We start from the raw sequence: 57,671 nt of genomic DNA, 5'->3' as shown, positions 1-57,671 counted from the left end.
GTCGGAGGCGGGGATGCGGTGTTCGGCCTCGGTGAGCAGATCGAGTAGCGCGCGGACCGGCATGACCGTCGTATCGACTCGGATCTGCAGCGAACGGATACCCGGCGTCAGCTCCGTCACGCCGCGCACACCGACCTCGAGCAGGTGCTGGTGCAAGGCGTGCACGCGGGCGCGTAGCCCGAGATCCAGTGTCATGGCGCCGTATTCGACGAGTACGCCGTCATCTCCCTGACGGCGGTAGGTCACCCCGGTCTCGTTGTCGACATCGGTGCGGCGCAGTACACCGTCATCGCCGTCGCCGCCGGGGGAGAGCACCGTCGGCCATGCGGCGCGCCGGGCCGGACCGAGTTCGCGAACCGAGGCGGCGCGATCGCTGCGGATCGGGACGAAGCGCACGGCATCGCCGGGGGCGAGCTGACCCAGTTTCCATCGGTCGGCGGCGACCACCGTCACCGGGCAGACGAAGCCGCCGAGGCTGGGTCCGTCGGGGCCGAGCAGGATCGGCGTATCGCCGGTGAAGTCCAGCGCCCCAACCGAATACGGAGTGTCGTGGATATTGGACGGGTGCAGTCCTGCTTCGCCGCCATCGGTCCTGGCCCATTCGGGTTTCGGGCCGATCAATCGCACTCCGGTGCGATCGGAATTGAAATGCACCTCGTAGTCGGTGCCGACAATCGTGTCGAAGTCATTGCGGGTGAAGAACTCCGGTGCGCCGTGCGGACCTTCGGTGACGGCCAATTCCCACCGCCGAGTGAGGACGGGCTGCTCCTCCATCGGCACCGCCGCCGCCACCCGGCCCTGATGCGTGCCCAGCGGCAGCATTTCACCGGCACACAGCGCACTGCCCGCGCTGCCACCGAATTTGCCGAGCGTGAATGTGGCTGTGCTGCCGAGATATTCGGGCAGTTGAATACCGCCTGCGATCAGCACATAACAGCGCATGCCCGGCCCGCGTACCGGACCGATATCGAGCGTTCCGTCCGCCGGAACCAACACCGTTCGCCACTGCTGTACCCGGATACCGTTCACGGTGACATCGGTCGGCGCACCGGTGACGCACACCCACGTCGGCGCGGAAAACTTCAGCGCGGGACCGCCGAGTGTGCACTCGAGGCCCGCCGCGGCCTCCGGATTGCCGAGTACGCGGTTGCCGAGCCGGAACGACAGATCATCCATCGGTCCCGATGGCGGAACGCCGACGTGCCAATATCCGATCCGGCCCGGCCAATCCTGCACGGTCGTCAGCATTCCCGGCCGCAGCACTTCGATCCGCGACTCGGTGTCGCCGATAACTTCGAGGTCGTTCCCGCCGACCGAATCGGCCGATTCCAGCCTGCCGTTCGTGTTGTGCTCGGCGGATCCCATAGCGGCGGAAGTGACTTCAGTCGCTTCCGCCGTGTCGACGCTGATGTTCGCCCGGAACTGTCCAGGGGTGCCATCCGCGACGATCGAATGCTCGTCGATCGGCAGGGTCGACGACCCGGCCGGCTTCGCAGCACTGGTCGCGGACAAGCCGGTCGCGATCATCGGGTCACCACCATGCGCACGGGAGTGGGATCGAAGCCGTTGCAGGGGTTATTGATCTGCGGGCAATTCGACACCAGCACCAACGTGTCGATCTCGGCGCGCAGCGTGACCTTCTTTCCCGGAGCCGACAATCCGTCGACAATGCCGAGGGTGCCGTCGGCCTCGACCGGGACATTCATGAACCAGTTGATATTCGACACCAGATCACGTTTGCCCAGGCCCCATTTCAGCGCCTCGGTGAGGAAGTTCTCCACACAGGCGTGCTGGTGGCGGGTGTGATGGCCGTAGCGCAGCGTATTCGACTCCTGGGAGCAGGCGCCCGCGATGGTGTCGTGGTTGCCGACCTCGTCGGCGAGCACGGTCATGAGCGCGGTGCCCGCATCGGTGCGCAGCACACTTCCCGTGCCGAGGAAGATATTGCGCTGTGCGGTAATGGTGGCTTGCGCGCTGTAGCGGTCGGTGTGGTCGGCGGCCGAGTACAACAGGCAGTCCACCGCCTGATTGCCGTGCAGGTCGATGATTTCGAGCTGGTCGCCCGCGCGGACCACGGTCGACCATGGCGCGCACGCCGGCACGGTTTCGTCGAGCACAATGATGCGGGTCGGTGCCGAGATCATGCCCCTACCTCCAGAGTCGCGGCCGTCCAGGCCTGTTCGGTGTTTTCCACGGCCCGCAGATACTCCGGATCGGAATTATGCTGCACGGCAAGCTCTTCCGGCGCCGACCAGGCAACGATGTCGAGATCCGTCGCGGGCCGGTCATCGAGCGGGTGTGCGGTGTCGGTTACGAGCAGCACCACCGGCAGATGGATGAGCAGGTCGACCGAGGAACCCGCGCCCGCGCTGCCGGTGCCGGTCAGCGCACCATCGGATTCGACGCGGACGCCGCGGAAGAACGACACGGTCGGCCCGATATCCCGTGGTTGCAGCCCCTGCTTTGCGCCCGCGAGCCGCAGCAGCGCACGGCCTTCGGGCGTCGGGCCGCACAGGGTGTCGTGCCGACCGGAGGTGTCGGCGACAACGGTGGCCAGCACCCGCCCCTGATCCGAGAGCAGAGGATGTCCGGTACCTAGATACGCCTGCCACGGCACCTTCACGGTATCGGCGACATTGAGCCGCTCCCACAGTGCGTCGGCCCGCAGCAACAACACGTGCGCGCATGCGGCACCGGCGAGGTCCCGCAAGCGCAGCCTGGTTCCGCGACCGAGTACGACACTCGCATATCCACCGGCCGGAATACGTTGGGCGTAAGTGATTTTCGATGCAGCGACATCGTCCGGTAATTGCGGCCCCGAGATGGTTGCTGCGGCCGCTTGCGACCTCGCATGCGCGCGCGCTCCGGTAGTGGAGGCTGTGCTGGTCATCATTGTCCTTTCGATGCGGGTGCGTTCGTGCAACTCTTGTGCCGCGAAAAGTGCTCCGCGAGTGCTCGACACGTTTCGGGGACCGGTTCGGCGCGATCAGCTGCTGTTCGGGCGAGTCCGTATGTGCCACTCGGTCGGATGCCGCGCGGTGGCGGTCGTCGAGGCCGCCACCGCGCACCCGGTCAGGCCGGCTGGGCAGCGGGTTCGAGACTTTCGGTACTCGGACCGGCATTGACGATGCGATGCACGACAACTCCGACAGCGACCACGATCACCACGAAAAGCGGTGCGGCCCAGAGCATCCACCAGCCACCGCCATTCGGCGTGTAGACCTCGGCACGCGGCCAGGCCAGATTCACCGCCATCGCGACGCCCCAGACGACGGCGAGTGCGTTGATCGGAATGCCGAAGCGCCCCAGGCTGAACAGCCCGACAGCGCCACTGTCCCAACCCCTGATCCGCCGTATCAGCAGCGGCACTGTGACCAGCAGATACGCCAGATAGAGCGTCACGATGCAGACACTGGCCAGGGTGGCGAAGATCGCCGCATTGCCGAGATTGAGCACCAGCAGACCGATACCGAGCACACCGATGATCACCGCGGGCAGCACCGGTGTGCCGAAGCGTGGATGCACCACGGCCAGGCGACGGGCGAAGGGCAACTTGCCGTCTCGCGCCATCGAGAACATCAGCCGTGACCCCGCGGTCTGAATTGCCAAGGTGCACACCGTAATCGCCACCGCGACGCATCCGAGTAGTACCTTGCCGGCCGGGCTGTCCAGCTTCGAGGTGAGCACATAGGCGAGGCCCTCGGTGCCCAACGAACCATCATCCAGACTCGGCGCCGCCATCAACGCACCGAGCAGCAGCAGTCCACCGCCGAGCGCGGAGACCGACAGCGCGGTCAGAATCGTGCGTGGCGCGACCCGGCGCGGATTCTTGGTTTCCTCGGAAAGCTCTCCGGCGGAGTCGAATCCGACCATCACATACGCGGCCATCAGACCGGAGACGAGGAATGCCGCCCAATACGGCCCGGGTGCGGCCTGATCGGTTTGCAGCACCACGCCCGGACCACGCTCGGTGTGGGTGAAGAACAGCGCGATGATCGCCAGCACGCCGATGATCTCCACGGTGACACCGATTGAATTGATCCGCGCCATCAGATCAATGCCGATCACATTGATCACCGTGGTGAACACCAGCAGGATGCTGCCGAGCAGCACCGCATTTGTGGCGCCGGAGGTCGAGGTGAGCGCGGTGTCGTCGCCGACGATCTGGAATCCGCCCCAGATCGATGGCAGCACCACCTGTAGCGCGATTGCCGCAGCGGCGGCCGTGACGATCTGTGCAATGACCATCATCCATCCGGCGAACCAGCCGACGACCTCGCCGCCGAGCCGTCGCGACCACTGGTAGATACAGCCCGAAATCGGGTAGCGCGCGGCCAGTTCGGCGAAGTTCAGCGCGACCAGGAACTGTCCGACGAACACGATCGGCCAGGTCCAGAAGAATGCGGCCCCGCCGAACGAATAGCCGAAGCCGAAGAACTGGAAGATCGTGGTGAGGATCGAGACGAAGGAGAATCCGGCCGCGAATGAGGCATAGCGGCCGAGTTTCCGGTGTAGCACCGGCTGATAGCCGAAGCCGGCCAGGTCGGCATTGTCCTGGTTGGCGGGCGGTGGGAGGACGGGGGCGGGGGAATCGACTCTGGTGGCCATGGGGTTTCCTTCGCGAGCGGCCAATACCTATCGCATGACAGTTTTGCGTTCGTGATCGCGCTTTCGGTGTCCCTCGTGTATCGCTTCCGGGAACGCCGGTAACTTCTGCGTTGCCTGGATTTCTATCGAGTGACAGAAACCTCACACCTGGGCAATCGAGCTGGAAACATCAGACCGGTCTGATCGCTATGGCGGCGGTCGGCCGTATCGGACGCGGTGTCAGAATGACGGCGTGGCAAATCTCGGTCCCGGCCGTCCCCGTCTCGACCAGCGCCCCCGGCGTGGTCGGACGCCACGCGCCGAGATCCTCGACGCCGCCGGAGAACTGTTCACCACCAATGGCTATGCCAATACCTCGACGCGTGCGGTCGCGGATGCGGTCGGTATCCGGCAGGCCTCGCTCTACCACCACTTCGCGTCCAAGGACGACATCCTCGACGCACTGCTCGCCGAAACCATCGCCGGCCCCTTGGATCTCGCCGAACGCCTACACGAGGTGCCGGAGCCTGTGCACACCCGGTTGTACGCGCTGGCCTGGTTCGACGTGCGCCAGCTGTGCGCGTCGCATTGGAATCTCGGTGCGCTCTACCTACTTCCGGAATTGCGCACCGAACGCTTCGCCGCCTTTCGATTACGCCGCGACGAATTGCGCAGGCACTACGAAACTTTGGCGGCGGCGGTCGCTGCCGAGGCAGGCGTGCCAGGGGCCGAGGCCCTGCCGTTCCGGCTCGTGGAGACGGTGATCAACATCCGCTCGGACGAGGGCGGCGCACCCGCCCACGCCGAACGCGCCATTCCCGACGCGATCATGCGCATGCTCGGCTGGCGCGGCGATCTGGACGGCCTCCGCGCCGATGCCACCGGACTCCTGCAGCGTTTGGCCTGAACCGCCTGCGCGTCAGGACTTTCCGTCGACGTCAGCTGCCAGATTGGTCAGCATCGCGGTCAGCAGGTTCCTGGCGGCGTTGTGGTCACGATCGTGGACCACCCTGCTGCCGGGACATTCCCAGGTGCGGTCACCGAGGACCAGCCCACGGTGGATCCGTCTGCAAGCCCCGCAGACCGCACCGGCATTAGAGAAACACTGGCGTGCCGCCAACCCGACTACGGCCTGGCACCGACAACATCCGGTGGACCGCATCCCCGCCCACCATCGCCAATGACCACAAAAAGACCGACAAACGCTGATGAACAACACATCAGCTCGAACACCCAAGACGTTGGATGGCGACGCTAACCTTTGCCGCGTGTGGCTTTGAACTCGAAGCCCCAGTTGTACATGCGCGCGATTTCGCGGACTCCGCCACCGGGATGCCCCGAGGGCGGCCGGACGAATGTGCCGTCGCGACGAACGATCAACTCGCCGTTGACATTCTCGATATGCGCGAGGATCACATCGCGCGAATTGTCCTGGCAGCCGCTGATGATCATTTCGATCGGCGGCGAGTTCAGCGGATACAGCGTGGCGGTGGACTGCACGCCCTGGAAGTTGTTCGCACCGTCGTAGATCGAGGCGAAGACCAGAATCCGGCGGAACTGCGCGGTGTAGTCGAGATTGATATCGAGATTCTCACCGGTCGTGCTGCTGCCGGTCCGGTCGTCCTGGTCGAGCCGGATGAACGGCGGGCGATCCAGCGCGCCGAACGCACGGTCCAGGGCACGAACGGATCCGATCCGGCCGTCGGCCAGTTCGAAGAAGCAGCAGAGATCGAGGTCGAGGGCGTTGGCGCGCTTGCGGCCGAACAGACCACCGCCGCCGGTCTGCGCGGTGACCCAATTCAGGTTGACCCGCATGGTGCCCGAGGTCGCACCGTGCTTGGTCAGCGAGACCGTCGGCGCTTCCTTCGTCAGCGAAACCTTGCTGAGGTTGACCGGCGCGCCGGAAGCGGCAGCAGGCGGGGCGAATTGGTTGGCCGCGGTCGGCGGTGCATAAGGCTGCGGCGGTTGATTCGGCGGTGCATAGGGCTGCGGCGATTGGTTCGGTGGATAAGGGTGCTGCGCCGTCGGGCTCGCCGGATACGGCTGCGCCGGATTCGGCGGATACCCGGGCGGTGCTACGGGCGGATACTGCGCAGGTGCCCCGAACTGCTGCGGCGCAATGGGCGGCGTGAACTGCTGCGGCGCGGGCGGTGCCCCGAACTGCTGTGCCGCGGGCGGCGTGTGCTGCTGCGGCGTAGGCGGCTGCGCGGGCGGCGGCGTGTACTGCTGCTGTGGCGTGTACGGCTGCGTCGGAGGCGGCGGATAAGCCGGTTGCGCATGCGGCTGAGCCGCCGGCGTCTGCCCAGCCCCCGGATCATCAACCGAAATCCCGAAATCGGTAGCCAGCCCGGCCAACCCGGTCGCATACCCTTGTCCAACCGCCCGGAACTTCCACGCCCCTTGCCGTCGATACAACTCCCCGAGTACGAACGCCGTCTCGGTACTCGCCCCCGTACTGTCGAACCGCGCGGCCTCCGCCCCGCTCACCGCATCGAGCACCCGCACATAAAGCCCTTGGAACTGCCCGAATGTGCCACCATCCGCGGATGCCGCGATCACAATCGTGTCGATCTGCGATTCGACCTGCGCCAGATTCACCGACAACGTGTCGATGACTGTCGGTCCCGGGCGCTTACCTTCGTGTCGCACCGCGCCGGACGGATGATTCGGCTGGTTGTAGAAGACGAAGTCGTTATCCGACCGCACCTTCCCGGAGACGAGTAACAGTGCGGAGGCATCCGCATCCGGAACCCCTGGACCTGACTGCCACCCCAGCTCGACGCGGACCGAAGATATCGGCACCGCAACGTTGGCGCCCTTCATCATCGACACATCTGCCAAGGTATACGACCTGGGTGCGCCCTGTCTCGATCACTGCGGGCCCCAGCTGTCAGCGGGTGGGCGGCGCGATCTGCCAATGTTGTTGCAGCGCACCGGCGATCTCCGGCAGCACCGTGACCGGTACCCGCTTGCGCCGCAACATGGCCCGAATCTCGTTGACCTGCTCGCGTTTGCGCATGTCGTACGCCCCGGCGACGGGCCGCCGCACCGGCGGGATGGACAGCAGTACGAGTTCACCGTGCCGCTCGTCACCGCCGACCAGATCCAGCGCCAGCGACCAGCGGGCCCGCTCGTCGAGTGCGAACCGTCCGGCCACCACGCGCTCCCAGTCGATACTGGATTCCCGCCACGGCGTGCGCTGGTAGATCGCCCCTTCGGTGAGCACGACGACATCGCGCCCGAACAGTGCGACCAGCAGCGCGATTCCGGCGACCGCACCGGCCAGCAGACCGGTGAAGATCCGGTTGACTCCGAATCCGGTGACGATCGCACCGCAGACCAGCACGGTAACCGCGATCCCGAGCATCCCGTACAGCATTGCCCGCCCGGTCGGAACCACACCCGCGCGCACCATCGTCATCTCGACCTCCTGCATACCGCACCTCAACCTAGTCGGTCGGTTCACTGCTGGCTTCCCGATGCGGGCGGGTCAATGTCAGGATGCCAGCGCGACGGCCGCCTCGCCGGTGTAGACGAGGAATTGCAGACTCTGCTGGAAGTAGAGCTGCACCGATTGCGCGTCATGGGTCTGGTAGCCGATCGACAGGTCCTGGCCGAGCTGCAGATCGAAATCGCCGCCGCGCGTGGTCAGCACGAACGCACCGTCGATGGCCGGGGCCCAGATGATCTCGCCCTCCGGGATGAGGCGTTCGATATGGGTGCGGATCGGGTGGCCGTGATCGGAGGTCTCGCTGACCGCCGTGTACAGGTCAGCGCTCAACAGCACCGAATACGGACCGTCGACGCCCGCCAAACGCAGTGCGCTCAGCGCCTGGGCGACGGCCTCCGGCACCAGTCGCGGATCGCTGGGCAGGGTGATCGGCGAATTGGACGAACTCGCCCGAATACCGGTGATATTCGCGGCCTGATAACCCTCGAAGATCGCCCGGTCCTCGGCGAACGCGATCTTGCGCGCGGCCTCTTTCACCGCATCCAGATCGGTGTCCTGCGCACCGCGCTCGACATCGTCGAGCTCCTCGCGCGACAACGTGAACGGCACCCGCAACTCGACCAGCGGCGCGACCACCCGCTGCCGGGCCTGCACCCCCTCATCCGGTGCGGTGATGACGGTGGTGCGGCCGAGGCCGACCGCGGAGTAGTCGGTGCCGTGCGGCCCGGACAGGTCGACCACCCGACGACCGGCGATATGACGCTTGAAGGTGCGCGTCGCCTCTTGCTCGATGGCTGTCCATGCCTCGGCGGTGATCGGCGCGAGTTCGCGATGGAGGTTGTTCATGATTGCATGCTCCTTTTCAACGTGCCGATACCCAGAGAACCGTTACTGCCAACACGATTCGGCGATAAAGATTCCTCGAGCGCTGTCGCGGCGACCTCGGGTGCGTCGGGGAGGTCGTCGAAGAAGTCGAGGGGCGGTGCGAAGAACAGCGTGCCGGTCACCGCGATGGAGAAGTCCAGGATCCGGTCATAGGCCGCCTCCTCGGTGCCGATGAACATCCGGGTGAGCATGGTTTCGGTGATGCTCGGCGTGGCCGCGTAGGCGACGTAATAGGTACCGAACTCGCCGTCCTTGACGCTGCCGAAGGGCATATTGGCGCGCAGGATCTTTCGCTCGGTGCCGTCGTCGTCGGTGACGGTGTTGACCGCGACATGCGAATTCGCGGGCTTATCCGCATCCGAGAGCTCGAAATCGTCGAGTTTGGTACGCCCGATCACCCGTTCCTGCTCCTCGACCGACAACGCCCGCCACTGCGCCATGGTGTGCAGATACTTCTGCACGATGACATAACTGCCGCCCGCGAAGTCCGGATCCTCGTCGCCGACGAAGGCCGCGCTGAAGGCCGCAGAGCCTTCCGGATTCTCCGTGCCGTCCACGAATCCGAGCAGATCGCGCTGCTCGAAATACCGGAACCCGACGGTCTGATCGACGATGGTGACCGCGCCGTCGAGCCGGTCACCGATCGTCATCGCCAATTCGAAGCAGGCGTCCTGGGATTCGGATTTGATGTGGAAGAGCAGATCGCCCGGCGTGGTCGGGGCACTGTGGTGCTCGCCGACGAATTCGGGCAGCACATGCAGTTCGGCCGGTCGCGCGCCCGCGAAGAGGCGATCCCACGCGTCGGACCCGATCGATGCGACGCAGGTGAGCCCGGCGCCGGGCAGCCGGAAACCGACCGAACGACGCAACCCGGGGAGATCGGCGAGCAGGTCGCGCACCGCCGCTTCGCCGCCCTCGTCGATTGTGGCGACGAGGAAGATGGCGGCCGGTGTGAGCGGTTCGAGGATCGGCTGCGGCTCACCCATGCGCTCCACCCTAGAGGGCGGCACCGACAAACCGGCCACGCGGTGCGGCCCCGCCGGCCCCTACTTGGCGACTGTCAGCAGGAATGCGACATCGTCCACAGCCTTGACGCTGTGCCGTGCCTTGGGGACGACCAGCAGGTCTCCGGCCGACCCCTTCCACTCGTTGGTGCCGCTGATCAAGGTCAGTGTGCCGCTGAGCACCAGCAGTGTGGACTCGCCTGCATTGTCGTGTTCGGCCAGGCTCTGGCCCGCCGACAGACCGACCACAGTCTGCCGCAGCGCATTGGCATGACCGCCGTAGATGGTTTGCGAACTGCGCCCGCTCGTGGCGGTGCTGGCCAACTTGAGCTGTTGGCGCGCGACCGCAGTCAGCGATTTCTTGTCCATGGACCACCTTCCGCAGATGCAATCAGCCGGATCAGGGCTGGTGACACGGGCTGATATCCAGGAGTATGCCCGACCGACGGGTGACGTGTGTCCGGTTTGGACGCCGTGGCGGTGTGCGGCGTGTTCACCGCCAATCGGTGCTCGAACCGTATTGCGCGCTCCCGAATGCGTTATGCGGAAGGTTTGCCGACTGGTCGGCTTACTTGCGGGTGTAGCGACGAATCCGGAAGCGCAGGCCGGTCTTCGACTCGTGCCACGGCTCGGTGTCCCCGGCGTGCCATTCGGGGCCGATGACGGGGGCGTAGGCGTCACCATCGACGGCGGTGTCCACCTCGGTGACGAGCAGGTCGGTCGCGAAATCCATGGCGGCCCGGTAGATTTCGCCGCCGCCCATGATCCAGACGTCCTCCGGTGCGCTCGCGGCGAGTGCATCGGACAGCGACGCGGCGCGTTCGGCACCCGCACTCGACCAGTCGGGCTGCCGGGTCACCACGATATTGCGGCGACCGTCGAGCGGGCGGAATCTGGGCGGCAGGGAATCCCACGTGCGCCGGCCCATGATGACCGGATGCCCCATGGTGACGGCCTTGAAATTCGCCATATCCTCGGGCACACGCCAGGGGATCGTGTTCTCGAAGCCGATCACCCCGTCCGGAGTCTGCGCCCAGATCAGACCTATGGTGCGGTCACGCCCTCCCGTCGCCCGACCACCACCCCGCACCGAATCGCTACGCGATGCTGTATTCATACCGCAACCGGCGCCTTGATCGCCGGATGGTGTTGGTAGCCGACCACTTCCACATCTTCGTAGACGTAATCGAACAGCGTCGGCGCGGGCCGCAGGTTCAATGTCGGGAACGGGTAAGGCTGCCTGGTCAGCTGCTCGGTGACCTGCTCGACATGGTTGTCGTAGATATGGCAATCGCCGCCGGTCCAGATGAAATCACCGGGTTCCAGCTCGGTCTGTTGCGCGACCATGTGCGTGAGCAGGGCATAGCTGGCGATATTGAACGGCACGCCGAGGAACAGGTCCGCGCTGCGCTGGTAGAGCTGGCAGGACAGCTTGCCGTCGGCGACATAGAACTGGAAGAACGCGTGGCACGGCGCCAATGCCATCTTGTCGAGGTCGGCCACATTCCAGGCCGAGACGATGATGCGCCGGGAATCCGGATTGGTGCGCAGGGTGTGGAGTACTTCGGCGATCTGGTCGATATGGGTGCCGTTGGGGGTGGGCCATGATCGCCACTGCACGCCGTAGACCGGGCCGAGTTCGCCGTGGCGATCGGCCCATTCGTCCCAGATGGTGACGCCGTGTTCGTGCAGCCAGGCCACATTCGAATCGCCGCGCAGGAACCACAGCAATTCGTAGATGATCGACTTCAGATGCACCTTTTTGGTGGTGATCAGCGGAAAGCCCGCGGCGAGGTCGTAGCGCAGCTGATGGCCGAAGACGCTGCGGGTGCCGGTGCCGGTGCGATCCGCCTTCGGGGTGCCGGACTCCAGGACCAAGCGCAGCAGGTCCTCGTACTGGGTATCAGCATTGTTGGCCACGCCTGGCGAGCTTACCCATGTCGTGCCTGGCAAGCTCAAGCCATGCGCAAGCTCTACGTGATCGGCATCGGTGCCGGGGATCCGGACCAGGTGACGGTCCAGGCGATCAAGGCAATGCGGCAGGTCGAGGTGTTCTTCGTGATCGGCAAGGGGGCCGAGAAACAGGAACTGGTCGACGTGCGCACGTCGATCCTGACCGAACACCTCGATCACCCGTACCGCATCGTGGAGCTCGCCGATCCGCCGCGCGACCGAGATCCCGCCGATTATCGGGGCGTTGTCGAGGATTGGCACGATCGCCGTTCGGCGCTGCTGGAGAATGAGTTCGCGCAGGTCGACGGTGTTGGCGGCATCCTCGTATGGGGTGACCCGTCGCTCTACGACAGCACGCTGCGCATGATCGAAAGGGTGCTCGATCGCGGTGCCCAGAGCTTCGATTACGAGGTGATTCCTGGCGTCACCAGCGTGCAGGCCTTGGCCGCTCGGCATCGGATGGTGTTGCATCGCATCGGCGAGCCGGTGCACATCACCACCGGGCGTCGGCTGCGCGAGGAAGGACTCAGCGGCTCGACCGTGGTGATGCTGGACGGTGACTGTTCGTTCACAGCGGTGCCCGGCGAGGACGTGCACATCTGGTGGGGCGCGTATCTGGGGATGCCCGACGAGACGTTGATCGAGGGCCGGCTGCGTGCGGTCGAGCAGGAGATCGTCGAGCGGCGCACTCGGTTACGCGCCGAAAAGGGGTGGATCATGGACGTCTACCTCCTGCGTCCGGGCTCCTGATGCGAGACGGCCTTCACGGTCGCGAGGACGGGCGTGGTCTCCAAGGTGTGAATGGCCTCGAATGCGCCGAGGCGCTGGGTGAGGTAGTGGTGTAAAGCCTCGGGGTCCGAGCACATGGCTTGGGCGACAAGGTTTGTCGGGCCGGTCGTGGCGGCGACGAAGGCCAATTCTTCGTGCTCGGCCAGTGCGGTTGCGACGCGATCGAGCTGCGACGGTGCCACCGACATCCACAGCAGCGCTTGGGTTGTGGCGCCGAAGCGGGCATCGTCGAGTTCGACATCGAAGAAGATCGCCTGTGCCGCTTGTAGTTCCGTGAGTCGTCGGGTGACGGTGGCTTGGGACCAGCCGGTCGCCGTGGCGAGTTGGGACAGGGTCGCTCGGCCGTCTTGTTGCAGGGCGTTCAGTAGCGCGGCATCGGTGTCTGCGAGGCCACGCCTGGGTGTTGGCCCGGATCGGTTCGGCTCGAGTTGTTTTCGTTGCTGTTCGGTCAGCGCGGTGATGTGGCCGCGCCATGCGGTCGGTCCGCCGAGGTAGGTGTGCAGAACGTAGTGCGCGGAGACGGCGGTAATGCCCGCGGCTCGGGGGAGGTCCCGCAGTAATATCGAGCGGGATGGGTCACCGCGCGGAATAGTCACTACCAGAAGGATTTCCGTGCCGCCGGAGGTGAGTTTGACCCATGACGTGTCTGGGCGGCGAGCCAGCGAATTCGCGAGGTTCTGGCCGCTGGCCGTCGTGGTGGTGAGGCGCACCAGCCACTGGGTGTTTCCGGTGCGGCTCGGATCGGCGAGGCCGGCCACGCGCAGTCCGGCGGTGGCGCGCAGACGTTGGTAGCGACGGGTGACGGTCTGGGTCGATACGTCCAGGACCGCCGCGATCTTGCTGAACGGTGCGCGGCCGTCGATGTGCAGGGCGTGGATCAAGCGGCGGTCTACGTCGTCGAGCATGGAAATATCTTTCATATTCGCGCTGGATATGGAAAGTATCTGCTGATCTTCGAACGGTTGATGGTGCATTTCGGCACGCCTGCCGAAGGTGGACTTTGTCGCGGGCGCTCGGCCCGGCAGCTCGACGAAGGAGAAGTAGATGATTCTGGTGACCGGAGCGACCGGGACCGTAGGCCGCGAGTTGGTCGGCCAGTTGCTGGCGCAGGATGTTCCGATGCGAGCGCTGACGCGGCGACCCGAACTCGCCGGACTGCCCGACGGCATCGAGGTGGTGCGCGCGGACCTGGGCGATCCGGACAGCCTCATCGATGCGATCCGCGGCGTCGATCGGGTGTTCCTGTTGTCCAGCGGCCCCGAAATCCCCACTCACGACGCAAATCTCGCGCAGGCGGCGGCCCGCGCGCGGGTCGAACACATCGTCAAGCTGTCATCCGGCCGCACCGGCGACGACACCGCGACCGATCCGATCCCGACCTGGCACCGCGCCGGGGAACAGGCGGTCCGCGACAGCGGAGTCCCGTGGACGATGGTGCGCCCCTTGGGATTCATGGCCAATGCGCTGCACTGGGCCGGTTCGATTCGCGATCACGGAGCGGTCTACGCACCATTCGGCCAGGGCCGAATCGCCGTCGTCGACCCGCACGACATCGCCGCGGTCGCCACGACAGCACTCACCACCGACGGCCACGAGGGCGAGATCTACACACTCAGCGGCCCGCAGCCGTTGTCCCCCGGCGAGCAGACCGACATCCTCGCCGACGTACTGGACCGCCCACTGCGCTACGTCGAAGTGGAACCCGCCGCCGCCCGCCAGTCGATCATCGACCACGGCGTCCCCGACGAAATGGCCGACGCGATCATGGCCCTACGCGCCACCGCCCTGGAAGCGTTCACCTCGGTAGTACACCCCACCGTCGAGCGCATCACCGGAACCCCACCCCGCCCTTTCCGCACCTGGGCCGAAAACCACCGCCCCCACTTCGCTCCCCCCGCCGCCGCCTAACGCCGAGCGCCCGGCGATCAAGATCAGGTGGAATCCATGGCGGCATCGCCCGAGAAGCCCCCGCCACCATGTCCACCTGATCTTGATCCGTCCGTGTGTCGGTGGGGCCGGGTAGCGTGAGGGGCGTGCCTGAGCTACCGGAAGTGGAGGCGTTGGCGCAGTTCCTGCGGGAGCACGCGGTCGGCGCTGTGGTGGGGCGTGTCGATGTGGCCGCCTTGAGTGCGGTCAAGACGTTCGATCCGCCGGTTACGGCGTTGTCCGGGCGTGATGTGACCGGGGCGGGCCGGTGGGGCAAATTTCTCGGGATGGAGTGCGACGGGCTCTGGTTGATCACCCACCTGTCGCGCGGCGGATGGTTGCGGTGGATCGATGAGCCGAGCCAGACGCCACCCAAACCAGGCGGCAAGAGCCCGCTCGCACTGCGGGTGCACTTCTTCACCCCCGAGGGCATGACTCCTGCATTCGACCTGACCGAGGCGGGCACCAAGAAACGGCTCGCGGTGTACATCGTCGACGATCCGAAACTCGTGCCCGGCATCTCGCGCCTCGGCCCGGACGCACTCGAGGTGACCGAGGAGCAATTCGGCGAGATCATGCACGGCGCATCACAACGCATCAAGACCGCGATCGTCGACCAGTCCCTGCTCGCCGGAGTCGGCAATGCCTACTCCGACGAAATTCTGCACACCGCCAAGATCTCACCCTTCGCCAACACCAAAACCATGTCGGCGGAGACCATTTCGGTGCTGTACGAGGCAATGCGCTCGGTGCTCACCGACGCCGTACAGCGCTCGGTCGGCCAGGACGCCGCCCGCCTCAAAGGCGAAAAGCGTTCCGGCATGCGAGTACACGCCCGCACCGGCCTGCCCTGCCCGGTCTGCGGCGACACCGTCCGCGAGGTCTCCTACGCCGAGCGCTCGTTCCAGTACTGCCCGACCTGCCAGACCGGCGGTAAGGTACTCGCGGACCGTCGTATGTCGCGCCTACTGAAGTAGGTCAGATCAACGTCGGCACCCGGATGCCTTGCCAGGCAATACGTTTGGCCTCGTCCGGATCGTTTTCCAACCGGGTGATCTCGTCGATGATCAGCGTCGTGCGCCGGTCCTCGGTATAGGCGGGCCACGAGGGGAGTGGTCGTCCGGTCCGCGCGAATGCGAGCCAATTGTCCTGGAACTGCCGGGTGACCGACTGCAGCCCACGCCGCCCGCCCGCCGCCGTGAAGGCCCGGCCGATCGGTGAATTGGCCGCACCGAAAACGGGGATCAGCTCCGTGGCATGAGTCGCGCCGATTCTCGCGAGACGCAGTGCGCGCGGGGCGAAGTCGTAGCGGTAGGCATAGGTCGGTGCGTAGCGACTGTGACCCGCCGCGACGGTGACAGACGGCCGCCAGAACACGTAGTCTCCACCGGCACGAACGGCCGCCTTCGCATCCGGATAGCCGGGATAGGCTGCGATGACCCGGGATTCGAGTTCCGCACCACCGGCACGGGTGAGCAGGGCATGCAGGCGATCCGGGGTGGTCGGCAGTTCATCACCGAACTTCGCGAACAATGTGCCCTCATCGCGATTGGTGCCGATGATGAGTGGAATCTGATGTGCGGCACCGCCGGTGATCGCATCGATCGGGGACTGCGGCAGATATTCGCCGTCCACGACCGGCGCGATCGGGAACAGTCCGGGACGCTCCCGCAACACCTTGTCGCTGGTCTTGTCGACCGCGCGCCGAATGTCGTTGGCACCGGATGTGATCAGCGCTTTGGCTGCGGTATCGGGTGTGGCTCCGAGTGCGTCTATACACCGGCGGGCGAAAGCGCGACCATCCTCGGCGCTCATACCCCAATCGGCGGGCGGACTCTGTGCGATGCCGCGATGGAACAGTCCCTTCGCCGCGGGCGTGGCCAGTAGGGAGAGCACCGCATGGGCACCGGCGGATTCGCCGAAAATCGTGACATTGCCGGGATCTCCGCCGAACGCTGCGATATTGCGCTGCACCCACTCCAGCGCCGCGACCTGATCGCGCAGTCCGAGGTTGCTGTCGAAAGCTCGCTCAGGCGTGCTGAATTCACCGAAATCGACATAGCCGAAGGCGCCGAGCCGGTAGTTCAGCGACACCACGATCACGTCGCCGCCGACCACCAGTCGCGCACCGGAATACAGACCGAGCGCCGAGGTGCCGATCAGATATCCGCCGCCGTGAATGAATACCAGCACCGGCCGTGGTGTCGACGAAGGTTCGATCGGCGCGACGACATTGAGTGTCAGGGCGTCTTCACTGGTCGGCTGATACCGGCGCGGCCCGATCCTGGCACCGGACCGATGCTGCATCGCGGCGAACCCGAATGCGGTGGCCTCGCGGACACCGGTCCACGGCGCCACCGGTTGCGGCGCGCGAAATCGCAGGTCGCCGACCGGTGGGGCGGCATAGGGCAGGGAGCGCCAGCGCAGGACGCGACGGCCGCGGTAACCGCGGACAACTCCGTCGGCGGTCGTGATATCGGACATCCTTCCGATGGTAACTACGAGCGGCGGGCCTCCAACAGACGCAACCAGAGCTCGCTCACCGTCGGATAGGCTGGCACTGCGTGCCACAGCGTCGCCAGCGGCACCTTGCCGACCACGGCAACGGTCGCCGCGTGGATCAACTCACCGACCTCCGGTCCGACAAAAGTGGCCCCGAGCAGCGTGTCGGTCGCGGTATCGATGACGATCTTCGCCCGCCCCGCGTAATCGTCGCGGGCCAGCGCCGATCCGGCGACCGCGATATCGAGCTCCACGGTTTCCACCGCATAGCCCGCTTTACGCGCCGCCGCCTCGGTCTGCCCGACGGACGCGACTTCCGGCGCGGTGAACACCACCTGCGGCACCTGCCCGTGATCGGCCGTCGCCGCGTATCGCGCATCCGCCAGCGCGCGCCCCTCGGCCCGCGCGGCAATGACATCACCGCACACCCGGGCGTGGTACTTGCCCATATGTGTAAGCGCCGCACGGTGATTCACATCGCCGACCGCATACAGCCAGTCGCCGTCGATGCCGCGCACCGTCAACCGGTCGTCCACCTCGACATAGCCATCCGCCAGCCCGATCGAGCCCAGGCCGAGTTCCGCCGTCGCCGGTCCGCGCCCGGCGGCGACCACGATCTCGTCGGCCTCGACTTCGCTGTCGCCGATCTGGACGGTCACCACACCGCCATGAATCCAGCCCTCGCCAGAATCCTTCGCATCGGCGCGCACCACCCGAGTGGGCCGGGTGCCGAATAGAACCCGAACACCGGCGTCGGACAGCGCCGCGGCCACACGTTCCCCCGCGAACGGTTCGGCATTGCCCAACAACGCATTGCCGCGGACCAGCATGGTGATCTCACTCGCGCCGAGCGCGGCGAGCCAGGTAGCCGCCTCACACGCGACAACACCGCCGCCGATGATCACCACCCGGCGCGGAACCTCGTGCAGATTGGTCACATCCCGGGAAATCCACGGCAGCGCATCGCGCAATCCGGGTACATCGGGAACCGCGGCCTTGGTGCCGGTGGCCAGCACCACCGCGTGACGTGCCCGCAGCTGTCGGTCGCCGACCTCGACGAGTCGCTCGCCCGCGAGCCGTCCGGTCCCGCGGACCACCTCGATGCGATTGTCGTTGGCCCAGTCGACCTGCGAGCTGTCGTCGTGCTTATGTGTGAAGGCGTCGCGCCGCTTCAAGACCGCGTCGACATCGAGCCCGCTCGCGGTGATTCCGGCCATCGCCTTCGCGCCGGACAGCACATGGGCCGGTCGCAGCAGCGCCTTACTCGGCATGCATGCCCAATACGAACATTCACCGCCGACCAGTTCCCGTTCCACGATCACGGCGGTTCGCTCGCTGTCCGCGATGGCATAGGCGGCGGCGTTCTCGCCCGCAGGCCCACCACCGATCACGATGACGTCGTATTCGGCGGTGGAATCGGAGGTCACTGTAGATAACCCTCGACCTGACGGGCCGGGTTCTCCTGCGCATCCTCAGGCGTGGCCCCGGCGTCGATGCGCGCCCGGCGTTGCCGAAGCAGATCCCAGGCCTGATCGAGCATTACTTCGAGTGCGGCGAGCTGCTGCCGCTCGGTTACCGGATCGACCGCACCGGCCGTCGCCTTGGATCGCAAATCATGCTCGCGATCGACCAAGTTCTTGATACGCGCCAGTATGTCCTGTTCGGTCATGGGGACCATGCTACGACCGCGTTGGCGCCGTGACGGCCCTTCGGGAATCGGCCCCGGGCCGCCGGGCTCCGGAGCGGCTGGGTCCGCGGGCACGATAAAAGGCCCGATCCGAACGGTGCGGACCGGGCCTGATGCCTTGTTCTCGCGGGATTACGCGCGGTCGAACTCGCCGTCGGAACGCCTCCGGTGCGGGCGTCCATTCGACGGCAGCGTGCTTGCGATCGACGGAGACGGATAGCGCGACGACTACGGGGAAAGTAGCCGCGCGCAGCAGGGACCTCGAGCGCCCAGCCAGTTCCTGCTGGGCGCTGGCTTCCAACCGACGCCCGCGTACCTGGCAGCCCACAGGCATGCCGACATCGTGGCAGAGCTGTCCACCTGGTGCGTTCCTTGCCCGCCGCGCAGTGCACCAGCACGCGCCGGCGCAGGCGGCGATCCTCTCGGCGCCGCGCACCCTTCTGCCGATGCCCTTCCCAAGAGCTGGGTTGCCAGCGGATCCAGTGGCAGATGCGAGCGGGCGCAGTCCGGCGTAGGGCTCGTCGTCGGAGCCGGGGAGGGCCCATGACCGGATGGCCAGGTATGCGACATTGGGGCAAGGCGCTATGGCTGCGTAAGGCATTCTCCGGCAATCGGAATCGCGGTACGCAGCTCGGTCCAGCTCAGTGCGGTGTAGCCGAGGGCGATGCCGAAGGTATGCGGACCAACTGCCGCCGCGAGTGGATGTTGTTGTGCCACAAGGTGATGGCGGGACAGTCCGTCGAGCGCCACGCCACGCGTTCGGCCCACTGCCACGGCACGCTGTTCGGCTTCGGCCGAATCCAGTGGCACCACCACGTGTGAACCGGCATCGTCGCCGAGTACTTCGAGTCCGCGGCGGCGCAGTTCGTCCACGACCAGGCCTCGGCGCGGGGGCACCGCGCGGCGCAGTCGGCGCAGGTGTCTGGCGAGATCGCCGTGGTCGGCGAATGCGGTGAGCACTCCCTGGCCGGCGGGGCTCGGGCCCGTACCGGTTCGTTCGCGGTGCGCGACAACGGCTTCGGTGATATCGGGGGCGGCGACGAGCCAGCCGATACCCAAGGTCGGCGAGAGGATCTTGCTCGTGGTGCCGAGATGGATGACGACGTCCGGAGCCATCGCGGCCAGCAGCGGCAAAGGGGCGGTGTCGTAACGCAATTCGCCGTCGTAATCGTCCTCGATGATGAGTAGGCCGGCACGCCTGGCGAATTCGACGAGTTGTACACGTCGCGCCGCCTGCATGCGAGTGCCCAGTGGAAATTGGTGTGCTGGAGTGCAATACACGGCCTTGATGCCGTTGGGTAGTCGATCGACTCGCAGGCCGTCGGCATCGATCGGCACCGGTAGTACCCGGACTCCGGCCGCGACGAATGCGCCCGCGGCACGCTGATAGCCCGGATCTTCCATGGCAATGGCGTCGCCGGGCCGCAGCAGGGCGGCCGCGAGTTCGCCTACGGCCGAACTGGTTCCGGCCGTCGCGAGCACCACGGACTTGCTGCCCGCACCGAGGCCGCGGTGGCGCAGCAGGTGTTCGGCGACCGCCGCGCGGTATTCCGGTTCGCCGCCGCGATTCTTGCGGATGACGGGGGAGTCGTCGGCGGCCGCGCGCCAGGCACGTCGCCAGGCTGCCTGGTCGAGGGCCTCGATGCAGGGCGCGCCGGGGCCGAGATCGAGCAGGTTCGGCGCGTGCTCGGCGGTGCTGTGTGTGCTCGATCGTGCGGGCGGTTCGGCGGGGGCGGTGGTCAAGTAGGTGCCCGAGCCCCGGCGGCCCGCGATCCAGCCCTCGGCGTGCAGTTGGTCGTAGGCCGCGGCGACCACCGTGCGGCTCACGCCGAGGCGCTGGGCCAGCGCTCGCGACGAGGGGAGTCGATCGTCCGCGCGCAGGAGTCCGTTGCTCGCCGCGGCGCGCAGCCCTTCCGCGACCTGAACCGATAACGGCTGCTCAGCCTCGCGGTCGAGGACGAGCGGAATTTCATCCAGCATCGCGCACCTCCCGAATTGGACTGTTCAAATTTCCATGAATTGGCTATTTCAGAATGCCACTTTCGGCTCCACGCTAGAGGTATGACGAACTCTCGGCCGCCGCTTTCGCCTACCCCACGTACCACCCTGACACGTTCCAAGGAGCGCGGCCGGACCGACCGGGCCGAACTGGATGCGGTCCTCGACGCGGGCCTGGTCTGCCACCTGGGCGTGCTGCTCGGCGGCAGTCCGGTGGTGCTCCCGACGGTCTACGGCCGCGACGGCGACACGCTGTACCTGCACGGTTCGACCGGAGCCGGAAACCTGCGGGCGGCGTTGACCGGCGATATCTCCATCGCCGTCACCTTGGTCGACGGCGTCGTCTACGCCCGTTCGGCAATGCACTTCTCCGCCAACTTCCGCTCGGCCGTGGTGCGCGGCCGCGCCGTCGAACTCGTCGACCCCGATGAACGCATGCACGCGCTGCGGGTCATCGTCGAACACTCCGCGCCAGGTGCGTGGGATCGCGTGCGGCAGCCGAACAAAAAGGAAATGGCCGCCACCATGGTCCTGGCCCTCGACCTGACCGAGGCATCGGTGAAGGTCCGAACCGGCGGCCCCAAGGACGACGCCGCCGATATCGAAACCGGCGGCGTCTGGGCAGGCGTCCTGCCGCTCCGTCAGGTCTGGGACGCCCCGATTTCGTCGGACGATCTGGAGCCGGGCATCGAGGTACCGCAGGACGTACTCGATCGAACCGATATGGCCCTCGAGGGCCAGTAGTCAGGCTTCGCGCCGCGGGTCCATGCCCAGGGCCGCGCAGGCGCCGTCCACGGCAGCCCGGCGGAGCTCGTCCTTCGGCACGTCGGCGAACTGAATCGTGCAGTCCTGGAGTCCGCCGAAGGCGATCACGGCCCGGGTGGCCTGCTCCAGTGTGGGTTCGGCGCCGCACAGCAGCTTCACCAGCCGCCCACGCCAGGCCAATACGAGGTCGATCAGGCCCAGGTCGGCGAGGGTGGTCAGCTCGGCGAGCATGAGCACGATGTCTTTGCGGTGGCGGTAGTGGAAGTCGAAGTAGCCCTCCAGCAGGGCGCGGGGCTCGACCTCGCTCAGCGCCTCCTGCCCCTCGAGGAACGCCTCTTCCTCGTCGATGATCGGCTGCACGATGCTGCGGACCAGTTCCTCGCGTGAGGAGAAGTGGTAGTAGAGCGCCGGTTTGGTGATGCCCAGCCGGTCGGCGATCTCCTGCAGGCCGGTCCGATGCACACCCTGCTGTGCGAAGAGCTCGCGCGCGACCTCTTGGATCCGCTGCTTGGTGTCGGAGGGGCGAGGCATGTCGCCAGCCTATCTTACTTAACGATAGGTAAGTTACCGTGCTACGCTTACTTATCGTTAAGTAAGGAGACTGCTAATGCGGATTCTCGTCTCCGGCGCCAGCGTCGCCGGTCCGGTGCTGGCCTACTGGCTCACGAGATACGGCTTCGAGGTCACCGTCGTGGAACGGGCCCCCGTGCTACGCAAGACGGGCGGGCACGCGGTCGACTTGTTCCAGCCCGCGATGGACATCTCGGAGAAGATGGGCGTGCTCCGACGCGTCGAGGAGCGGGCCACCGGCACGAAGCGGATGACCCTCTACCGGGAGGGAGCACGGCGTCCCGTCCGGGTGGACCTCTCCAAGATCTTCGGCGCCACCTCCGACCGGCACGCCGAGATCATGCGTGACGACCTCGGCGAGATCTACTACGACGCGACGCGCGACGATGTCGAGTACGTATTCGGCGACTCGATCACCGCGATCTCACCCGACGGCGAGGTGCGGTTCGAGAACGCCGCGCCGCGCCGCTTCGACCTCATCGTCGGCGCGGACGGGCTGCACTCGAACGTGCGCCGCCTCGTCTTCGGCGACGAGTCCCGCTTCAGCGCCTTCATCGGGGCGTACCTAGGGGTGCTGACCCTGCCCAACGGCTTCGATCTCGACGGCGAGGTCCGCATCCACGTCGGCGTCGGCCGCACTGCCGGCATGTACGGCGCGCGGCACCTCGGTGACGCGCGGGCCTTGTTCCTGTTCCGGAGCGAGCGCGAGCTCGACTACCACCACCATGACGTGCCCCGGCAGAAGGACTTGCTGCGCAATGCGTTCGGCGGCATGCACGCCGACGTGGACCGCTGGCTCGACGAGCTCGACCGCACCCCGGCGTTCTACTTCGACTCGATCACCCAGCTCCGCATGGACACCTGGTCACGGGGGCGGGTCACGCTCGTCGGCGACGCGGGCTACTGCCCCGGCCCGGCCGTCGGCGGCAGCACCAGCCTGGCCGTCGTCGGCGCATATGTCCTCGCCGGGGAGCTGGCGCGGGCGGGCGGCGACCACGAGCGCGCCTTTCCCGCCTACGAGCGCGCGATGGCGCAGCACGTACGCGGCAGCCACGCGGTCGCACTGAGCGCGGCGAAGACCCTGATCCCCACCTCGCGCCTCGGCGTGTCGGGACTGGTCCAGGGCAGCCGCCTGATTTCCGCCCTGCCCGCGGGGCCCAGTCGCGCCTTCGTCCGCCTCACCACCAAGAGCGCGCGCCTCTACAACTCGATGACCGTCGAGGACTACCCACCGTCGCCCGCCGCATCAGGAAGCCGGGTTGGCAGCGCGGGCAACTCCGGCGGCGGGCTCGGGCGGTCACCAGAGGGTGATCGGTAGGCCGAGGAGGGTTGCGGATTCGTGTGCCGAGGCGCGAAGGGCTTCGGGGGTGTCGATGTGGGCGGGGTCGAGGCTGACGACCGCGAGGGTGTAGGTATCCGCGATGCGGCTGAGATAGCCGGATAGCCGGGTGCGGGGGAGGCGGTCCGCGGTGAGGCCGGGGTGGATGGCGCGGGCGGCGACGCCGGTGCAGCGGTGTGGGCCGAGGGTGCGCAGGGAATCGGGAAGCGTACCGATGTTGGAGCACAGGATGTCTCGTTCACCGGCACCCTTGGACAAGGCGTAGGCCCAGCGATCCGGAATCACCTGCAGCAGTTCCTCCGGCATCCCGCCGGGGCTGGACATGCGCCGCTCGTAGGCGATTCGGGCTTTCTCACGAATGGTGGCCGGAGTATCGCTGCGCTCGATGGTGATCTCGGTCATCGCGAGGTCATTGTCGACGCGCGGCTCGTCGCGGGTGTCGACCGGAAGGCTGGCATCGATCGTCGCACCAGGAAATCCACTGGCCCACAACATCTTCGCAATCAGGGCGATGAACAAGCTGTTGGCCGTACCACCGTGCGCCGCAGCCGCCGACTCCCAGTCGGCTGCGGGACACTGCAGTACGACGCCGGGGGTCGGCGCGCGGTCGACCCCTACGCCGCCAGCGATCGACCCGCGTTCACGGGCCGATAACCCGCCTGCGCGAGTCGATGCCGTCCGGGTGGGACGTGCGGGAATCCCGTGACGGAGTGCGCGGAAAGTACCGCGCACAACGATCGCCCACTGCCGCCAAGCATCGGACCAATCCGATGCCGGAGCTCGGGTTTCCCGGCCCAGCGCGGCATTTACTCGCGCTTCGGACCGGTCTGGTTCCCCTGCAATCGTCGACGGTGCCGACCTCGTGCCTGACCCGGTATCCGGGGAACGCATCGCCTGCACCGACGAAGTGGTCAGGCTCGGGCCGCCCAGCGCATCATCTACCGCGAGCACCAGCGCTCTTCCGTCGGCGAGCGCATGCGAACAGGTCAGCGACACAATCGATCCGCCGTCCTCCAAGGCGGCGGTCGACAAGCGCCAACCCGGGCCGTATTCGGGATCGAGGTTCGAGCCCCGCTCATCGGCCCACTCGAGCAGGGCCCCGGTAGCGATAGTGCCGTCGGTGAACTCGAGCGGATACGCCCGAGTGTTCGCCCGCCAACTGCGACGCGCACCGGGGACCGAAGGCCGAATCACTCTGCGCCCCAATGGTCCAACGCGCAGTGCCGCGTGCACCTGCCGCAGTAACTCAGGATCGACGCGATCGGCCGTGCGCCACAAACCCTGGAGCGCGATCGGGGTCCCGAGCCCGCGATGTGTGCGCAGGAAGATCTCGTCGACGACGCTCGAGCGTTGGGCAGCAGCCATTGTCAGGTACGCGCACCGTGACGGCCCGCACCGGCGGCGAACCGTTGCGCGCCGTCCAAGGCTCCGTCGGCCAGGGCCTTCAGGCCGTGTCGGTATTCATTGAGCAGCGCTGTCTCCTCGTCCATACCGTCCTGCTCCAGCAGCGACATGCGGTCCGAGCGCAGGCAGGTCTGCGGCAGTGCGGCCAGTTCGGCGGCGAGTTGTTCGGCGGCGCTGCGGGATTCGCCATTCGGCACCACGCGATTGATCAGCCCGATCTGCAATGCCTCCGTGGCGGCGACGGCGCGCCCGGTGAGCACCATGTCCATCGCGCGCCCGGTGCCGATAATGCGGGGCAACCGAATCGTGCCGCCATCGATGAGCGGTACACCCCAGCGGCGACAGAACACGCCAAAGGTGCTGTCCTGCTCGGCAACTCGCATATCGCACCACAGGGCAAGCTCGAGCCCGCCTGCCACCGCGTATCCGGAGACCGCGGCGATCACCGGTTTGGACAGCCGCATTCGGGTCGGTCCCATCGGACCGTCACCGTCCTCGGTGACCCGATTGGAGCGCTCGGTGCCGAGCGCCTTCAGATCCGCGCCCGCGCAGAAGGTGCCGCCATCACCCCACAGCACGGCGGCCGCCGCATCCGGATCGGCATCGAATTCGCGGAATGCGTCGACCAGGGCCGCGGCGGTCGGACCGTCGACGGCATTGCGTGCCTCGGGGCGGTGCAGGATCACGGTGGTCACGGGCCCGTTGCGTTCGATTCGCACAGTCACGAGCACGACCATACGCCGTCAGAAATACCTTGTGTGAAGAAATGAATTTGTGGTTCACTTCTTGTATGGCCTACCGCAGAACTCCTGCCGTGCAGGCCCGCCTCGATGCCCAGGCGGGCCTGATCGTGCAGGCGGCGACCAAGGTGCTGTCCCGCGCGGGCTATGCCGGACTGTCCATGGCGGCCGTCGCCGCCGAGGCGGGCGTGGCCACCGGAACGGTCTACAAGAACTTCAGCGGTAAGGCCGACCTGGTGAGCGCGGTATTCCGGAAGGTGGTCGCGCACGAAGTGGCCGCAGTGGTAACCGCAAGCGCCTCGGGAACGGCCGTCGAGCGGGTGACCGCGGCGGTGGAAACCTTCGCTGGCCGGGCGCTGAAGAATCCGAAACTCGCCTACGTCCTGCTCGTCGAACCCGTCGATACCGTGGTCGATGCCGAGCGTCTGCGCTTCCGCCGTGCCTTCGCCGAAGCCTTCGAATCCGCTGTCGCGGAAGGGGTTTCGCGTGGTGAATTGCCCGCGCAGGATGCCAAGACCAGCGCGGCCGCGCTCGTCGGCGCGATCGGCGAGGTCTTGGTCGGCCCGCTGGCCGATGCCCCGCACAGCGAATCCGTTGTGCCCGAACTCATCAGTTTCGCGTTACGCGCACTTGGTGTGCGCGATGAATCCGACTCAGGAGTGTCCGATGCCGACGCATGAAGTCTTCAACCAGGTTCCCGATATCGTGCCCTTCGATGTCGCGCAGAACCCGGCCCTGCTCGAGGGACTGCACCGCGAAGGCGCCGGCTGGGCTGAACCCGAAGTGCGCGAACTCGGCAGGCTCGCAGGCGGATTCGAAGCGCAGGAGTGGGGCCGCCTCGCCAACGAATACCCGCCCGTCCTGCATACCCACGACCGCTACGGCAACCGCATCGATGAGGTCGAATTCCATCCGTACTGGCACGAGTTGATGAAAGTCGCTGTCGCGCACGGACTCCACGGCTCACCCTGGCTCGACGACCGGCCGGGCACCCATACCGCCCGCGCGGCCAAGTTCTACACCTGGGGTGTCGCGGATGCCGGGCATATGTGTCCGATCTCGATGACCTACGCCGTCGTGCCCGCGTTGCGCCACAATCCGGAACTCGCGGCCAAGTACGAACCGCTACTCGGTTCCCGTACTTACGATTTCGGTCTGCGGGAACCGTCGACCAAGGCCGGTCTCATCGCGGGCATGTCGATGACCGAGAAGCAGGGCGGCTCCGACGTCCGCGCCAACACCACCACCGCCACACCGCAGCCCGATGGCAGTTACCGCATCGTCGGCCACAAGTGGTTCACCTCGGCGCCCATGTCGGATATGTTCCTCACCCTGGCCCAGGCGCCAGGCGGTCTGTCCTGCTTCCTGCTGCCGCGCGTCCTCCCGGACGACACCCGCAATCCCATTCGGATCCAACGCCTCAAGGACAAGCTCGGCAACAAGTCGAACGCCTCCTCGGAGATCGAATACGAGAACGCCACCGGCTGGCTGGTCGGCGCGGAGGGTGCCGGCGTCAAGACCATCATCGAAATGGTCAATATGACCCGCCTGGACTGCGTCATCGGCTCCGCCACCGGCATGCGCGTCGGCGCCGTCTACGCAGCGCACCACGCGCGGCACCGAGAAGCGTTCGGGGCCAAGCTGATCGACCAACCCGCGATGCGCAATGTGCTCGCCGACCTGGTGATCGAATCCGACGCCGCCACCACGGTCATGATGCGCCTGGCCGGTGCGACCGACCGCGCGGGGACCGATCCCGCCGAGGCCGCGCTGCGCCGAATCGCCTTGGCGGTCACCAAGTATTGGGTCTGCAAGCGTGCTCCCGCGCATGCGGCCGAGGCTCTGGAATGCTTCGGCGGCAATGGTTATGCCGAGGAATCCGGTATGCCCCGGCTGTACCGCGAGGCCCCGCTCATGTCGATCTGGGAAGGCTCCGGCAATGTCGCGGCGCTGGACGCCTTGCGCGCCATGGGCCGTCAGCCCGAAACCGTGGAGGCCTTCTTCAACGAAGTCTCCCTCGCCGCCGGTGCCGACCCCCGCCTCGACGATGCCATCGGCCGCCTCGGCAAGGAACTGTCCGACCTCGACGAAATCGAATACCGCGCCCGCCGCATCGTCGAACTCATGGCCCTGGTCCTACAGGGCGCGCAACTCGTCCGCCACGGCCACCCCGCAGTCGCCGACGCCTTCTGCGCCACCCGCCTCGGCGACGACTGGGCCATCGCCTTCGGCACCCTCCCCACCGGCGTGAACACCACCGACATCATCGCCCGCGCCCTCACCTGACCCGGGTCGCTCGCGTCAGCGCGCGAGGGAAGCAGGCTGGGCGCGCCATTGCCGAGGTGAAAGATCGTTGTTGCGCCGGAACAAGCGCGTGAAGTAGCCCGCGTCCGGAATCCCGACCCGCCGGGCAACCTCACCGACCGGCAGATCCGTTTCGGCCAACAACCGGCGGGCCTCGGTCATCCGCCGCTCGGTGATCCACGCCTGCACCGTGCGCCCGGTGCGTCGGCGCACCACGGTGGTGAGATGCCCCGGCGTCATGCCGACCGCATCCGCCACATCGCGCAGCGACAGCGGTGCGGTGTGCCGCTGGTCGATCACATCGAACACCTCGGCGAGCAGCGGTTCGCCGCTGCGCCGCAGATCGCCCACCACATCGGCGGCCAACCGTGCGAGTTCGATCAGCAGCAGTGTCAGATGTGCCGATGCCGCCTGCCGATATCCCTCCTGCCGCTGTGCCAGCTCGGTATCGATGGCGGCAATCGCACTGTCCCACAACGGTCTTCGTTCCATCGGAACCGCCAACTCCAGCACCCCGCCCGAATGCTCGTGCAGGAATGGAAACAGCAACGGATGCGCCCGCCACGCGGGCCAGGGCGCACGTCCGGCATCGCCGAGCGCCGCGGGATCGAAGAACACCCCGACCGCGCCTTCGAACTCGTGCGGCGGGGCCGCCTCGATCACCTGACCTGCCGCGACGACGTACACCACACCGACGGACCGGACGTAGAGCAATACCGGAAAGTCGTGAATATGCGGGCGGTGGCCGAGCTCGGCATGACGATCGAAGCGCAGCAGCGACACCGGCGGCGTGACCTGATCACTCCGGTAGTCGTACACCGGTACACCACGGCGGTGCCGCACCACCCGGGTAGCCTCGGTCATGACACCGAAAATAGTCCAAATTCGGCCGATAATCGCCCAATTATCAAGCTGGATCTGCGAGCACCATGAGAATCATGACCAAAGATCATCCACATTCGGTACTCAAAGCCATGGGCAACCGGCACGACTACCTGCCCGCAGCGGGTCGCGACGCACTGCTGCCCACCTACGATCTGCTCACCCGCCTGCTCGGCATGTACAAACTCCACGAAGCCCTCGTCGCGCAGGCCGAACTCACACCCGGTCATCAGGTACTGGAAATCGGCTGTGGCACCGGCAATCTCACCCTGAAGGCCAAAAGAACCCAACCTGCGGCGGAGGTGATCGGCTCCGATCCCGACCCGCTCGCACTCGCCCGCGCCGAGCGAAAGGCGAACGGCCTGAACGGAATCCGTTTCGAACGCGCCTACGCCCAGGAACTGCCCTATCCGGATAAAGAATTCGACCGGGTCCTGTCATCGATGATGCTGCATCACCTCGAGACCGACATCAAAACCGCAGCACTGGCCGAGGCGCTGCGCGTCCTGCGCCCCGGCGGTAACCTGCACATCCTCGATATCGGCGGCGAGGTGACCCCGGACGACGGCCTGATGGCCCGGCTGCTGCTGCACAACCATCATGCCCACGACAACCTCGGCGACGGCATCCCCCAACTCCTGCGCACCGTCGGCTTCGACTGCACCGTGGTCGCTTCCCAGCGCCACCGTCGCCTTGGTCGCGTCACCTTCTACCGCGGCACCCGCCCGAACTAGCCAACGCGCTGTAGCACCCGCTCGACCAGTGCCGTATCGCAATGCTCGATCACCTCGGTGAGCTGACCACGTGCGATCCGGAAAATGAAACAGTAGGTCTGTTCGTAAGGCTCGCCGCCGGTGGTGATGCCGTGGCCGCGGACCTGGGCGACGACGCGGTCGTCTTCGGCAAGCACGAACTCGGCCGCGCTGCGGTACTCGGTGAACTGAGTCATCAGCGGCCGCAGAAGTTCGTTCAGCACAACCGTTTTCGGTTCCCAGGTGCGCGACCACGACCAGTTCCCCGGAAAGATCCACCGGAAGTCCTCGGCCATGGCCTCGCCCATCGCACGGGTATTGCCCTGGGACATCTGGTCGAAGATGTCCTCGATCAGTTTCTTGTTCGCTGCTGCACTCATACATTCGACGCTAGGGAGCGCCGAGATATGCGACAAGCGAGACTCTCGCATACTTGGTATGAGTAGACAGCATGGGTGAGTTCACGATCGTAGGATTGCGAGTGGTCCGGGAGGCCGCACGGAGCGGGTCGTTCTCGACCGCAGCGGAGAATCTGGGCTACACGCAGTCGGCGGTATCCCGGCAGATCGCCCTGATGGAGCAGGCGGCGGGCCGGGCATTGTTCGAACGGCATGCGCGCGGCGTGCAGACCACCGATGCGGGCCGGATCGTGCTGCGCCATGCCGAAACGGTGCTCGGTGGACTCGGTTCCGCGCGGCAAGAACTCGACGAACTGACCGCGCGCCCGCCCGCCACACTCCGCGTCGGCGCATTCTCGACCGCCATGGCCGCACTGGTGCCGAGGGCCATCGCCGCCACCGCGCCGCGACTCGCGCGAGTACCGCTACGCGAAGGAACCAGTCCACGGTTGGTATCCGCCGTCGCGCGCGGGCGGCTGGATCTGGCGGTGGTGACCGAGACACGAAATCTGCCCGCGGATACCGAGATCGAGCCACTCCTGGACGACCCGCTGCTCATCGCGGTCCCACCGGACCATGCGCTCGCAGGCCACGCCAGCGTCGCGCCGGCGCAGCTGCGCGGGGAACGCTGGATCGCGGGCAGCACCGAGGTGAGCAGCACCCTGCTCGGCGCATGGCGCGACGCCACCTGGGAACCGGAGATCGCCTTTGTCGCCCGTGACTGGTTCGCCAAGCTCGGGCTGGTCGCGGCGGGTATGGGCAGCACCGTCGTACCCGGAATCGCGGTGCCGGTCCTGCCGTCGGGCATCGCGCTGGTCCGCATCGACCATCCCGCAGCGGTTCGCACGACGTGCGTCGTCTATCGAAGAGGCGACTCCCCGAGACAGATCTTCATCGAGGCACTGCGCGACGCCGCCGCCGACCTCGCCACCGAAGTCCGCCAGCGACTTCGATAGCCGACCTATATAGCCACGCGCCCAAATTCGCAGCGGACCGACTCATGCTGAGTACTGTGATTTCGATGACACGGACTTCCGTCGAAATGCCGTTGCGCTCGCTGGTCGAGCACCTGCGGATCCGGGCGGCGGGGTGCGCCCGACGGTACGTGCTCGGCATCGCCGGTCCGCCGGGTGCGGGTAAATCCACGCTCTCCAAGGCCATTCGCGACGATATGAACAACCGAGCCGGTGCCCGGATCGCCGAGATCGCACCGATGGATGGCTTCCACCTGCCCAACGCCGTACTGCGCGCCACGGCGAATCTGGAGCACAAGGGCGAACCGCACACCTTCGACGCGGCGGCCTTCGTGGAAACCCTGCGGCGCCTACGCGATACCCCACTCGGCGAGCCGGTGCCGTGGCCGACCTTCGACCGCGCCATCGAGGAACCGACCCCGGCCGGTGTCGTCTTCGATCGGCAGGAGATCGCCATTACCGAGGGCAACTACCTGCTGCTGTCCGACGGTGCCTGGTCGGGCGCGCGCGAATTCCTCGACGAGGTCTGGTACCTGGACGTGGCCCGCGAGGTGCTCGAACAACGCCTGCTGCGCCGCCACCTTCGCGGCGGCCGTACCCCTGACGCCGCGAAAATCAAGGTGTACGACAGTGATCTACCCAATGCCGATCTGATCGCCGATACCCGGCACGGTGCCGACCTCGTTCTGCGTCAGCGCGGCGGCCGCTACTACGCCGCCGAGGGGTGATATGCGCCGCGTCGCCGAATCACGCTGGAGGTGACATGATCTCGCTCGACAAATCGTGTCGAGGTAGCCGGGAGCAAGCGGGATGTGGGAGTACGAATACAGCGCGGAGACTGCGGTCGCACCGGAGGCGCTGTGGCGGTGCTGGTCGGATGTGGAGTCCTGGCCCGAATGGAACGAAGGGCTCGACGAGATCGAAATCGACGGCCCGTTCGAGGTTGGCACTTCGTTCACCATGACGCTCCCCGGCGGCGATACCGTGCGCATGCGCCTGGTGGAGATCGAACCCGGCGAACTGTTCACCGATGAAATGGACGGCGGCGATTTCACCGTCGTCACCGAGCACCGTCTGGAGCCGGCGGGCGAGGGCTGGACCCGCGTCGTCTATCGGACCGAGATCATCGGCGACGCCGCCGATACCGTCGGCCCCGAAATCGGTCCGGAGATCACCGCCGACTTCCCGGATGTCGTCGCCGCCCTGATCAAGACGGCGCAAGCGCTGGGCTGAGGCTCAGCGGTTGTCGCGGTACCAGCCGATCAGGGCGTCGGTGGACGAGTCCCCTTGCGGCTGCGGCTCTTCTGGAGACGTCAGCAAGGGGGCGAGCGCGAGCGCCTGCTGCTTACCGAGTTCCACGCCCCACTGGTCGAAGCTATCGATGCCCCAGATGGTGCCCTCGACGAATACCTGGTGTTCGTAGAGCGCGATCAACTGGCCGACCACCGAGGGGGTGAGCTGCGGCGCGAGGATGGTGGTGCTCGGCCGATTGCCCGGCATCACCTTGTGCGGCACCACTTTCGGGTCGGTGCCCTCGTCACCGTAGCGATCGCTTGCGGGTCGCTCGAAAGGATCAGCGATCTCCTCGGCAGTCTTGCCGAAGGCGAGCACCTTGGTCTGCGCGAACAGGTTGCTCATCAGGATGTCGTGCATGCTGCCGGTGCCGTCGATGGTGGGCAGATCGGCGGTGGGCTGGGCGAATCCGATGAAATCGGCCGGGATCAGCCGGGTGCCCTGGTGCAGCAGCTGGTAGAAGGCGTGCTGGCCGTTGGTTCCCGGTTCGCCCCAGAAGATTTCGCCGGTCGAGGTGGTCACCGGGGTGCCGTCGGCGCGCACCGATTTGCCGTTGGACTCCATGGTCAGCTGCTGCAGATAGGCCGGAAAGCGCGACAGATCGTTCGAATAAGGCAGCACCGCACGCGATTCCGCGCCGAAGAAGTTCGAGTACCAGATGCCGAGCAAGCCGAGCAGTACCGGACCGTTGCGATCCAGCGGCTCGGTCGCGAAATGCCGGTCGACGGTGTGCATTCCGGCCAGGAATTCGGCGAAGCGCTCCTTGCCGATGGTCGCCATCACCGAAAGGCCGATGGCCGAATCCACCGAATAGCGACCCCCGACCCAATCCCAGAAGCCGAACATATTCGCGGTGTCGATGCCGAATTCGGCGACTCGCTCGGCATTCGTCGAGACGGCCACGAAATGCTTGGCGACGGCGTCCTCGCCGAGCGCGGCGACCAGCCAGCGTCGGGCGGCGGTGGCATTGGTGAGCGTCTCCAGCGTCGAAAACGTCTTGGAGGCAACAATGAACAGCGTGGTTGCCGGGTCGAGCCCGTCGAGTTCCGCGAGCAGATCGGCCGGGTCGACATTCGAGACGAATCGGGCGCCGATTCCGGCATCGGCATAGTGCCGCAGCGCGCGGTGCACCATATCCGGGCCGAGATCCGAACCGCCGATACCGATATTCACCACGGTCTTGATGCGTTCGCCGGTCGCGCCGCGCCATGTACCGGAGCGCACCGCGTCGGTGAATTCGCCCATCCGCCGCAGCACCTCGTGCACCTCGGCACCCGCATCCGCGCCGTCCACGATGACCGACTCGCCCTCGGGCAGGCGCAGCGCGATATGTTCGACCGCGCGGTCCTCCGAGGTGTTGATGTGGTCGCCGCGGTACATCGCGTCGCGTCGTTCGGCCACCCCGGCCTCATGCGCCAATTCGACCAGCAGATGCAGGGTTTCCCGGGTGACGCGGTGCTTGCTGTAGTCGATGTGCAGGTCCCCGACCCCGACGATCAGCTCGCGGCCGCGGTCGGGATCCTCGGCGAAGAATTCACGCAGGTGTCGTCCGGCGACGGCGACATGGTGCTCGTGCAGTTTCCGCCAGGCCGCCGATGCGGTGATGTCGCTGCTCACGTCCGCGAGGTTACAAGCACTCGATCGGGCGCGCAGGGAAGGACCGCATACTTTCGCCGATGTTGTCCTGACGGCTACCCCGTGGCGATCATTCGCGTGTCGCTCGGACCGGGACGCATCCCGCTCGAATAGGTCGGCGAATTTCGGATCGATGAGTCGGGGGTGATGCGCGAGCGCGCGGCTTAGGCTGGGGTGCATGGTGTCCGAACGCGAAGTACTCCAATCCGTGCCGACGCAGCTGTGGATCGGCGGTCCCGTCGACGCCACCGGGGGCGGCACCTTCCCCGTGCACAATCCGGCCGACGGGCAGGTGCTGGCCGAGGTCGCCGACGCCACGCCGGAAGATGCCGTGCGGGCGCTCGACGCGGCCGCCGCGGTGCAGGCCGAATGGGCGGCGACACCGTCGCGGGAGCGCGGCGAGATCCTGCGCCGGGTCTTCGATCAGCTGACCGCGCGCGCCGAGGAATTCGCGCTGCTGATGACGCTGGAGATGGGCAAAGCGCTGCCGGAAAGCCGCAACGAGGTGCGCTACGGCGCCGAATTCTTCCGCTGGTTCAGCGAGGAGGCGGTGCGGGCGCACGGACGCTACCTGCACGCGCCGTCCGGTACCGGGCGGATCATGGTGCACAAACAGCCGGTCGGGCCGTGTCTGGCCATCACGCCGTGGAACTTCCCGCTCGCCATGGGCACCCGGAAGATCGGACCCGCGCTGGCCGCGGGGTGCACGATGATCGTCAAGCCCGCATCGGCTACACCGCTGACCATGTTGGCGCTGGCGAAGCTGTGCAGTGCAGCGGGGCTGCCGGACGGGGTGCTCTCGGTGATCACCTCCAGCCGTTCCGGCGCCGTCACCCAGCCGCTGCTCGACGATCCGCGCCTGCGCAAACTCACCTTCACCGGATCCACCGAGGTCGGCAAGAAGCTGGTGGAGAAGTCGGCGAACGGACTGCTGCGCACCTCGATGGAGCTCGGCGGCAACGCACCGTTCGTGGTCTTCGACGATGCCGATATCGACGCCGCCGTACAGGGCGCGATGCTGGCCAAACTGCGCAACGGCGGTGAGGCGTGTACCGCGGCCAACCGCTTCCACGTGCAGAACGGCGTGCTCGAGGAGTTCACCACCAAACTCGTCGAGGCGATGTCGAATACGGTCACCCTCGGACCAGGTACCGATCCGAACACCACGCTCGGCCCGCTCATCAACGAGGAGCAGCTCGATACCGTCAGCGAACTGGTCGATGACGCGGTGGCAGTCGGTGCGCAGGTCCGCCTCGGCGGCAAGGCTCCCGGCGGCCCCGGCTGGTTCTATCCCGCGACCATCCTCAGCGAGGTCCCCGCGAATGCTCGGATCCTGCGCGAGGAGGTCTTCGGCCCCGTCGCCCCCATCGTCGGCTTCGAAACCGAGGAAGAGGGTCTCGCCGCCGCCAATAACACCGAATTCGGCCTGGTGAGCTACGTCTACACCCGCGATCTCGACCGCGCCCTGCGCATCGCCGAGGGCCTCGAATCCGGCATGGTCGGCATCAACCGCGGCGTAATTTCCGATCCCGCAGCACCTTTCGGCGGCGTCAAGGCCTCGGGCTTCGGCCGCGAAGGCGGTATCGAGGGCATCGAGGAGTACTTGTCCACGAAGTACATCGCCCTGACCTGACCCGCAGACATGAAACGACCGCCCCGGGGTGAAATACACCCGGGGCGGCCTTGTGGAAGGCGGCGATCTTGCGAACGTCGCGTGGTTCGATCGGTCCGCTAGTGGCGGCCGGAGACGGTCAGTGGCCCAGTCGGCCGCGACCGAGGCGCAGCAGCAGCATGGCGAGGGTGTGGCCCTCCTGGCCGAGTTCGCTGAAGCGCTCGAGCACCTTCATCTCACGACTGTGTACGAGGCGGGGGCCGCCGGAGGCCATACGCGTGCGGCCGATGATCCGCGAGACCTCGGTGCGGCGCTTGATGGCGGCCAGAATTTCCGCGTCGAGCTGGTCGATCTCCTTGCGGAGCTTGTCGATCTCGGCCTCGGTGTGGGGCAGAGCCGAATCGGACCCGGTCGTCGTGGCGGGGGTGCTCATCATTCATCTCCTCGTGTCAGAACATGGATCGGCCGGTGAGCCGAGCTCGTTACCGATCGGTTCTTTCACCGTGCAAAACAAACCTGGTAGGTCTTGCAATCCTCCCCCCAGGCAGCGCGCTCAGGTACAAAGTCCGCGATCACGATATCCGGCCGTTAGCCGAATCGGATACTTCGCGGCGGTCGCGCAGGTCATATGGGCCAGTCTGCCACGGGGCCGAAGCAATGCAAAACGCTTCATTTTGTGAATCTCCTGAGAAGGCTTGCACGTTCCGACGTCCCTGTCGACCCGGGGCGGTTCACCTGCTGTTCGCGGAATGGACACCGATGTCGACCGAGACTTCATCTCTGTCGGTGCCCGCCGGTAGCGTGGATGGACGATGGACATCACGGTGGCTCCCCAGACGCAGGCCGGGCGGACTCGGCACCAGGATTCAGCGCAGAAACCGCTGGTCGACGCTGCTCGCACCGGGGAGATGGGCGACCCTGCCGTGCCCACCGCGCCGGGGGTAGTGCACCCGGCCGACGATGCAGCGTCGCGGCGTGTCGTGGACGACAAGCACCGTGTCGAACAAGAAAAGCGCCGCGCCGAACGTGAGCAACGTCGCGCGGAGGAGGCCGAGCGACTGCTCGACGGCCTCAACCCGCAGCAGCGCGCCGCGGTCGTACACACCGGTGCGCCGCTGTTGATCGTCGCGGGCGCGGGTTCTGGCAAGACCGCCGTGCTCACCCGGCGCATCGCCTATTTGCTGGCCGCTCGGGGAGTAACGCCTGGTCAGGTCCTGGCCATCACCTTCACCAATAAGGCCGCCGCCGAAATGCGCGAGCGGGTGAGCGGGCTGGTCGGTCCGCGCGCGAACAACATGTGGGTCTCGACCTTCCACTCCAGTTGCGTCCGCATCCTGCGCATGCAGGCGGCGCTGCTGCCCGGCCTGAATTCCAATTTCTCCATCTACGACGCCGACGATTCCCGGCGGTTGCTCACCATGATCAGCCGCGACTTCGATATCGACGTCAAGAAATATTCGGCGCGGCTGCTGGCCACCGCCATCTCGAATTTGAAGAACGAGCTCATCGGGCCCGAGCAGGCCACCGCCGATGCCGAAACCGACGAAACCGAACTGCCCGGACTCGTCGCCCGCGTTTACACCGAATATCAGCGCCGGTTGCGTTCGGCGAACGCACTCGACTTCGACGATCTGATCGGCGAAACGGTGGCACTGCTGCAGAACCATCCGCAGGTCGCCGAGTACTACCGTCGCCGGTTCCGGCATGTGCTGGTCGACGAGTACCAGGACACCAACCACGCCCAGTACATCCTGGTCCGCGAGCTGGTCGGGCATCACGCGGCGGAGCAGACCGAAGACGCGGTCGCGCCGAGCGAACTGTGCGTCGTCGGTGACGCGGACCAGTCCATCTACGCGTTCCGCGGCGCGACCATCCGCAATATCGAGGAATTCGAGCGCGACTTCCCGGATGCGGAAACCATTCTGCTGGAACAGAACTACCGCTCCACCCAGAACATTCTGTCCGCCGCGAACGCGGTGATATCGCGCAATGAGAAGCGCAGGGACAAGCGGCTGTGGACCGACTCCGGTGAGGGCGATCTGATCACCGGCTACGTCGCCGACAACGAGCACGACGAGGCCTCGTTCGTGGCGCGCGAGATCGACCGGCTGGTGGACGCGGGTGATGCCAACTACAGCGATGTCGCGGTCTTCTACCGCACCAACAACAATTCCCGCGCGTTGGAAGAAATCTTCATTCGCATGGGACTGCCCTACAAGGTGGTCGGCGGCGTGCGCTTCTACGAGCGCAAGGAGGTGCGCGATATCGTCGCGTACCTGCGCGTGCTCGACAATCCGGACGATACGGTGAGCCTGCGCCGCATCCTCAACACTCCGCGCCGCGGCATCGGCGACCGGGCCGAGGCCTGTGTGGCGGTGCATGCCGAACAGCGCGGCATCGGTTTCGCCGCGGCATTGCGCGATGCGGCCGATGGCAAAGTGGCACTGCTCAATACGCGGGCGCAGCGCGCGATCGCCGGATTCCTCGACCTGCTCGAAGAGGTGCGGGAGGCCGGTGCGCAGGCGGATCAGGACTTCCCCGACCTCGGCAATATGGTCGAGGCGGTTCTCGACCGCACCGGCTACCGAGCCGAGTTGGAGGGCTCCGACGATCCGCAGGACGGTGCCCGGCTCGACAACCTGAACGAATTGGTGAGCGTCGCGCGGGAATTCAGCTCCGAGGCCTACAACAATGCCGAGGCCGCCCGGGAAGAGGGACTGGTGCCGGAGGTGGCCGAGGGCGAACCCGACCCGGGCTCGCTCGCCGCCTTCCTCGAACGCGTCTCGCTGGTGGCCGATAGCGATCAGCTGCCCGAGGAGGGCACCGGCGTGGTCACCATGATGACGCTGCACACGGCCAAGGGCCTGGAATTCCCGGTGGTTTTCGTGACCGGCTGGGAGGACGGGCAGTTCCCGCACATGCGCGCACTCGGCGATCCGACCGAACTGGCCGAGGAACGCCGCCTCGCTTACGTCGGCATCACCCGGGCGAGGCAACGGCTCTACGTCACCCGCGCTGTGGTGCGTTCCGGCTGGGGGCAGCCGGTCTCGAATCCGGAATCCCGATTCCTGCAAGAGATACCGGCCCACCTCGTCGACTGGAAGCGGTTGGAGCCGAAAGGGTCGCCACTCACCCGCAGCATCCGCCGCCGCGGCGACGACGACGGTCTGGAACACGACTGGACTCGCGACGGCTGGAATCAGCAGCGACCGGGCGTCAGCGACCGCGCCCCACGCCGCCCCGCACCCGGTGGCGCCAGCCGCAACAATGCCAATCTCGTACTGGCTGTTGGCGATCGAGTCAGCGATGACAAGTACGGCCTCGGCCGCGTGGTAGCAGCCGAAGGCTTCGGCCCCCTGGCGACCGTCACGATCGACTTCGGCACCGCAGGCAAGATCCGCCTCATCCCGCAATACAGCCGCACCCTGATCAAGCTCTGATAGGGGCCTTCGACCCTGATCTATCGACGATGCGGTCGGTAGCGTGCGCGACATGGAAACCGTCGCGCAACACCTGCTGTGGTTGCTTCCGATGCTGTGGCTCGGCATGGTGCTGGCCATCTCGTTCCTGGAAGCGCCGCTGAAGTTCCGGGCGCCGGGCATAACCGTGCCGCTCGGCCTCGGCATCGGACGGTTGGTATTCCGGGCGCTCAATATCGTGGAGGCCGTCCTCGCCGCCCTGTTGATCGTCGCGGCCCTGGTTGTCGCACCCAGCGATGCGGTTCGGATCTGGCTCGGTGTCGCCGCCGCGATCCTCGCAATCCAACTCCTCGCGGTCCGGCCACTGCTGACCCGCCGCTCGGACCGCGTGCTCGCGGGCGCGGAGTTACCGCGCTCGCACGCTCACTATTGGTATGTGGGGTTGGAGGTAGTCAAGGTCGTGAGCTTGCTAGGCCTGGCGATCGCCGCCGCGCCGTAGCCCTGCGCTTCAGTGCCGGACCGTTCCGCGTCGGAGCGGGTACGTAAGCGCCGGTCGGGCCGTACGGCTGGGAGATATACGCGGGGCACTGTCGGCGTCATCTATGCGCAGGCTTCGGCTGGACAACTCCGGATCGTCGAAACCGGGCGACCACCAGCTGATCAGATGTTCACGATGCGCTGGTGGCGTGGGCCTCTCACCGATGCCGCCATCAGCGCATGGTGAACATTTGTGGGGCGCCAGCGGGGGTTAGTCGCGTTCGGGCCCGAGGCTGATGCCGCGGGTGGCGAGCCAGGGGAGGGGGTCGATGCGGTCGGTGCCGTTGAGCCAGACCTCGAAGTGGCAGTGGGGGCCGGTGGATTCGCCGCGGTTGCCGACGGTGGCGATCTCGTCGCCCGCGAGTACGTGCTGGCCTACCGAGACCAGTGCGGTGTTGATGTGGCCGTACACCGTGACGGTGCCGTCGTCGCCGCGCATCCGTACCCACATGCCGAAACCGGCGGCTGGGCCGGCATCGATAACGGTGCCGTCCTCGACCGCGTAGATCGGTGTGCCGATGGGGGCGGCGACGTCGACACCAGGATGCAGCACGCCCCAGCGCTCGCCGTACCCGGAGGTGAAGCTGCCCGAAGCGAACTTCGTGAACAGCGGCCGCAGCTTCGCCTCCACCTCCGCCGCCAGATCCTGCGCGAACTTATCGCCGTTCTCCAGCACATCGGAGAACTGCCCGAGGCTCGTCGGTGTCGCCGTGTCGAGCAACTCCGGTGTCGTCGGCAGGTCAGCGCTCACCGGCTCCAACGCCTGCTGCTGCCCGACAGCCTGCAATTCCGCTGTCTGCGGCGACTTTTCACTACCCGCCGCCAAATTCTGCCCCGCCGCCACAATCGCCCCCGCCGCCACCGCAATAACCGCGGCCCGCCCCTTCAACGCCCGCGGCGGCGCAGGCACCCGATGCGCGCCACCCCGTCGCTTCCGCCGCCCCGCCGAATCGGCGGCATCACCTACCCGATCTGTCTCCGCCCCGACATTCCGAGCACCGCCCACACCCTCGAAATCGCGACCACCCCGAGCCGCACCGTGATTCCGCAAAGCATCGTCGCGCCGAGTGACAGCGCGATCCTGGAGCCCTTCCCAGTCCACGCCCTCATCACGGCCATTATCGAACCCGCGCCAGTCGGCATTGCCCGCGCTGTGTCGCAGACTGTCGCCGTAATCGTGGTCTACGCCATCGTTCTGGCGTGCATTGTGCTCTTGGCGCACGCCGGCACTCAGGCTTGTGTCGCTTACACCTTCGCTCTGGCTTTCACCGTGGCTCTGGATAACGCGGCCGTTCCAGTCCAGGCTCTGATCGCGGTCGCCGCGGAGCCGGCGCCAGCCGCTATCGCCCATGCCGTGGTCCAGGCTGTTTCCGTAATCCGGGCTTGCGTCGTAGGTCTGGCTTATGCCGTGCCCCAGGCTTGCGCCGTAATTCGGGCGCGCGTCATATTCCAGACTGTCGCCATATTCCAGACTGTCGCCGTGATCCTGGCGTGCGCTGTGGTCTTGGCTTGTGCTGTAGCCCAGGCCTGTGTCGTAATCCTGGACAGCAACGCCGTTCCATTCCAGGTTTTCATCCCGGTCGTCGCCGAACTCATGCCCGCTGCCCGCATTTTGGTCCCGGCTCTGGCCGTAATCCTGACTTGCGTCGTAGGCCTGGCTTGTGCCCTCGCTCTGACTCGTGCCGTGATTCTGAGTGGCGCGGCCGTACCGGTCCAGACCTTGATGGCGGCCGTCGGGGAACCCGTGCCAGTCGGCATTCCCCGTGCTGTAGATCAGGCTATCGCGGTAATCCAGACCTGCGTCGTAGTCCTGCCCTGCGGCGTGATCCCGGATGGCGACGCCGTTCCAGTCAAGGCTCCGATCGCGGCCGTCGCCGAAGCTGTGCCAGCTGCCATCGCCCGCGCTGTAAGTCAGGCTGTCGCCGTAATCGTGGTTTGCGTCGGAGTTCTGGCCTGCGTCGTGGCTCGGCCCTGTGCCATCGCGCTGGCTTGCGCCGTATTCGTGGATAGCGACGCCGCTCCAGTCCACGTTCTCATTCCCGTCACGGAGTTGGTGCCAGCCGCCATCGCCCGCGCTGTAAATCAGGCTGTCGCCGTCATAGTGGGTTGCGTCGTAGATCCGGCTCGCGCCTTGATCGGAGCGTGTGCTGTAGGACTGACTTGTGCCGAAATCCTGACTGCCGCCGTAACTCTGGCCTGCGCTGTAGCCCTGATCAGCGCCATAATTCTGCCCAGTGCCATAGCTCTGGATACCACTATCCAACGATGAATCCGCTTGCGACCATGGATCACTCAGCTTCCAGGATTCACCCCCGTTGAAATCCCCCGGATGTTGCCAAGAATTATCTAGATAATGCTGAACCGGCACCCCTCGCCCACTGGAGTCCGATAACCACTCTCGCGTCATCGCGTTAACCGCATCACACCACTGGCTCGCCCGAATTGTCCTGAACGCGAGGAAAGTTCGAAAGTTCCTGGTCTTCGAGTGTCGTGGACGGCGCTCAGAGTGTTCGCAACGCGCATCGAGATTTTCATCCTCTGGTCACAACTACGGAAGGGGAACGGGTCCATCGACGGTAACGAATCGATAGCGGTACCGCAACCAGTCGTCCGATGAATCTTATTGCCGTACTTTGAATTCGGCTCCAAGCGCGCAGAGATACACCGACTCCAAAGGAAGTCGCTTACCCGGCGAGCAACTCAGTCGCGCTGTTGACCCAAGCTGATACCGCGCGTCGCCAACCACGGCAGCGGATCGACCTTGTCGACACCGTTCAACCACACCTCGAAATGGCAGTGCGGGCCGGTGGAGAAACCACGGTTGCCGATGGTGGCGATCTGATCACCGGCCAGCACGCGCTGACCCTGGGACACCGTTGCGGTGTCGATATGACCGTAGATGGTGACGGTGCCGTCATCGTGCAGCAGTCGCACCCACATACCGAATCCGGATGCCGGACCTGCTTCGATCACGGTGGCGTCGGCGACGGCGTAGATCGGAGTGCCGATCGGGCCCGCGATATCGACGCCGAGATGCTGTACGCCCCAGCGGGCGCCGAATCCGGAGGTGAAATTGCCTGCCGCGAATTTGGTGAACAGCGGGCGGAGTTTCGAGGCTTCCTGCGCCGCCATATCGTCGGCGAACTTCTGCCCCTTTTGCAGCATGTCGCCGAACTGACCGAGATTCGTCGGCGCCGAAACATTCAGTACCTGCGGCGAATCCGGCGAAGTATTCGGATCGGCCACACTGACCGACTGCGCCGCGATTTCGTGAATCTGTCCGGCGGCCTCGTAATCGACGGCCTGCGAAGGCTGTTCGGGCGAGGCGAAGGCGGCCTGTCCGGCGGCGACCACCGCACCCGCGGCGACGGCGACGACCGCGGCGCGGCCCTTGAGCGAGGCGGGGGGCGCGGGCATCCGATGCGCGCCACCATTACCGCGGCTCGCCCGACGGCCCGGGAACACAGTGGGCCGCGCCGGGCCTTCCGGATCCTCGGACTCCCAGGAGGAGTCGCTGTCTTCCCATGATCCTGATCCGTCGCCATCCCAGGATTCGTCGGCGTCCCACGACCCGTCCGCCTCCGGCGTCCATGACGCCTCGGAGTCGGCGTTCCAGGTCTCGTTGCCCTCGGGAGTCCAAGAATCTTCGGACGCCCACGCGCCGCCATCGGCCCAGGAATCGCCTTGCGTCCAAGCCTGCGACTGCCCCCACGAATCAACCTGCGGTGACGAGTCGGCCTGCGGCTGCGCCCACGAATCGGCCCGCGATTGTCCCCAAGCGGAATCGGATCGTGCCCAAGAATCGTTCGCACTCAACGAGCTGTCCTTGTGTCCGCCGGTCGCATATCGATGCTCACCGGCACGCCGCGACGAAGTCCCGAACGGATCTATCGCAGCACTGGAATGTCCACCGAATCCCTCGTCATCATCGGACCGGTAACGATGTCCGGAGCGAGCGCGATTTTCGGTTGCGAAGGTCGAGCGATGGTTCATCGGTGGTGCCACATCATCGAGCGAGAGATCACGGTGTCGAATTGCCTGATCAGAGGCGTTAAGGAACGGCTCTCCGTCTGCGGAGCGCTGTGCTGCGTCAAGCTTGCCGTCCTCCTAGTCGTGACCGTGTTGTGACATCGACCTCAATGACGGTAACGAAACGATTGCGGGGTCCGCAAGCGCTACGTGCGATCAATCCAAACATGTGAGATTGATCACGGTAACGCACCGGAATATCTCACTGTGATCGGGGCATGCGGGTGAGGCAAAGCGACGACGAACCGTAGTAGAAGGCCGTCGGTCGACCGGTTCGGCTGCTCTACCTGGCGCGCCGTCAGCAACCTACTGGCGAGTAGCCTTGGCCAGGCGTTTTCCCGCCCTGGGCAGCACCCCGTGACCTGCGCCACTTAGGATGAACGTGGCCGTTTGGCCCTCCATGTGACTGGTTAAAGTCCGACCCGACCCGCTTCCGACGTCGGGCCGCCAACAAAGACGTTGTCATCACAACGCAGACGAGACGGTGAGTACATGGATCTCTTCGAATATCAGGCGAAGGAGCTCTTCGTTAAGCACGGAGTGCCTTCGTCCGAGGGCCGCGTCACGGACACGGCCGAGGACGCCCGCGCCATCGCGGCGGAAATCGGCAAGCCGGTGATGATCAAGGCCCAGGTGAAGGCCGGTGGCCGCGGCAAGGCGGGTGGCGTCAAGTTCGCCGCCACCCCGGACGACGCGTTCACGCACGCGCAGAACATCATCGGCCTGGATATCAAGGGCCACATCACCAAGAAGATCCTTGTCGCCGAAGCCAAGGACATCGCGGAGGAGTACTACATCTCCTTCCTCCTGGACCGCTCCAACCGCACCTACCTGGCCATGTGCTCGGTCGAAGGCGGTATGGAGATCGAAGAGGTCGCCGCGACCAAGCCCGAGCGTCTCGCCAAGGTGCCCGTCGACGCAGTCAAGGGTGTCGACCTCGCGTTCGCCCGCTCGATCGCCGAGCAGGGCCACCTGCCCGCCGACGTGCTCGACGCCGCGGCCGTGACCATCCAGAAGCTCTGGGAGGTGTTCATCGGCGAGGATGCCACCCTGGTGGAGGTCAACCCGCTGGTCCGCACCCCCGACAACGAGATCCTCGCGCTCGACGGCAAGGTCACCCTGGACGAGAACGCCGAGTTCCGGCACCCGGAGCACGAGGCGTTCGCGGACAAGGACGCGACCGATCCCCTCGAGCTCAAGGCCAAGGAGAACGACCTCAACTACGTCAAGCTCGACGGCGAGGTCGGCATCATCGGCAACGGTGCGGGTCTGGTCATGTCCACCCTCGACGTGGTCGCCTACGCGGGCGAGAACCACAACGGCGTCAAGCCCGCCAACTTCCTCGACATCGGTGGTGGCGCCTCGGCCGAGGTCATGGCCGCCGGCCTCGATGTCATCCTGGGTGATGCCCAGGTCAAGAGCGTGTTCGTCAACGTTTTCGGTGGCATCACCGCCTGTGACGCGGTCGCCAACGGCATCGTGAAGGCGCTGGAGATCCTTGGCGCCGAGGCGAACAAGCCGCTGGTCGTCCGTCTCGACGGCAACAAGGTGGACGAGGGTCGCAAGATTCTCGTCGATGCCGCGCATCCGCTGATCACACTTGCGCAGACAATGGACGAAGGCGCCGACAAGGCCGCCGAACTGGCAGCGGCCAAGTAAGGAAACCGGAAATGTCTATCTTCCTCAACAAGGATTCCAAGGTCATCGTCCAGGGCATCACCGGCGGTGAGGGCACCAAGCACACCGCGCTGATGCTCAAGGCCGGCACCCAGGTCGTGGGCGGCGTCAACGCGCGCAAGGCGGGCACCACCGTCGCGCACACCGACAAGGACGGCAACGCGGTCGAGCTGCCGGTCTTCGGCACCGTCGAAGAGGCCATCAAGGCGACCGGCGCCGACGTGTCCATCGCGTTCGTGCCGCCGAAGTTCTCGAAGGACGCCATCATCGAGGCCATCGACGCGGAGATCCCGCTGCTCGTGGTCATCACCGAGGGCATTCCGGTGCAGGACACCGCGTACGCGTGGGCCTACAACGTGGAGAAGGGCAACAAGACCCGGATCATCGGTCCGAACTGCCCCGGCATCATCACCCCCGGCGAGGCGCTGGTCGGCATCACCCCGGCCAACATCACCGGCAAGGGCCCGGTCGGCCTGGTGTCGAAGTCCGGCACCCTGACCTATCAGATGATGTACGAGCTGCGTGACTTCGGCTTCTCCACCGCCATCGGCATCGGCGGCGACCCGGTCATCGGCACCACCCACATCGACGCCATCGAGGCGTTCGAGAAGGACCCGGAGACCAAGCTGATCGTGATGATCGGTGAGATCGGCGGCGACGCCGAGGAGCGGGCCGCGGCCTACATCAAGGCCAATGTCACCAAGCCGGTCGTCGGCTACGTCGCGGGCTTCACCGCCCCCGAGGGCAAGACCATGGGCCACGCGGGCGCCATCGTGTCCGGTTCGGCCGGTACCGCCCAGGCGAAGAAGGATGCGCTCGAGGCCGCCGGCGTGAAGGTCGGCAAGACGCCGTCCGAGACCGCCGCGCTGGCGCGGGAGATCCTGGAGAAGGCAAGCGTCACCGCCTGATTCGCTGATCGAATGAAGGCCGCCATCCCGATCGGGGTGGCGGCCTTCGGCGTTCTATCAGAAGAAATGGACTACCGAAGCGATTCCGAAGACGAGGCTGTATATCGCGAACGGCAGCAGTGAATTCGATTTGAAGTAGCGCTCCAGGAAGCGGACCGCCAGATACGCCGCGCCGCCCGCGACAATCGATCCGACCAGCACCTGACCGAGGATGCCGTCGCCCTGTGGACCGGCCAGCGTCGGCAGCTTCAGCACGCCCGCCGCCAGAATGACCGGAGTGGCAAGCAGGAAGGCGAATTTCGCCGCGTCCTCATGGTCCAAACCGCGCAGCAGGCCGCCGACCATCGTCATGCCGGAGCGGCTGATGCCCGCGAACAATGCGCCTGCCTGCGAGGCACCGATGATCAACGCGTCCTTGGCCGACAGATCGCCGAGGCCGGTCGGCTCCTCCGCCGTCGCGACGAAATATCCCTCTTCGATGGCCTTGGCCCGTGCCTCGGACTCGGCGAAGCGGCGGCCGTAGTCGGACAGCGTCGGCTGGCTGCGGCGACGCATCGCCTCACCGGTGACCAGTACAACTCCGTTCAACGTCAGAAACAGGCCCGCCGCAAGAGGTTTCGCGAACAAGGTGCGCAACGGGTGTTCCAGCAGCAACCCGAGAACACCGACCGGTACGGTCGCCAGGACCACCAGCCAGGCCAGGCGCTGTGTCGAGGTCTCGATCCGGCGGGTCCGCAGTGTGGTGAGGAAGCCGACCACGATCTCGACCCAGTCGCGCCGATAGAACACCAGCAGCGCGATCGCCGTCGCCACATGCAGCCCGACGACGAAGGCGAGATACGGTGTGCCGGAATCGGAATCGCCCTGGGTGACCAGATCGCTCCAGGACCCACCCAGCCATGCGGGCACCAAAACGGAATGACCCAGGCTGGAAATCGGGAACAGTTCGGTTATGCCTTGAAGTGCGCCGATAACAACGGCTTGGGTGTACGTGAGCATCGCCTGACAGCTTGGCATGCCCAACCCACCACGACACCGCCCTGAAACAGACCTGTGTCCGTTTTGGAATGCTTGTCGCCGTTAGGGTTTCAGTCGGTGGTCGGGATCGTTGCAGTCGATTTCGGCGAAGACCTCCCGGCCAGGCGGCAACTGGCCATCTGGCTGTGCACAGCGCGGCGCAGTCCTGACGCTGAAGCCGCTACGGGTAGAGAACTTTTGGGGATTCAGTACCCGGTGCAGTGGTTTGCGCAGTTCGGGGCGGCGGCTGGGCGGCGACGCCGCGGCACTGCCATGCTGTGTGTCGTGGATGTGCTGGTGTTGGGCCCAGTGCAGTTTTGGGCAGGCGAAGACGTTGTCGCCATCGATCGGCAACTGGAGCGTGCGGTGCTGGTGCGGTTGGCATTGGCGAACGGTGTGCCGGTTCCGGATGGGCGGCTGGCCGAGGATCTGTGGGGCGCGGATGTCGAGCGACCGGTACAGCGGCTGCGCGTGGTGGTTTCGCGGCTCCGGGCGGCGCTCGGGGCGCATGCGGAGGTCATCGGACGGACGCCTGCCGGATATCACGCGAGCTCGAGGGCAGCGGATCTGGTGACCGCGGAGGCAGCGGCGCAGCGGCTGTATGCCGCGCGTCGGGCTGGTGACCATGCCGGTGTCGCGGCGGCCGCGCGAGAGGCGCTGGGGCGGTGGCGTGGAGCCGCGCTGGCCGATCTGCGCAGCGTTCCGTATGCGGCGGCCGAGGGGGACCGACTCGACGATTGGCGGCTGTCGCTGACCGTGGCAGGGCTGGAGGCCAATCTGGAATTGGGAGCGGCCGGGGAGGTCGTCACCGAACTGACCGGCCTGGTGGCGCGGTATCCGCTGCACGAACCGCTCTCGGGTCTGCTGGCCTTGGCGCTGTATCGCACTGGGCGACAAGCGGACGCACTCGACCGGCTCGCCCGCCTGCGCCGAAATCTCGCCGAGGAACTCGGTGTCGACCCGGCACCGGAGACGGCCGCGCTGGAGCTGCGCATCCTCGACCACGATCCGATTCTGCGTCCCGCGAATGCCGCGCCGATCCCCACAACGCCCGTCACCACCGAACCAGCAACCGCCGCACCACACCCCGACCCGGTCGTCTCGGCCCCGGCGACCAGTTTCATCGGCCGCGGCCGCGAATTCGACACGCTCGGTGCCCGCCTCGCCGAACCCGGCCTGACCACCCTGGTCGGCGTCGCAGGCAGCGGAAAGTCGCGCCTCGCAGCCGAACTCGCCCGTGCCGCCGCCAACTCCGGCCGCCCGGTCGCCTTCGTCGAACTGGCACCCCTGGCCCGAGCCGAGGACGTGCTGCCCGCAGTGCTCGCAGTACTCGAGACGAATGGCCTGACGGAAGACATTCCGATCGACCCCGATGACGTCTTGCCGGGAATTGTTGCGGCGTTGGGTACTTCGGAAATCCCAGCTGGCTCGAGTGCGCAACGTGACCTCGTGGCATCGACGAATTCGGTCCACACCGGCGACAACGCACAGCAAGTCTTGTTGATCCTCGACAATGCCGAGCATCTGATCGAACCCGTTACTGAATTGGCAACTGCAGCAGCCGATTCCAGTATCTTGATCACTTCACAACGAGCACTGGGAGTAACGGGCGAGTCGGTCTATCCGCTGGGTCCGCTGGAACGTGGCAATGGCGTCGCGCTGTTCACCGAACGTGCCGGATTGCACGGATTGGTCACTGTCGATGAGCGAGCGGAACTGGTACGGATCTGCGCGGCGGTGGATTGGCTGCCACTGGGGATCGAGTTGGCCGCAGGTCTCACTCGGACGCTTACGATTTCGCAACTCGCGCAGCGCATCGACGACCGGGTCCGGCTGTTGGTCGGCGGGGCGCGGGATGCCGGGGGAGGACGGCATACGAGTCTGCGGGTGGCCCTGGATTGGAGTTATGAACTGCTGGCCGAACGGGAGCGGACGGTACTGCGCAGGCTCGGGGTATTCGCGGGCGGGTGCACGCTGGAGGCGGCCGAAGCTGTCACGCCCGGCGCGGATCTCGAAGGCGGCGATATCGCGCCCGCACTCGCGGATCTGGTGAATCGAAGCTTGGTGACGGTCCAGAACTACGGTGTGACAAGGCGATTCGTGCTCTTGGAGACGGTCCGCGACTATGCACTCGCACAACTGGCGCAAACCCACGAGACCGACCCCCTACGTGCCCGGCACGTGGACTGGTGTCTCGATCTGGTGCGAAAGATCGGCGAGCCCGACGATTTCGCAACGGCCGAATCCGTGGCGGCGGTCTTCGCCGAATGGCCGAATATCCTCGCCGCTCTCGAAAACGCACCCGGCACACCGAGAGCCGCCGCCGGTTTACGACTCGCCACCGCAATGCATGTCCCCTGGCTGGCCAGGGCCTGGTTCCGCGAGGCGCGACGCCACTACGGCGCACTGATCGACTCGCTGCCCGCCGACACTTCGCCGGCCGAATTGGCGCAGGCGCAGAGTCATTACGGCTTCCACACCCTGATGACCGGCGATTTCGATTCCGCCGCAGCACAATTGGTCAGAGCAAGCGAAGTCGCCGCGCCACTGGACGACATCGAACTCGCCCAGACCGTGCGCTACTACCAGGGCATCGTCGATATCGAGCGGGCCGAACTCCCGGCGGCGGTCGAGCGCCTGCGCGAGGGGGAGCGGCTGGCGGTGCGTGTCACGCAGGCCTCATCCTTCGCCGACGCACTCGGCACCGCGCTGTTGTATTCGGGTGACGCGGCAGGCGCTCTCGCCGCCTACCAGCGCTCCACCGAGGTGGACCGCGCCAATGACGATGAGCACGGCCTCTCCCGCGGCCTGAGCAATCAGGCCAAGGCACTGCTCGATCTGGGCCGCGCCGAGGACGCACTCGCGATGGTCGACGAATCCGACCGCTACGCCCGCCGCCTCGACGATCGACAGATCCTGCCGCTCAACGACCTCACCCGTGCCGCGGTCGCGTTGGCCGCCGGACAACTCGACGCCGCCGAATCCTATTGCCGCGCCGCGCTCGCCCACGAAGAGGAGGCCGGTCTGGCCCGGCTCGAACTCGCCGACGTCCTCATCGCCAAGGGTGAACTCGACGAGGCCGCGGCACTGCTCGCGGAGCACGACGCGGCCGCTCCCGGCGGCGTCCCGGCACTCGCGGCCCGCGCGATCGAAGTCGCGCTGCGGCACGCCCAAGGCGACCCGGACGGCGAGTTGGTCGAGCGCACCCGGTCCGTCTACCGGACCAGTGGTTTCGGCTGGCAGCGCTACCTCAACAGACTCGAAAAACCGGGCACTACCTCGTGAAATGCGGATGAAATCGCGCTGAGACGGCCGCACGGGACTCTGGTCATCGCCAAAGGAACCAACCAGAGAAAAGGCGCAGACAGTGACCATCAATCGCATCCGCCCCGCCCGCATCGCGGCCATCGCCGCCCTCACCGTCGCCGGCTTCGTCGGCGGTATCGCCCCCGCCGTCGCGGGGCCGTTCGGCACCGGATCGGCCCAGGCCCAGCCGGGCAACCTCGGCCCTTTCGAATACGAACATCAGTGCCTCGCCCGCGGCAACGAGGGCATCCGGACCGGCGAATGGCAGGACTTCGACTGCGTCGGCAGCTACGGCGCCTGGTATGTCGTGCCCCGCTAGTTCATTCGGGGCGCACCGGAGGGGATTCGGCCCGGAGCGGTCTGCTCCGGGCCGAAGTGCGTTCCCATCGGAGGTGGTAGCGCCGAATTGTTATCGGTCGGCGCAGATTCACACAGGACCAGCGTAGACGCCGTTTTTCGGTCGCCCGGCCAGTTGGTTAAGGGTGACCTGGGCAAGCGAGTGCAGTAGCGTCAAGTAGAGATCCAGCCGTTCAGACGACGTACGACTCGACCTAGGAGACGACCACCATGTCATACCCGACCGGGGGCTCCGGGTACAACGCACCCGCGACGCCACCCGTACCTTCCAGCTCCGGCCAATCGGCTGGTACCGGCACCGAGGCCACCGCGAAGGGCCTGCCGTACTTCCTGGTGGTCGGCGTCGCCGCGCTCGGTGTGATCAACTTCCTGCTCGGCTTCCTTCCGTTCTTCGGTCAGAAGCCGCGGGAAGTGAGAGGTGTCACGGTCGAAGGGAATGACACGCTCAGCCTCTTCCAGTACTTCGGCGCGGCGGGACTGCTGGCCATCCTGCTGCTCGGCGGCCTGCTCGCCGGACTTTCGTTGCTGCCCAAGCAGAATTGGACCGGCGCCGCGGCCGCGGCATCCGCCGCCGGTTTCCTCGGCACGCTGTTCCTGTCCTTCACCACGCCCGACAATCTGAACGTCGAGCTGAAGTGGGGCGCCTACGTGCTGCTATTCCTCGCGCTCGTGCAGACGGCCGTCGCTATCGTCGCTGTGCTCTTCGAATCCGGCATCCTGACCCCGCCCGCACCCAAGCCCGCGACCCCGCAGGCCCCGCCGAGCGGTTTCGGCTCCGGCGGTTACGGCCAGCAGGGTGCGTTCGGACAGGGGCAGCCCTCGGCCTTCGGTCAGGGTCAGCCGAGCCAGTACGGTCAGGGTCAGCCGGGTCAGTTCGGCCAGAGCCAGCCGGGGCAGTACGGCCAGGGCGCACCGCAGTACCAGTCGCAGCAGCCCTACGGTCAGAGTCAGCCGAGCCAGCCGACCTACGGTCAGCAACCGTCCTACGGCCAGCAGCCGCCCTCCTACGGTCAGCAGCCCGGATACGGTGCGGCGCAGCAGGGTTCGCCCTACGGCTCCTCGCCTGCCGCGCAGCCCCGCCCGGATGAGAGTGCTACCCAGCACTTCGGGACCCCGCAGTCCGGACAGCAGTACGGCACACCGGGTTTCGGCCAGGGCCAACAGGGCCAACCGGGGCAGCAGGGCCAGCAGAACCAACCGTTCGGCGGTGAATCCGGTTCGGACCCGTCCTCGGACGCCACCCACGCATTCCGTCCGGACGAGAACAAGTAGTTCGTCGGCTCTCCCGGCGCGCCCAGAACGGGTCGGCGCGCCTGACTCGCTCGCGCCGGGGGAGCTGCCACGCTGAATTTCCATGAGCTCCTCGAGATCTCCTCTTGTTCGCCGGACCGCCGAGTCCCGCGGCGCGCCGGGACGTTCGGCGCGGAGCGACCGATCGACGCCGCGCACATCCGCGGACATTTTCGACGAGGCCGGATTTCTATCGCTGACCCCCGAGCGCGCCCGCGTGCTGCTCCTGGTCGCGGCCAGGCCGACGACCTACGCGCTCGTCGCCGTCGTCGTCCTCATACTGGCCGCCCTACTGTCCTCGGGCAGTAACCTGGCCGGCACCTCGGGTGCAATCGCCGCGGGTTGGCTTGCGGCACACCAGGTTCCGCTGGTGATCGGCAAAACCTCACTCGAACTCCTACCGCTGCTGCCGACCGGACTGTTCGCCTGGGCGACCGGTCGCGATTGCGCCCGCGCGGTCGAGCCGGACAGTTCGCGCGCGGATCTCGGCTGGATCGTCGGTGCGGCGCTGGCCGGACCGCTGCTGGTCACGGCCGTCTGTCTGGCGGTCGCCGAGGACGCCTCCGGTGTGGTCGCATTGCATCCGCCGAATACGCTGGCCGCCTTCGGCTGGGTCGGCGGCGTACATCTGGTCGGCGCGGCCGGTGGCATCGCGAGCCGGAGTCGGCGTCGGTTGTTCACGCTCCTGCGGTTGCCGGACTGGGCGATCGCGGGCACATTCGGCGCAGGCCGAACGGTGGTACGCCTGCTGACCTGTGCCACCGCGGTCGTCGTCGTGTCCTTCCTCGCGCACTGGTCGCGCATCGGTGACACCTTTCACACCGCGGGCAATGCGGCGGGTGTGCTCGGGCTGATCCTGCTCTCGCTGGCGTATCTGCCGAATGTGGTGATCGCGACGGTCGGCGTGCTCGTCGGCTCAGGCGCGCAATTCGGGGATGCGTCGATCGGCGTATTTTCCGTTGTCGGCGGCCCGATTCCGGCCGTTCCGCTCATGGCGGCGGTGCCGACCGGGCCCGCCGAAGGCTGGTGGCCGGTGCTGCTGTTGATTCCGGCCGCGGTGGGTGTGCTCGGCGGGATCGATATCGGACGGACCTCCCACGACCGCGCGGCCGCGCCGTGGGCGACGCTGACCTCAGCCGGGGTGGCGACCGTGACGTTGGTGCTGCTCGGCGCGGTGGCGGGCGGTGTCCTCGGAACGTTCGGACAGTTCGGGCTCGACTTGCCGATCTTCGCGGTGGTGGCCTTCGGCTGGTTGGCCCTAACCGGATATGTGGGTCTGGTGTTCGCGCGCTGGATCGTCGTTCCCATCGGCGCGCCGGTGACCGGGTACGACGACGAGTACGCCGATTACGACGACGACGACTACTACGAAGACGACTACTACGACGACGACAGCGATCAGTATGACGATCATTACGAGGACGATCACTACGACGACTACGACGACTACGCCGGTCCCGACTTCGAGGTGGAACTCGACGGCGAACTGGTCGACGAGCAGCCCGCCATCGTCACCTCGGGCGCCGCGGGCAGCTATAGCTTCCCCGACATTGTCGATGCCGAAGTGGTGGAGGCGGACCTGCCGGAAAGTGACCGGGTGGACGGTCGTTAGGCTCTACCCGGTGGTGTAACACCGCCTCCGCCCTTTCGACCGACATGCAGGAGTGGACCGCTGAGCTTGCCCACCCCGCCGGTTCCGCCGGCTGCCGACCCCCAGTCGTCTTCGAATGCCCCGTGGGTGCCATCCGCGACCCCGGCGACCGTCGTCGTGCTGGCCTCCGGCACCGGTTCCCTGCTGCGTGCCCTTATCGAGGCCGCCGCCGCTCCGGAGTATCCGGCGACCGTCGTCGCAGTCGGCGTCGACCGCGTCTGCCAGGCCACCGAACACGCGGCCGCCGCGGGGATTCCGGCCTTCCGGATGGCAGTGCAGGACTTCCCCGATCGGGCCGCCTGGGATGTCGCGCTGACCGATGCGGTCGCCGCCTACGAACCCGATCTGGTGGTCTCGGCCGGATTCATGAAGATCCTCGGCCCGGTCTTCCTGGCCCGCTACGGCGGCCGGATCATCAATACCCACCCCGCGCTGCTGCCCGCATTCCCGGGCGCGCACGGGGTCCGCGACGCACTCGCCTACGGGGTGAAGGTCACCGGTTCGACCGTGCACCTGGTCGATTCCGGCATCGACACCGGACCGATCCTGGCCCAGGAGGCGGTGCCGGTGCTCGGCGATGACGACGAGGCCACGCTGCACGAGCGCATCAAGGTTGTCGAGCGACGGTTGCTGGCGGAGGTTGTCGCCGCCGTCGCCACCAGAGGCATTGTCTCCGACGGACGAAAGGCAGTAATTCCAGATGAGCGGGTACTTCGGTGAGTGAGCGTAAGGGGATTCACAGGGCGCTGATCAGCGTCTACGACAAGACGGGGCTCATCGAGCTCGCGACCGGGCTGAACGCCGCCGGTATCGAACTGGTTTCGACCGGTTCGACGGCGGGCAAGATCGCCGACGCGGGCATCCCGGTGACCAAGGTCGAGGATCTGACCGGATTCCCGGAGACCCTGGACGGCCGGGTCAAGACCCTGCACCCGAGGGTGCACGCGGGCATCCTCGCCGATACCCGCAAGGCCGAACACGTCGACCAGTTGGTCGAACTCGGCGTCGAGGCCTTCCAGCTCGTGGTGGTGAACCTGTACCCGTTCACTCAGACCGTGGCCAGCGGCGCGAGCAATGACGAATGCGTCGAGCAGATCGATATCGGCGGTCCGTCCATGGTGCGCGCGGCGGCCAAGAACCATCCGTCGGTCGCGGTGGTCGTCGACAGCGGCGACTACGACGAAGTGCTCGCCGCGGTGCAAGCGGGCGGCTTCACTCTGCCCGAGCGGACCGCGTTGGCGGCCAAGGCATTCCAACACACCGCAAGCTATGACGTCGCGGTCGCCAGTTGGATGACCAGCGTGCTCGCCCCCGCCACTGCGCCGAATGAGGCTGCCGCGCAGCGGTTCCCGAGCTGGATCGGCGGCTCCTGGGAACGTGCCTCGGTGCTGCGCTACGGCGAGAACCCGCATCAGGCCGCCGCGCTGTACACCCAGAACGATGGCAGCCGGGGCCTGGCGCAGGCAAAGCAATTGCACGGCAAGGAAATGTCGTACAACAACTACACCGACGCCGATGCCGCCTGGCGCGCCGCCTACGACCATTCGGCACCGGCGGTCGCGATCATCAAGCACGCCAACCCCTGTGGCATCGCGATCGGCGCGGATCTCGCCGAGGCGCACCGCAAGGCGCACGCATGCGATCCGGTGAGCGCCTACGGCGGTGTGATCGCGGCCAACGGTGAGATCACCGTGGAGATGGCCGAACAGGTCGCCGACATCTTCACCGAGGTGATCGTCGCGCCGTCGTATGCCGACGGCGCCGTCGAGGTGTTGCAGCGCAAGAAGAATGTGCGCATCCTGGTCGCCGAGCCGCCGCGCCGCGCCGGTGCGGAGCTGCGCCCGATCAGCGGCGGCGCACTGCTGCAGAGCCGCGATATCCTCGACGCCCCCGGAGACAACCCCGAGAACTGGACCCTGGTGGCGGGTGAGGCGGCCGATGCGGAAACCCTTGCCGATCTCGAGTTCGCTTGGCGCGCCTGCCGTGCTGTGAAGTCCAATGCGATCCTGCTCGCCCACGACGGCGCCTCGGTCGGCGTCGGCATGGGCCAGGTCAACCGGGTCGATGCGGTGGGTCTCGCGGTGCAGCGTGCCGGTGACCGCGCCAAGGGTTCGGTCGCCGCATCGGATGCGTTCTTCCCGTTCTCCGATGGTCCGCAGCAGCTCATCCAGGCCGGTATCCGGGCCATCGTGCAGCCCGGCGGCTCGGTCCGCGACCAGGACACCATCGACCTGGCCCGCGAAGCGGGAGTCACCCTCTATCTGACGGGATCTCGCCACTTCGCTCACTGAGTTATCCCTGAAGAGGGCGGGAGCCACGGGCTCCCGCCCTCTTTGCGTGTCATACGTCAACTGCCGGGCAGAGCGGGACGGTTTTCGTAGAGTGACCGGTGTGGTGACTCGTGCGGTGGTATCCGGTGTGGTGGCTATGGCGGCCGTGGTGCTCGTCGCGCAGCCCCAGGCGCGTGCCGAACAGGCAGCACCGCTGACGGTTCCGTCGGTGCAGAGCTGGACTCCCGGCGGCACCGGGTTCACACTCGGCGCACATGCGCGAGTGGTGTATGCCGGAGACGGGCTGCGCGCCGCCGCAGTAGATCTTGCGGACGGACTGAGTACTGTTACCGGCAATGGTGTTGTGGCACAGTCGGGTTCGTCCGGTGATCCCGGTGACATCGTGCTGCGGAACGGTCCGGTCGACGGTGCGCCGAACACTCCCGAGTCGTACCGGATAGCGGTCGGCGACACCCTCGATCTCCAGGGCTCGGACACGGCCGGAACCTTCTACGCCACCAGGTCCGCACTGCAGATGCTGCGCAGGAACACCGCGATTCCCGGCGGCACCGTGACGGATTGGCCCGACTACCGCGAACGCTCACTCATGCTCGACGTCGGCCGCGAATTCATGCCGGTCGATATGCTGCGCGATCAGATCCGGCGCATGGCCCAGCTCAAACTCAACCTGCTGCACCTGCACTTCTCGGACACCTTCGGATTTCGACTCGAGAGCATGCGTCATCCGGAAATCACTGCGCCGGAACACTATTCGAAGCAAGATATACGCGATCTGATCGAGTACGCGGCGCGCTATCAGGTCGAGATCGTGCCGGAGGTGGATTTCCCGGGCCATATGAACGGAATCCTCGCGCCGCATCCTGAGCTGAAGCTGCGCAGTTCGGCCGGAGTCGTCTCGGACTCCGCCATCGATATCTCGAACCCACGAAGCTACGACTTGATGCGCGACATCCTGGAGGAATTCCTGCCCCAATTCCCCGGCCGCTATTGGCATCTCGGCGCCGACGAGTTCCTCCTTCAGGGGACCCGCAGCGTATCCATGGACGAGTACCCGCAACTGGGCGAATACGCCCGCGCCACCTACGGCCCGCAGGCCCAGCCGGTCGACGCCTACTTCGGACTTATCAACTGGGGTGCCGAAATCGTGCGCGCCCACGGCAAACGTCCACGCATCTGGAACGACGGACTGCACACCGGCGAAGGAACCATCACGCCCGATCGCGATATCGTCATCGACTTCTGGAGCCGCGCGGGCATCCCGCAATTGCCCCTGCCGTTCTTCGGAATCGCGCGCACCGCACCGGATCTCATTGCCGCCGGACATCAGGTGAAGAACGCCGCCTTCACGCCCACCTATTACGTGACCGGCGGACCGGGCGCCATCGGCAATATTCCGGCCCCACTGGCCTACGAGCTCTGGGACCCAACGCTTTTCGTGGACGGCACCCGACTGACTCCGGAGCAGAATGCGAGCAGTCTCGGCTCCGGTCTATACGTATGGTGCGACGATCCGACCGCACAGACTCCGGGCCGGCTAGCCACATCGATCACGATGCCGTTGCGCGTCATGGCGCAAAAGACCTGGGGCCCAGCCAAACCCGCAACCTACCTCGAATTCGCCGCCCTCTCGGACGCGGTCGCCGAACCCGTCTAGACCGCGCTGAGGACCTGTCGGCTGCCGAGGGGAGCCTTCAGTGGCACTTCGAGGGTGCCGAAAACCGCGATCATGGTGCACATTC

General features: G+C 66.3%; 51 protein-coding genes (2 of these 51 running past the window's edge). 24 read left to right on the top strand and 27 right to left on the bottom strand.

Annotation, left to right across the window (positions count from 1 at the left end):
- The 4 genes from ON44_RS28580 to ON44_RS28565 all read right to left on the bottom strand — a co-directional run.
- Positions 1-1,248, bottom strand: partial view of a 5-oxoprolinase/urea amidolyase family protein gene (locus tag ON44_RS28580; protein ID WP_040695568.1) — the 5' portion only. The gene continues 693 nt to the left of window position 1, outside the view; the window shows 1,248 of its 1,941 coding nt (coding positions 1-1,248); the start codon lies at positions 1,246-1,248; its stop codon lies off the left edge, out of view.
- A 275-nt stretch (positions 1,249-1,523) separates the two neighbouring features.
- A complete protein-coding gene (locus ON44_RS28575; RefSeq protein WP_040695496.1) occupies positions 1,524-2,144 on the bottom strand; it encodes an urea amidolyase associated protein UAAP2 in 621 nt (206 codons plus the stop codon).
- The gene (locus ON44_RS28570; protein ID WP_040695567.1) at positions 2,141-2,890 is read right to left on the bottom strand and encodes a DUF1989 domain-containing protein; all 750 of its coding nucleotides are present in this window, start codon (positions 2,888-2,890) and stop codon (positions 2,141-2,143) included. Before ON44_RS28570 ends, ON44_RS28575 begins: the two co-directional genes overlap by 4 nt.
- Positions 2,891-3,072: 182 nt before the next feature.
- The gene (locus tag ON44_RS28565) at positions 3,073-4,608 is read right to left on the bottom strand and encodes an amino acid permease (RefSeq protein ID WP_040695495.1); all 1,536 of its coding nucleotides are present in this window, start codon (positions 4,606-4,608) and stop codon (positions 3,073-3,075) included.
- 232 nt (positions 4,609-4,840) lie between these two features.
- On the opposite strand from ON44_RS28565, the gene ON44_RS28560 reads away from it, so the two are divergent.
- Positions 4,841-5,494 carry a TetR/AcrR family transcriptional regulator gene (locus ON44_RS28560; protein ID WP_040695494.1) on the top strand — a complete coding sequence of 218 codons (654 nt, stop codon included), beginning with the start codon at positions 4,841-4,843 and terminating at the stop codon, positions 5,492-5,494.
- A 347-nt stretch (positions 5,495-5,841) separates the two neighbouring features.
- Here the strand turns inward: ON44_RS28560 and ON44_RS28555 are convergent, their stop codons facing one another.
- The 7 genes from ON44_RS28555 to ON44_RS28525 form a co-directional block, all read right to left on the bottom strand.
- Positions 5,842-7,413: a TerD family protein gene (locus tag ON44_RS28555; RefSeq protein ID WP_218007648.1), complete on the bottom strand. Its 1,572-nt coding sequence runs from the start codon at positions 7,411-7,413 to the stop codon at positions 5,842-5,844.
- A 64-nt stretch (positions 7,414-7,477) separates the two neighbouring features.
- Positions 7,478-8,008 carry a hypothetical protein gene (locus ON44_RS28550; RefSeq protein WP_040695564.1) on the bottom strand — a complete coding sequence of 177 codons (531 nt, stop codon included), beginning with the start codon at positions 8,006-8,008 and terminating at the stop codon, positions 7,478-7,480.
- Positions 8,009-8,083: 75 nt separating this feature from the next.
- A complete protein-coding gene (locus ON44_RS28545) occupies positions 8,084-8,884 on the bottom strand; it encodes a family 1 encapsulin nanocompartment shell protein (RefSeq protein WP_040695492.1) in 801 nt (266 codons plus the stop codon).
- Positions 8,881-9,909 carry a Dyp-type peroxidase gene (locus tag ON44_RS28540; protein ID WP_040695491.1) on the bottom strand — a complete coding sequence of 343 codons (1,029 nt, stop codon included), beginning with the start codon at positions 9,907-9,909 and terminating at the stop codon, positions 8,881-8,883. Before ON44_RS28540 ends, ON44_RS28545 begins: the two co-directional genes overlap by 4 nt.
- A 60-nt stretch (positions 9,910-9,969) precedes the next feature.
- Positions 9,970-10,296, bottom strand: a complete 327-nt coding sequence (locus tag ON44_RS28535) for a cupin domain-containing protein (protein WP_040695490.1) — start codon at positions 10,294-10,296, stop codon at positions 9,970-9,972.
- A 199-nt stretch (positions 10,297-10,495) separates the two neighbouring features.
- Positions 10,496-11,044: a dihydrofolate reductase gene (locus ON44_RS28530; protein ID WP_083898201.1), complete on the bottom strand. Its 549-nt coding sequence runs from the start codon at positions 11,042-11,044 to the stop codon at positions 10,496-10,498.
- The gene (locus tag ON44_RS28525) at positions 11,041-11,847 is read right to left on the bottom strand and encodes a thymidylate synthase (RefSeq protein WP_040695488.1); all 807 of its coding nucleotides are present in this window, start codon (positions 11,845-11,847) and stop codon (positions 11,041-11,043) included. The genes ON44_RS28530 and ON44_RS28525 overlap by 4 nt, the downstream gene beginning before the upstream one ends.
- A 42-nt stretch (positions 11,848-11,889) precedes the next feature.
- Between ON44_RS28525 and cobF the strand changes: the two genes are divergently transcribed.
- Positions 11,890-12,630 carry a precorrin-6A synthase (deacetylating) gene (gene cobF / locus ON44_RS28520; protein ID WP_040695487.1) on the top strand — a complete coding sequence of 247 codons (741 nt, stop codon included), beginning with the start codon at positions 11,890-11,892 and terminating at the stop codon, positions 12,628-12,630.
- Here the strand turns inward: cobF and ON44_RS28515 are convergent.
- Entirely contained in the window at positions 12,606-13,589 is a 984-nt protein-coding gene (locus ON44_RS28515) for an Lrp/AsnC family transcriptional regulator (RefSeq protein ID WP_245567368.1), read from the bottom strand. The two genes, cobF and ON44_RS28515, sit on opposite strands and share 25 nt — an antisense overlap.
- Before the next feature lie 124 nt (positions 13,590-13,713).
- Here ON44_RS28515 and ON44_RS28510 point away from each other — a divergent pair, with 124 nt between their 5' ends.
- Together ON44_RS28510 and ON44_RS28505 are read left to right on the top strand one after the other, a co-directional pair.
- Positions 13,714-14,577, top strand: a complete 864-nt coding sequence (locus ON44_RS28510; protein ID WP_040695486.1) for an NAD(P)H-binding protein — start codon at positions 13,714-13,716, stop codon at positions 14,575-14,577.
- Between the two features lie 125 nt (positions 14,578-14,702).
- On the top strand, positions 14,703-15,572 hold the full coding sequence (locus ON44_RS28505; RefSeq protein ID WP_040695484.1) for an Fpg/Nei family DNA glycosylase: 870 nt from the start codon (positions 14,703-14,705) through the stop codon (positions 15,570-15,572).
- 1 nt (position 15,573) lies between these two features.
- Here the strand turns inward: ON44_RS28505 and ON44_RS28500 are convergent, their stop codons facing one another.
- The 4 genes from ON44_RS28500 to pdxR form a co-directional block, all read right to left on the bottom strand.
- A complete protein-coding gene (locus tag ON44_RS28500; protein WP_040695482.1) occupies positions 15,574-17,079 on the bottom strand; it encodes a carboxylesterase/lipase family protein in 1,506 nt (501 codons plus the stop codon).
- A 14-nt stretch (positions 17,080-17,093) separates the two neighbouring features.
- Positions 17,094-18,524: a dihydrolipoyl dehydrogenase family protein gene (locus tag ON44_RS28495; protein ID WP_040695480.1), complete on the bottom strand. Its 1,431-nt coding sequence runs from the start codon at positions 18,522-18,524 to the stop codon at positions 17,094-17,096.
- Positions 18,521-18,766 carry a DUF2630 family protein gene (locus tag ON44_RS28490; protein WP_040695478.1) on the bottom strand — a complete coding sequence of 82 codons (246 nt, stop codon included), beginning with the start codon at positions 18,764-18,766 and terminating at the stop codon, positions 18,521-18,523. Before ON44_RS28490 ends, ON44_RS28495 begins: the two co-directional genes overlap by 4 nt.
- Positions 18,767-19,366: 600 nt before the next feature.
- On the bottom strand, positions 19,367-20,764 hold the full coding sequence (gene pdxR, locus ON44_RS28485) for a MocR-like pyridoxine biosynthesis transcription factor PdxR (protein ID WP_040695476.1): 1,398 nt from the start codon (positions 20,762-20,764) through the stop codon (positions 19,367-19,369).
- A gap of 81 nt (positions 20,765-20,845) precedes the next feature.
- On the opposite strand from pdxR, the gene ON44_RS28480 reads away from it, so the two are divergent.
- Complete coding sequence (locus tag ON44_RS28480) at positions 20,846-21,526, top strand: pyridoxamine 5'-phosphate oxidase family protein (protein WP_040695475.1); 681 nt, start codon at positions 20,846-20,848, stop codon at positions 21,524-21,526.
- Here ON44_RS28480 and ON44_RS28475 read toward each other — a convergent pair whose 3' ends face one another.
- Positions 21,527-22,078, bottom strand: coding sequence for a TetR/AcrR family transcriptional regulator (locus ON44_RS28475; RefSeq protein ID WP_040695473.1), 552 nt, complete (start codon positions 22,076-22,078; stop codon positions 21,527-21,529).
- 76 nt (positions 22,079-22,154) lie between these two features.
- Between ON44_RS28475 and ON44_RS28470 the strand changes: the two genes are divergently transcribed.
- Positions 22,155-23,435 (top strand): FAD-dependent monooxygenase, encoded by a 1,281-nt coding sequence (locus tag ON44_RS28470; protein ID WP_040695471.1) that lies wholly within the window; start codon positions 22,155-22,157, stop codon positions 23,433-23,435.
- Here the strand turns inward: ON44_RS28470 and ON44_RS28465 are convergent.
- Together ON44_RS28465 and ON44_RS28460 are read right to left on the bottom strand one after the other, a co-directional pair.
- Entirely contained in the window at positions 23,415-24,821 is a 1,407-nt protein-coding gene (locus ON44_RS28465; protein ID WP_040695470.1) for a hypothetical protein, read from the bottom strand. The two genes, ON44_RS28470 and ON44_RS28465, sit on opposite strands and share 21 nt — an antisense overlap.
- Positions 24,822-24,823: 2 nt before the next feature.
- On the bottom strand, positions 24,824-25,585 hold the full coding sequence (locus ON44_RS28460; RefSeq protein ID WP_174415148.1) for a crotonase/enoyl-CoA hydratase family protein: 762 nt from the start codon (positions 25,583-25,585) through the stop codon (positions 24,824-24,826).
- Between the two features lie 65 nt (positions 25,586-25,650).
- On the opposite strand from ON44_RS28460, the gene ON44_RS28455 reads away from it, so the two are divergent.
- Positions 25,651-26,280: a TetR/AcrR family transcriptional regulator gene (locus ON44_RS28455; RefSeq protein WP_040695468.1), complete on the top strand. Its 630-nt coding sequence runs from the start codon at positions 25,651-25,653 to the stop codon at positions 26,278-26,280.
- Positions 26,267-27,886, top strand: coding sequence for an acyl-CoA dehydrogenase family protein (locus ON44_RS28450; RefSeq protein WP_040695466.1), 1,620 nt, complete (start codon positions 26,267-26,269; stop codon positions 27,884-27,886). Before ON44_RS28455 ends, ON44_RS28450 begins: the two co-directional genes overlap by 14 nt.
- 15 nt (positions 27,887-27,901) lie before the next feature.
- Here the strand turns inward: ON44_RS28450 and ON44_RS28445 are convergent, their stop codons facing one another.
- Positions 27,902-28,768, bottom strand: coding sequence for a helix-turn-helix transcriptional regulator (locus ON44_RS28445; protein WP_040695465.1), 867 nt, complete (start codon positions 28,766-28,768; stop codon positions 27,902-27,904).
- A 74-nt stretch (positions 28,769-28,842) separates the two neighbouring features.
- Between ON44_RS28445 and ON44_RS28440 the strand changes: the two genes are divergently transcribed.
- The gene (locus tag ON44_RS28440; RefSeq protein WP_040695558.1) at positions 28,843-29,520 is read left to right on the top strand and encodes a class I SAM-dependent methyltransferase; all 678 of its coding nucleotides are present in this window, start codon (positions 28,843-28,845) and stop codon (positions 29,518-29,520) included.
- Here the strand turns inward: ON44_RS28440 and ON44_RS28435 are convergent.
- On the bottom strand, positions 29,517-29,918 hold the full coding sequence (locus ON44_RS28435; RefSeq protein WP_040695463.1) for a nuclear transport factor 2 family protein: 402 nt from the start codon (positions 29,916-29,918) through the stop codon (positions 29,517-29,519). The two genes, ON44_RS28440 and ON44_RS28435, sit on opposite strands and share 4 nt — an antisense overlap.
- Before the next feature lie 71 nt (positions 29,919-29,989).
- On the opposite strand from ON44_RS28435, the gene ON44_RS28430 reads away from it, so the two are divergent.
- The 3 genes from ON44_RS28430 to ON44_RS28420 all read left to right on the top strand — a co-directional run bounded on the left by ON44_RS28430 (position 29,990) and on the right by ON44_RS28420 (position 32,143).
- Positions 29,990-30,892, top strand: coding sequence for a LysR family transcriptional regulator (locus tag ON44_RS28430; protein ID WP_040695461.1), 903 nt, complete (start codon positions 29,990-29,992; stop codon positions 30,890-30,892).
- 65 nt (positions 30,893-30,957) lie between these two features.
- Positions 30,958-31,638 carry a nucleoside/nucleotide kinase family protein gene (locus tag ON44_RS28425; RefSeq protein WP_040695557.1) on the top strand — a complete coding sequence of 227 codons (681 nt, stop codon included), beginning with the start codon at positions 30,958-30,960 and terminating at the stop codon, positions 31,636-31,638.
- A gap of 82 nt (positions 31,639-31,720) precedes the next feature.
- Positions 31,721-32,143: an SRPBCC family protein gene (locus ON44_RS28420; RefSeq protein WP_040695459.1), complete on the top strand. Its 423-nt coding sequence runs from the start codon at positions 31,721-31,723 to the stop codon at positions 32,141-32,143.
- 3 nt (positions 32,144-32,146) lie between these two features.
- Here the strand turns inward: ON44_RS28420 and pgi are convergent, their stop codons facing one another.
- A complete protein-coding gene (gene pgi, locus ON44_RS28415) occupies positions 32,147-33,820 on the bottom strand; it encodes a glucose-6-phosphate isomerase (RefSeq protein WP_040695457.1) in 1,674 nt (557 codons plus the stop codon).
- A gap of 196 nt (positions 33,821-34,016) precedes the next feature.
- On the opposite strand from pgi, the gene ON44_RS28410 reads away from it, so the two are divergent.
- On the top strand, positions 34,017-35,471 hold the full coding sequence (locus tag ON44_RS28410; protein WP_040695456.1) for an NAD-dependent succinate-semialdehyde dehydrogenase: 1,455 nt from the start codon (positions 34,017-34,019) through the stop codon (positions 35,469-35,471).
- Positions 35,472-35,589: 118 nt separating this feature from the next.
- Here ON44_RS28410 and ON44_RS28405 read toward each other — a convergent pair whose 3' ends face one another.
- Positions 35,590-35,883 (bottom strand): chorismate mutase, encoded by a 294-nt coding sequence (locus ON44_RS28405; protein ID WP_040695556.1) that lies wholly within the window; start codon positions 35,881-35,883, stop codon positions 35,590-35,592.
- A 379-nt stretch (positions 35,884-36,262) separates the two neighbouring features.
- Here ON44_RS28405 and pcrA point away from each other — a divergent pair, with 379 nt between their 5' ends.
- Both pcrA and ON44_RS28395 read left to right on the top strand, forming a co-directional pair.
- Positions 36,263-38,890 carry a DNA helicase PcrA gene (gene pcrA / locus ON44_RS28400; protein WP_245567367.1) on the top strand — a complete coding sequence of 876 codons (2,628 nt, stop codon included), beginning with the start codon at positions 36,263-36,265 and terminating at the stop codon, positions 38,888-38,890.
- 52 nt (positions 38,891-38,942) lie between these two features.
- Positions 38,943-39,368 carry a hypothetical protein gene (locus ON44_RS28395; protein WP_040695455.1) on the top strand — a complete coding sequence of 142 codons (426 nt, stop codon included), beginning with the start codon at positions 38,943-38,945 and terminating at the stop codon, positions 39,366-39,368.
- Positions 39,369-39,617: 249 nt separating this feature from the next.
- Here the strand turns inward: ON44_RS28395 and ON44_RS52835 are convergent, their stop codons facing one another.
- Both ON44_RS52835 and ON44_RS28380 read right to left on the bottom strand, forming a co-directional pair.
- On the bottom strand, positions 39,618-40,568 hold the full coding sequence (locus ON44_RS52835) for a M23 family metallopeptidase (protein WP_373283218.1): 951 nt from the start codon (positions 40,566-40,568) through the stop codon (positions 39,618-39,620).
- 1,538 nt (positions 40,569-42,106) lie between these two features.
- A complete protein-coding gene (locus ON44_RS28380; RefSeq protein WP_245567366.1) occupies positions 42,107-43,222 on the bottom strand; it encodes a M23 family metallopeptidase in 1,116 nt (371 codons plus the stop codon).
- Between the two features lie 705 nt (positions 43,223-43,927).
- Between ON44_RS28380 and sucC the strand changes: the two genes are divergently transcribed.
- Together sucC and sucD are read left to right on the top strand one after the other, a co-directional pair.
- Positions 43,928-45,094 carry an ADP-forming succinate--CoA ligase subunit beta gene (gene sucC, locus ON44_RS28375; RefSeq protein WP_040695451.1) on the top strand — a complete coding sequence of 389 codons (1,167 nt, stop codon included), beginning with the start codon at positions 43,928-43,930 and terminating at the stop codon, positions 45,092-45,094.
- 11 nt (positions 45,095-45,105) lie between these two features.
- Positions 45,106-46,020: a succinate--CoA ligase subunit alpha gene (gene sucD, locus ON44_RS28370; RefSeq protein WP_040695450.1), complete on the top strand. Its 915-nt coding sequence runs from the start codon at positions 45,106-45,108 to the stop codon at positions 46,018-46,020.
- Between the two features lie 57 nt (positions 46,021-46,077).
- Here sucD and ON44_RS28365 read toward each other — a convergent pair whose 3' ends face one another.
- Positions 46,078-47,019 (bottom strand): undecaprenyl-diphosphate phosphatase, encoded by a 942-nt coding sequence (locus ON44_RS28365; protein WP_245567365.1) that lies wholly within the window; start codon positions 47,017-47,019, stop codon positions 46,078-46,080.
- Positions 47,020-47,115: 96 nt separating this feature from the next.
- Between ON44_RS28365 and ON44_RS28360 the strand changes: the two genes are divergently transcribed.
- The 7 genes from ON44_RS28360 (at position 47,116) to ON44_RS28330 (ending at position 57,586) form a co-directional block, all read left to right on the top strand.
- On the top strand, positions 47,116-50,322 hold the full coding sequence (locus ON44_RS28360; RefSeq protein WP_157187339.1) for an AfsR/SARP family transcriptional regulator: 3,207 nt from the start codon (positions 47,116-47,118) through the stop codon (positions 50,320-50,322).
- Positions 50,323-50,404: 82 nt separating this feature from the next.
- Entirely contained in the window at positions 50,405-50,662 is a 258-nt protein-coding gene (locus ON44_RS28355; protein WP_040695446.1) for a hypothetical protein, read from the top strand.
- A gap of 248 nt (positions 50,663-50,910) precedes the next feature.
- Positions 50,911-51,972: a DUF5336 domain-containing protein gene (locus tag ON44_RS28350; RefSeq protein WP_040695445.1), complete on the top strand. Its 1,062-nt coding sequence runs from the start codon at positions 50,911-50,913 to the stop codon at positions 51,970-51,972.
- A gap of 82 nt (positions 51,973-52,054) precedes the next feature.
- Entirely contained in the window at positions 52,055-53,602 is a 1,548-nt protein-coding gene (locus tag ON44_RS50505) for a cell division protein PerM (RefSeq protein WP_040695443.1), read from the top strand.
- Positions 53,603-53,728: 126 nt separating this feature from the next.
- The gene (gene purN, locus ON44_RS28340; RefSeq protein ID WP_051182545.1) at positions 53,729-54,361 is read left to right on the top strand and encodes a phosphoribosylglycinamide formyltransferase; all 633 of its coding nucleotides are present in this window, start codon (positions 53,729-53,731) and stop codon (positions 54,359-54,361) included.
- Positions 54,358-55,932: a bifunctional phosphoribosylaminoimidazolecarboxamide formyltransferase/IMP cyclohydrolase gene (gene purH, locus ON44_RS28335; RefSeq protein ID WP_040695442.1), complete on the top strand. Its 1,575-nt coding sequence runs from the start codon at positions 54,358-54,360 to the stop codon at positions 55,930-55,932. The genes purN and purH overlap by 4 nt, the downstream gene beginning before the upstream one ends.
- A 100-nt stretch (positions 55,933-56,032) precedes the next feature.
- Positions 56,033-57,586 carry a beta-N-acetylhexosaminidase gene (locus ON44_RS28330; RefSeq protein ID WP_157187338.1) on the top strand — a complete coding sequence of 518 codons (1,554 nt, stop codon included), beginning with the start codon at positions 56,033-56,035 and terminating at the stop codon, positions 57,584-57,586.
- Here the strand turns inward: ON44_RS28330 and ON44_RS28325 are convergent.
- Positions 57,583-57,671: the 3' portion of a hypothetical protein gene (locus ON44_RS28325; RefSeq protein ID WP_306306527.1), read on the bottom strand. Its footprint extends 265 nt past the window's final position; the window shows 89 of its 354 coding nt (coding positions 266-354); the start codon falls outside the window, past its right edge; it ends in the stop codon at positions 57,583-57,585. The two genes, ON44_RS28330 and ON44_RS28325, sit on opposite strands and share 4 nt — an antisense overlap.

Origin of the sequence: Nocardia vinacea NBRC 16497 (genome assembly GCF_000308835.1) — a bacterium.
Classification (GTDB): Bacteria; Actinomycetota; Actinomycetes; order Mycobacteriales; family Mycobacteriaceae; genus Nocardia; species Nocardia vinacea.
Note: the sequence above shows the minus strand (reverse complement) of the source record. Positions and strands in the feature narration are given on the sequence as shown.

Excerpts from the sequence above, each read along its gene's own strand:
- ON44_RS28575 (WP_040695496.1), bottom strand. The coding sequence starts at position 2,144 with ATGATCTCGGCACCGACCCGCATCATTGTGCTCGACGAAACCGTGCCG.
- ON44_RS28570 (WP_040695567.1), bottom strand. The coding sequence starts at position 2,890 with ATGACCAGCACAGCCTCCACTACCGGAGCGCGCGCGCATGCGAGGTCG.
- ON44_RS28565 (WP_040695495.1), bottom strand. The coding sequence starts at position 4,608 with ATGGCCACCAGAGTCGATTCCCCCGCCCCCGTCCTCCCACCGCCCGCC.
- ON44_RS28555 (WP_218007648.1), bottom strand. The coding sequence starts at position 7,413 with ATGATGAAGGGCGCCAACGTTGCGGTGCCGATATCTTCGGTCCGCGTC.
- ON44_RS28550 (WP_040695564.1), bottom strand. The coding sequence starts at position 8,008 with ATGACGATGGTGCGCGCGGGTGTGGTTCCGACCGGGCGGGCAATGCTG.
- ON44_RS28545 (WP_040695492.1), bottom strand. The coding sequence starts at position 8,884 with ATGAACAACCTCCATCGCGAACTCGCGCCGATCACCGCCGAGGCATGG.
- ON44_RS28540 (WP_040695491.1), bottom strand. The coding sequence starts at position 9,909 with ATGGGTGAGCCGCAGCCGATCCTCGAACCGCTCACACCGGCCGCCATC.
- ON44_RS28535 (WP_040695490.1), bottom strand. The coding sequence starts at position 10,296 with ATGGACAAGAAATCGCTGACTGCGGTCGCGCGCCAACAGCTCAAGTTG.
- ON44_RS28530 (WP_083898201.1), bottom strand. The coding sequence starts at position 11,044 with ATGAATACAGCATCGCGTAGCGATTCGGTGCGGGGTGGTGGTCGGGCG.
- cobF (WP_040695487.1), top strand. The coding sequence starts at position 11,890 with ATGCGCAAGCTCTACGTGATCGGCATCGGTGCCGGGGATCCGGACCAG.
- ON44_RS28515 (WP_245567368.1), bottom strand. The coding sequence starts at position 13,589 with ATGAAAGATATTTCCATGCTCGACGACGTAGACCGCCGCTTGATCCAC.
- ON44_RS28510 (WP_040695486.1), top strand. The coding sequence starts at position 13,714 with ATGATTCTGGTGACCGGAGCGACCGGGACCGTAGGCCGCGAGTTGGTC.
- ON44_RS28500 (WP_040695482.1), bottom strand. The coding sequence starts at position 17,079 with ATGTCCGATATCACGACCGCCGACGGAGTTGTCCGCGGTTACCGCGGC.
- ON44_RS28490 (WP_040695478.1), bottom strand. The coding sequence starts at position 18,766 with ATGACCGAACAGGACATACTGGCGCGTATCAAGAACTTGGTCGATCGC.
- pdxR (WP_040695476.1), bottom strand. The coding sequence starts at position 20,764 with ATGCTGGATGAAATTCCGCTCGTCCTCGACCGCGAGGCTGAGCAGCCG.
- ON44_RS28480 (WP_040695475.1), top strand. The coding sequence starts at position 20,846 with ATGACGAACTCTCGGCCGCCGCTTTCGCCTACCCCACGTACCACCCTG.
- ON44_RS28475 (WP_040695473.1), bottom strand. The coding sequence starts at position 22,078 with ATGCCTCGCCCCTCCGACACCAAGCAGCGGATCCAAGAGGTCGCGCGC.
- ON44_RS28470 (WP_040695471.1), top strand. The coding sequence starts at position 22,155 with ATGCGGATTCTCGTCTCCGGCGCCAGCGTCGCCGGTCCGGTGCTGGCC.
- ON44_RS28465 (WP_040695470.1), bottom strand. The coding sequence starts at position 24,821 with ATGGCTGCTGCCCAACGCTCGAGCGTCGTCGACGAGATCTTCCTGCGC.
- ON44_RS28455 (WP_040695468.1), top strand. The coding sequence starts at position 25,651 with ATGGCCTACCGCAGAACTCCTGCCGTGCAGGCCCGCCTCGATGCCCAG.
- ON44_RS28450 (WP_040695466.1), top strand. The coding sequence starts at position 26,267 with ATGCCGACGCATGAAGTCTTCAACCAGGTTCCCGATATCGTGCCCTTC.
- ON44_RS28445 (WP_040695465.1), bottom strand. The coding sequence starts at position 28,768 with ATGACCGAGGCTACCCGGGTGGTGCGGCACCGCCGTGGTGTACCGGTG.
- ON44_RS28440 (WP_040695558.1), top strand. The coding sequence starts at position 28,843 with ATGACCAAAGATCATCCACATTCGGTACTCAAAGCCATGGGCAACCGG.
- ON44_RS28435 (WP_040695463.1), bottom strand. The coding sequence starts at position 29,918 with ATGAGTGCAGCAGCGAACAAGAAACTGATCGAGGACATCTTCGACCAG.
- ON44_RS28430 (WP_040695461.1), top strand. The coding sequence starts at position 29,990 with ATGGGTGAGTTCACGATCGTAGGATTGCGAGTGGTCCGGGAGGCCGCA.
- ON44_RS28425 (WP_040695557.1), top strand. The coding sequence starts at position 30,958 with ATGACACGGACTTCCGTCGAAATGCCGTTGCGCTCGCTGGTCGAGCAC.
- ON44_RS28420 (WP_040695459.1), top strand. The coding sequence starts at position 31,721 with ATGTGGGAGTACGAATACAGCGCGGAGACTGCGGTCGCACCGGAGGCG.
- ON44_RS28410 (WP_040695456.1), top strand. The coding sequence starts at position 34,017 with ATGGTGTCCGAACGCGAAGTACTCCAATCCGTGCCGACGCAGCTGTGG.
- ON44_RS28405 (WP_040695556.1), bottom strand. The coding sequence starts at position 35,883 with ATGAGCACCCCCGCCACGACGACCGGGTCCGATTCGGCTCTGCCCCAC.
- pcrA (WP_245567367.1), top strand. The coding sequence starts at position 36,263 with ATGGACATCACGGTGGCTCCCCAGACGCAGGCCGGGCGGACTCGGCAC.
- ON44_RS28395 (WP_040695455.1), top strand. The coding sequence starts at position 38,943 with ATGGAAACCGTCGCGCAACACCTGCTGTGGTTGCTTCCGATGCTGTGG.
- sucC (WP_040695451.1), top strand. The coding sequence starts at position 43,928 with ATGGATCTCTTCGAATATCAGGCGAAGGAGCTCTTCGTTAAGCACGGA.
- sucD (WP_040695450.1), top strand. The coding sequence starts at position 45,106 with ATGTCTATCTTCCTCAACAAGGATTCCAAGGTCATCGTCCAGGGCATC.
- ON44_RS28365 (WP_245567365.1), bottom strand. The coding sequence starts at position 47,019 with ATGCTCACGTACACCCAAGCCGTTGTTATCGGCGCACTTCAAGGCATA.
- ON44_RS28350 (WP_040695445.1), top strand. The coding sequence starts at position 50,911 with ATGTCATACCCGACCGGGGGCTCCGGGTACAACGCACCCGCGACGCCA.
- ON44_RS50505 (WP_040695443.1), top strand. The coding sequence starts at position 52,055 with ATGAGCTCCTCGAGATCTCCTCTTGTTCGCCGGACCGCCGAGTCCCGC.